Source organism: Kitasatospora sp. NPDC088742 (assembly GCF_055584905.1).
The window spans coordinates 51,247-106,930 of sequence record NZ_JBVJLD010000011.1; the positions used below are offsets into that span (position 1 = coordinate 51,247).

The 55,684-nt window shown below is 73.2% G+C and carries 55 protein-coding genes (1 of these 55 cut by a window edge); 37 read left to right on the forward strand and 18 right to left on the reverse strand.

What is annotated here, in order from left to right:
- Nucleotides 1–1,334 (reverse strand): DUF2079 domain-containing protein (locus tag ACZ6ZR_RS11950; RefSeq protein ID WP_465641946.1); only part of this gene is annotated, 1,334 nt, incomplete at its 3' end.
- Between the two features lie 126 nt (nt 1,335–1,460).
- Between ACZ6ZR_RS11950 and ACZ6ZR_RS11955 the strand changes: the two genes are divergently transcribed.
- Both ACZ6ZR_RS11955 and ACZ6ZR_RS11960 read left to right on the forward strand, forming a co-directional pair.
- Nucleotides 1,461–2,144: a response regulator gene (locus tag ACZ6ZR_RS11955; RefSeq protein WP_465641947.1), complete on the forward strand. Its 684-nt coding sequence runs from the start codon at nt 1,461–1,463 to the stop codon at nt 2,142–2,144.
- 55 nt (nt 2,145–2,199) lie between these two features.
- Nucleotides 2,200–3,669, forward strand: a complete 1,470-nt coding sequence (locus ACZ6ZR_RS11960; protein ID WP_465641948.1) for a sensor histidine kinase — start codon at nt 2,200–2,202, stop codon at nt 3,667–3,669.
- 4 nt (nt 3,670–3,673) lie between these two features.
- Here ACZ6ZR_RS11960 and ACZ6ZR_RS11965 read toward each other — a convergent pair whose 3' ends face one another.
- Both ACZ6ZR_RS11965 and ACZ6ZR_RS11970 read right to left on the reverse strand, forming a co-directional pair.
- Nucleotides 3,674–5,014 (reverse strand): DUF2252 domain-containing protein, encoded by a 1,341-nt coding sequence (locus ACZ6ZR_RS11965; RefSeq protein WP_465641949.1) that lies wholly within the window; start codon nt 5,012–5,014, stop codon nt 3,674–3,676.
- A 136-nt stretch (nt 5,015–5,150) separates the two neighbouring features.
- A complete protein-coding gene (locus tag ACZ6ZR_RS11970; protein ID WP_465641950.1) occupies nt 5,151–6,152 on the reverse strand; it encodes an asparaginase in 1,002 nt (333 codons plus the stop codon).
- Nucleotides 6,153–6,354: 202 nt separating this feature from the next.
- On the opposite strand from ACZ6ZR_RS11970, the gene ACZ6ZR_RS11975 reads away from it, so the two are divergent.
- Entirely contained in the window at nt 6,355–6,810 is a 456-nt protein-coding gene (locus ACZ6ZR_RS11975) for an Lrp/AsnC family transcriptional regulator (protein WP_465641951.1), read from the forward strand.
- Between the two features lie 27 nt (nt 6,811–6,837).
- Here the strand turns inward: ACZ6ZR_RS11975 and dnaE are convergent, their stop codons facing one another.
- Together dnaE and ACZ6ZR_RS11985 are read right to left on the reverse strand one after the other, a co-directional pair.
- Complete coding sequence (dnaE, locus tag ACZ6ZR_RS11980; protein ID WP_465641952.1) at nt 6,838–10,398, reverse strand: DNA polymerase III subunit alpha; 3,561 nt, start codon at nt 10,396–10,398, stop codon at nt 6,838–6,840.
- Nucleotides 10,399–10,468: 70 nt separating this feature from the next.
- Entirely contained in the window at nt 10,469–11,365 is an 897-nt protein-coding gene (locus tag ACZ6ZR_RS11985) for a LysR family transcriptional regulator (RefSeq protein ID WP_465641953.1), read from the reverse strand.
- Between the two features lie 72 nt (nt 11,366–11,437).
- Here ACZ6ZR_RS11985 and ACZ6ZR_RS11990 point away from each other — a divergent pair, with 72 nt between their 5' ends.
- Both ACZ6ZR_RS11990 and ACZ6ZR_RS11995 read left to right on the forward strand, forming a co-directional pair.
- Complete coding sequence (locus ACZ6ZR_RS11990; RefSeq protein WP_465641954.1) at nt 11,438–12,298, forward strand: dihydrodipicolinate synthase family protein; 861 nt, start codon at nt 11,438–11,440, stop codon at nt 12,296–12,298.
- Nucleotides 12,299–12,560: 262 nt separating this feature from the next.
- Entirely contained in the window at nt 12,561–13,589 is a 1,029-nt protein-coding gene (locus ACZ6ZR_RS11995; protein ID WP_465641955.1) for an aspartate-semialdehyde dehydrogenase, read from the forward strand.
- Nucleotides 13,590–13,620: 31 nt separating this feature from the next.
- On the opposite strand, the gene ACZ6ZR_RS12000 is transcribed toward ACZ6ZR_RS11995, so the two are convergent.
- On the reverse strand, nt 13,621–14,379 hold the full coding sequence (locus tag ACZ6ZR_RS12000; RefSeq protein ID WP_465641956.1) for a hypothetical protein: 759 nt from the start codon (nt 14,377–14,379) through the stop codon (nt 13,621–13,623).
- Nucleotides 14,380–14,570: 191 nt separating this feature from the next.
- On the opposite strand from ACZ6ZR_RS12000, the gene ACZ6ZR_RS12005 reads away from it, so the two are divergent.
- The gene (locus tag ACZ6ZR_RS12005) at nt 14,571–15,725 is read left to right on the forward strand and encodes an NYN domain-containing protein (RefSeq protein WP_465641957.1); all 1,155 of its coding nucleotides are present in this window, start codon (nt 14,571–14,573) and stop codon (nt 15,723–15,725) included.
- Between the two features lie 24 nt (nt 15,726–15,749).
- On the opposite strand, the gene ACZ6ZR_RS12010 is transcribed toward ACZ6ZR_RS12005, so the two are convergent.
- Nucleotides 15,750–17,414, reverse strand: a complete 1,665-nt coding sequence (locus ACZ6ZR_RS12010) for an SNIPE associated domain-containing protein (protein ID WP_465641958.1) — start codon at nt 17,412–17,414, stop codon at nt 15,750–15,752.
- Between the two features lie 329 nt (nt 17,415–17,743).
- Here ACZ6ZR_RS12010 and ACZ6ZR_RS12015 point away from each other — a divergent pair, with 329 nt between their 5' ends.
- The 3 genes from ACZ6ZR_RS12015 (at nt 17,744) to ACZ6ZR_RS12025 (ending at nt 20,479) form a co-directional block, all read left to right on the forward strand.
- On the forward strand, nt 17,744–18,637 hold the full coding sequence (locus ACZ6ZR_RS12015; protein ID WP_465642031.1) for an ABC transporter ATP-binding protein: 894 nt from the start codon (nt 17,744–17,746) through the stop codon (nt 18,635–18,637).
- A 178-nt stretch (nt 18,638–18,815) separates the two neighbouring features.
- Complete coding sequence (locus ACZ6ZR_RS12020; protein WP_465642032.1) at nt 18,816–19,538, forward strand: ABC transporter permease; 723 nt, start codon at nt 18,816–18,818, stop codon at nt 19,536–19,538.
- A gap of 104 nt (nt 19,539–19,642) precedes the next feature.
- Complete coding sequence (locus tag ACZ6ZR_RS12025; protein ID WP_465641959.1) at nt 19,643–20,479, forward strand: hypothetical protein; 837 nt, start codon at nt 19,643–19,645, stop codon at nt 20,477–20,479.
- An 83-nt stretch (nt 20,480–20,562) separates the two neighbouring features.
- Here the strand turns inward: ACZ6ZR_RS12025 and ybaK are convergent, their stop codons facing one another.
- From ybaK to ACZ6ZR_RS12040, 3 genes are all read right to left on the reverse strand, one after another.
- Nucleotides 20,563–21,054, reverse strand: coding sequence for a Cys-tRNA(Pro) deacylase (gene ybaK / locus ACZ6ZR_RS12030; protein WP_465641960.1), 492 nt, complete (start codon nt 21,052–21,054; stop codon nt 20,563–20,565).
- A 14-nt stretch (nt 21,055–21,068) separates the two neighbouring features.
- Complete coding sequence (locus tag ACZ6ZR_RS12035; RefSeq protein ID WP_465641961.1) at nt 21,069–21,797, reverse strand: LON peptidase substrate-binding domain-containing protein; 729 nt, start codon at nt 21,795–21,797, stop codon at nt 21,069–21,071.
- A gap of 69 nt (nt 21,798–21,866) precedes the next feature.
- On the reverse strand, nt 21,867–23,444 hold the full coding sequence (locus tag ACZ6ZR_RS12040; protein WP_465641962.1) for an oxidoreductase: 1,578 nt from the start codon (nt 23,442–23,444) through the stop codon (nt 21,867–21,869).
- Between the two features lie 95 nt (nt 23,445–23,539).
- On the opposite strand from ACZ6ZR_RS12040, the gene hisD reads away from it, so the two are divergent.
- Genes hisD through hisF form a run of 8 tightly spaced genes read left to right on the forward strand, consistent with a single transcriptional unit; the run spans nt 23,540 to nt 29,330 of the window.
- The gene (hisD, locus tag ACZ6ZR_RS12045) at nt 23,540–24,847 is read left to right on the forward strand and encodes a histidinol dehydrogenase (protein WP_465641963.1); all 1,308 of its coding nucleotides are present in this window, start codon (nt 23,540–23,542) and stop codon (nt 24,845–24,847) included.
- On the forward strand, nt 24,844–25,944 hold the full coding sequence (locus tag ACZ6ZR_RS12050) for a histidinol-phosphate transaminase (protein WP_465641964.1): 1,101 nt from the start codon (nt 24,844–24,846) through the stop codon (nt 25,942–25,944). The genes hisD and ACZ6ZR_RS12050 overlap by 4 nt, the downstream gene beginning before the upstream one ends.
- A 6-nt stretch (nt 25,945–25,950) precedes the next feature.
- A complete protein-coding gene (gene hisB, locus ACZ6ZR_RS12055; RefSeq protein WP_465641965.1) occupies nt 25,951–26,544 on the forward strand; it encodes an imidazoleglycerol-phosphate dehydratase HisB in 594 nt (197 codons plus the stop codon).
- On the forward strand, nt 26,541–26,693 hold the full coding sequence (locus ACZ6ZR_RS12060) for a hypothetical protein (RefSeq protein ID WP_465641966.1): 153 nt from the start codon (nt 26,541–26,543) through the stop codon (nt 26,691–26,693). Before hisB ends, ACZ6ZR_RS12060 begins: the two co-directional genes overlap by 4 nt.
- A 38-nt stretch (nt 26,694–26,731) precedes the next feature.
- Entirely contained in the window at nt 26,732–27,367 is a 636-nt protein-coding gene (gene hisH / locus ACZ6ZR_RS12065) for an imidazole glycerol phosphate synthase subunit HisH (protein ID WP_465641967.1), read from the forward strand.
- A 45-nt stretch (nt 27,368–27,412) separates the two neighbouring features.
- Nucleotides 27,413–28,135 (forward strand): bifunctional 1-(5-phosphoribosyl)-5-((5-phosphoribosylamino)methylideneamino)imidazole-4-carboxamide isomerase/phosphoribosylanthranilate isomerase PriA, encoded by a 723-nt coding sequence (gene priA, locus ACZ6ZR_RS12070; protein ID WP_465641968.1) that lies wholly within the window; start codon nt 27,413–27,415, stop codon nt 28,133–28,135.
- Nucleotides 28,132–28,563, forward strand: coding sequence for a RidA family protein (locus tag ACZ6ZR_RS12075; protein ID WP_465641969.1), 432 nt, complete (start codon nt 28,132–28,134; stop codon nt 28,561–28,563). The genes priA and ACZ6ZR_RS12075 overlap by 4 nt, the downstream gene beginning before the upstream one ends.
- Complete coding sequence (hisF, locus tag ACZ6ZR_RS12080) at nt 28,560–29,330, forward strand: imidazole glycerol phosphate synthase subunit HisF (protein ID WP_465641970.1); 771 nt, start codon at nt 28,560–28,562, stop codon at nt 29,328–29,330. The genes ACZ6ZR_RS12075 and hisF overlap by 4 nt, the downstream gene beginning before the upstream one ends.
- Before the next feature lie 22 nt (nt 29,331–29,352).
- Here hisF and ACZ6ZR_RS12085 read toward each other — a convergent pair whose 3' ends face one another.
- The 8 genes from ACZ6ZR_RS12085 to ACZ6ZR_RS12120 all read right to left on the reverse strand — a co-directional run bounded on the left by ACZ6ZR_RS12085 (nt 29,353) and on the right by ACZ6ZR_RS12120 (nt 36,180).
- Nucleotides 29,353–29,901: a hypothetical protein gene (locus tag ACZ6ZR_RS12085; protein ID WP_465641971.1), complete on the reverse strand. Its 549-nt coding sequence runs from the start codon at nt 29,899–29,901 to the stop codon at nt 29,353–29,355.
- Nucleotides 29,898–31,241: a DUF58 domain-containing protein gene (locus ACZ6ZR_RS12090; protein ID WP_465641972.1), complete on the reverse strand. Its 1,344-nt coding sequence runs from the start codon at nt 31,239–31,241 to the stop codon at nt 29,898–29,900. The genes ACZ6ZR_RS12085 and ACZ6ZR_RS12090 overlap by 4 nt, the downstream gene beginning before the upstream one ends.
- A 2-nt stretch (nt 31,242–31,243) precedes the next feature.
- Nucleotides 31,244–32,299, reverse strand: coding sequence for an AAA family ATPase (locus ACZ6ZR_RS12095; RefSeq protein WP_465641973.1), 1,056 nt, complete (start codon nt 32,297–32,299; stop codon nt 31,244–31,246).
- Nucleotides 32,300–32,360: 61 nt separating this feature from the next.
- On the reverse strand, nt 32,361–32,912 hold the full coding sequence (locus tag ACZ6ZR_RS12100) for a hypothetical protein (RefSeq protein WP_465641974.1): 552 nt from the start codon (nt 32,910–32,912) through the stop codon (nt 32,361–32,363).
- Complete coding sequence (locus ACZ6ZR_RS12105) at nt 32,909–33,859, reverse strand: DUF4129 domain-containing protein (RefSeq protein WP_465641975.1); 951 nt, start codon at nt 33,857–33,859, stop codon at nt 32,909–32,911. The genes ACZ6ZR_RS12100 and ACZ6ZR_RS12105 overlap by 4 nt, the downstream gene beginning before the upstream one ends.
- A 254-nt stretch (nt 33,860–34,113) precedes the next feature.
- Nucleotides 34,114–34,890 (reverse strand): VOC family protein, encoded by a 777-nt coding sequence (locus ACZ6ZR_RS12110; RefSeq protein ID WP_465641976.1) that lies wholly within the window; start codon nt 34,888–34,890, stop codon nt 34,114–34,116.
- 91 nt (nt 34,891–34,981) lie between these two features.
- Entirely contained in the window at nt 34,982–35,617 is a 636-nt protein-coding gene (locus ACZ6ZR_RS12115; protein WP_465641977.1) for a TIGR03085 family metal-binding protein, read from the reverse strand.
- Nucleotides 35,618–35,646: 29 nt separating this feature from the next.
- Complete coding sequence (locus ACZ6ZR_RS12120; protein WP_465641978.1) at nt 35,647–36,180, reverse strand: hypothetical protein; 534 nt, start codon at nt 36,178–36,180, stop codon at nt 35,647–35,649.
- 144 nt (nt 36,181–36,324) lie between these two features.
- Here ACZ6ZR_RS12120 and ACZ6ZR_RS12125 point away from each other — a divergent pair, with 144 nt between their 5' ends.
- The 20 genes from ACZ6ZR_RS12125 to ACZ6ZR_RS12220 form a co-directional block, all read left to right on the forward strand.
- Nucleotides 36,325–37,278 carry a chymotrypsin family serine protease gene (locus ACZ6ZR_RS12125; RefSeq protein ID WP_465641979.1) on the forward strand — a complete coding sequence of 318 codons (954 nt, stop codon included), beginning with the start codon at nt 36,325–36,327 and terminating at the stop codon, nt 37,276–37,278.
- Between the two features lie 74 nt (nt 37,279–37,352).
- Nucleotides 37,353–38,102 carry a hypothetical protein gene (locus ACZ6ZR_RS12130; protein ID WP_465641980.1) on the forward strand — a complete coding sequence of 250 codons (750 nt, stop codon included), beginning with the start codon at nt 37,353–37,355 and terminating at the stop codon, nt 38,100–38,102.
- Between the two features lie 61 nt (nt 38,103–38,163).
- Complete coding sequence (locus ACZ6ZR_RS12135) at nt 38,164–38,655, forward strand: hypothetical protein (protein WP_465641981.1); 492 nt, start codon at nt 38,164–38,166, stop codon at nt 38,653–38,655.
- A gap of 44 nt (nt 38,656–38,699) precedes the next feature.
- Nucleotides 38,700–39,071, forward strand: a complete 372-nt coding sequence (gene hisI, locus ACZ6ZR_RS12140; protein ID WP_396292196.1) for a phosphoribosyl-AMP cyclohydrolase — start codon at nt 38,700–38,702, stop codon at nt 39,069–39,071.
- A 55-nt stretch (nt 39,072–39,126) separates the two neighbouring features.
- Entirely contained in the window at nt 39,127–40,644 is a 1,518-nt protein-coding gene (locus ACZ6ZR_RS12145; RefSeq protein WP_465641982.1) for an anthranilate synthase component I, read from the forward strand.
- A gap of 46 nt (nt 40,645–40,690) precedes the next feature.
- Nucleotides 40,691–41,242, forward strand: coding sequence for a Uma2 family endonuclease (locus ACZ6ZR_RS12150; RefSeq protein WP_465641983.1), 552 nt, complete (start codon nt 40,691–40,693; stop codon nt 41,240–41,242).
- Nucleotides 41,243–41,275: 33 nt separating this feature from the next.
- On the forward strand, nt 41,276–41,905 hold the full coding sequence (locus tag ACZ6ZR_RS12155; protein ID WP_465641984.1) for a TIGR02234 family membrane protein: 630 nt from the start codon (nt 41,276–41,278) through the stop codon (nt 41,903–41,905).
- 248 nt (nt 41,906–42,153) lie between these two features.
- On the forward strand, nt 42,154–42,420 hold the full coding sequence (locus ACZ6ZR_RS12160) for an HGxxPAAW family protein (RefSeq protein WP_465641985.1): 267 nt from the start codon (nt 42,154–42,156) through the stop codon (nt 42,418–42,420).
- Between the two features lie 116 nt (nt 42,421–42,536).
- Nucleotides 42,537–42,986, forward strand: a complete 450-nt coding sequence (locus tag ACZ6ZR_RS12165; RefSeq protein ID WP_465641986.1) for a DUF2752 domain-containing protein — start codon at nt 42,537–42,539, stop codon at nt 42,984–42,986.
- Between the two features lie 204 nt (nt 42,987–43,190).
- Nucleotides 43,191–44,003: an indole-3-glycerol phosphate synthase TrpC gene (gene trpC / locus ACZ6ZR_RS12170; protein WP_465641987.1), complete on the forward strand. Its 813-nt coding sequence runs from the start codon at nt 43,191–43,193 to the stop codon at nt 44,001–44,003.
- A 7-nt stretch (nt 44,004–44,010) separates the two neighbouring features.
- Nucleotides 44,011–44,154, forward strand: a complete 144-nt coding sequence (trpM, locus tag ACZ6ZR_RS12175) for a tryptophan biosynthesis modulator TrpM (RefSeq protein ID WP_380148896.1) — start codon at nt 44,011–44,013, stop codon at nt 44,152–44,154.
- 61 nt (nt 44,155–44,215) lie between these two features.
- Entirely contained in the window at nt 44,216–45,448 is a 1,233-nt protein-coding gene (trpB, locus tag ACZ6ZR_RS12180) for a tryptophan synthase subunit beta (protein WP_465641988.1), read from the forward strand.
- Between the two features lie 2 nt (nt 45,449–45,450).
- On the forward strand, nt 45,451–46,257 hold the full coding sequence (trpA, locus tag ACZ6ZR_RS12185) for a tryptophan synthase subunit alpha (RefSeq protein ID WP_465641989.1): 807 nt from the start codon (nt 45,451–45,453) through the stop codon (nt 46,255–46,257).
- A gap of 226 nt (nt 46,258–46,483) precedes the next feature.
- Complete coding sequence (locus ACZ6ZR_RS12190) at nt 46,484–46,738, forward strand: hypothetical protein (protein WP_465641990.1); 255 nt, start codon at nt 46,484–46,486, stop codon at nt 46,736–46,738.
- Nucleotides 46,739–46,889: 151 nt separating this feature from the next.
- Entirely contained in the window at nt 46,890–47,384 is a 495-nt protein-coding gene (locus ACZ6ZR_RS12195) for a MauE/DoxX family redox-associated membrane protein (RefSeq protein ID WP_465641991.1), read from the forward strand.
- 82 nt (nt 47,385–47,466) lie between these two features.
- Nucleotides 47,467–48,276, forward strand: coding sequence for a DsbA family protein (locus ACZ6ZR_RS12200; protein ID WP_465641992.1), 810 nt, complete (start codon nt 47,467–47,469; stop codon nt 48,274–48,276).
- A gap of 71 nt (nt 48,277–48,347) precedes the next feature.
- Complete coding sequence (lgt, locus tag ACZ6ZR_RS12205) at nt 48,348–49,295, forward strand: prolipoprotein diacylglyceryl transferase (RefSeq protein ID WP_465641993.1); 948 nt, start codon at nt 48,348–48,350, stop codon at nt 49,293–49,295.
- A 204-nt stretch (nt 49,296–49,499) separates the two neighbouring features.
- Nucleotides 49,500–50,201, forward strand: a complete 702-nt coding sequence (locus ACZ6ZR_RS12210) for a VIT1/CCC1 transporter family protein (RefSeq protein WP_465642033.1) — start codon at nt 49,500–49,502, stop codon at nt 50,199–50,201.
- A gap of 417 nt (nt 50,202–50,618) precedes the next feature.
- Nucleotides 50,619–55,202 carry a glutamate synthase large subunit gene (gltB, locus tag ACZ6ZR_RS12215; RefSeq protein ID WP_465642034.1) on the forward strand — a complete coding sequence of 1,528 codons (4,584 nt, stop codon included), beginning with the start codon at nt 50,619–50,621 and terminating at the stop codon, nt 55,200–55,202.
- Nucleotides 55,195–55,684, forward strand: the start of a protein-coding gene (locus tag ACZ6ZR_RS12220) for a glutamate synthase subunit beta (protein WP_465641994.1). Its footprint extends 971 nt past the window's final position; only the first 490 of its 1,461 coding nucleotides appear in the window; it begins with the start codon at nt 55,195–55,197; the stop codon falls past the right edge of the window. The genes gltB and ACZ6ZR_RS12220 overlap by 8 nt, the downstream gene beginning before the upstream one ends.

The following is a 55,684-nucleotide window of genomic DNA, read 5'->3' on the forward strand; positions in this document are numbered from 1 at the left end:
GCGGCCGCCGTCGGGCCGGGCCAGACCGAGGCCTCGTCGGCGACCAGCCACTGCGGCACCGGCCGCCCCGCCGCGAAGGCGCCCGGGGTGAGCAGGTAGACGGTGGCCCGGTCGGTCAGGTGCGGGGCCACGCTGTTGGAGGCCGCGACCACCGCACCGGCCGGCACCAGGTCCAGCGCCGCCCGCCCGGCCGCCGGCCGGTCCTGGTCGGTCCAGAACGAGGGCGCGCTCGCCCGGGCCAGCAGCAGCGGCCCGGACCGGACGGTGGCGACGCTGACCAGGGCCGCGACCGCGAGCAGCGCGGCGGGCAGCACGGCGGCCGTGCGGGGGTGTGCCCGGAGCCGGGCCAGGCCGTCCACCAGGGCCAGGAAGACCACCGGCATCAGCACCGCCGAGTAGTGGTGCGAGGTGCCCCAGTAGACCGTGTTCCCCGAGGCGAACCGCCAGGCCAGGGTGGGCAGGGCGACCAGCAGCAGCGGGCTGCGCACCGCGAGCAGGCCGGTCGGCAGCAGCAGCATCAGCACCGTGTTCGCCTTGGTGTCCAGCCCCTCGAACAGTCCGAAGGTGCCGGAGGAGGAGCTCAGGTAGCCGTACGCGCCGCTCGGGCTGAAGGCGGGCAGCACCACCAGCAGGACCAGCGCCATGGCCAGCGGCCCGCCCACGCACAGCGCCAGCCCGGCCCGCAGGTGACGGCGGATCAGCAGCACGCCGATCGCCGCCACGGTGATCCCCATGTCCTCCTTCACCAGCAGCAGCGCCGCCCCCCACCAGGCGCAGGCCACCCACCGGCCGTCCAGCCAGGCGGTCAGCGAGAGCGCCAACAGGGGTACGGCGAAGGCGACTTCGTGGAAGTCGAAGCCGATCAGCGACTGCAGCCCCCAGGCGCCGGCGTAGGCCAGCCCGAGGGCGGGGGCGCCCCGGAGGCCCCGGCGGGCCGCGCAGCCGGTGACCACCCCGGCGGAGAGCGCGACCAGCGCGGCCTGCACCACCAGCAGCAGCTCCACCCGCGGCAGCAGCGCGTACAGCGGGCCGAGCAGCGCCAGCACCGGGTGGAAGTGGTCGCCGAGCAGCGAAAAGGCCGTCAGGCCCGGTATGCCGTCGCTGCGCAGCTCCGAGGCCGGCAGCTCGCCGGCCGCGTAGTGGCGCACCGCCTGGCCGAAGATGCCCAGGTCGTAGCCGGTGGTCTCGAAGCGGGCGTGCAGCCGCAGCGCCACGGCCGCGTACACCGCGAAGACGCCCGCCCCGACCGCCCACGGGGCGGCCGCCCGCCGTATGCGCGGTGGCGCCGGCGGGAGCGGCGCGGTGGTGCGGGCGGTGGCGGTGGCCGTCGTCATCGGGGCGTTCTCCGGCGGGCTCGGGTACGGGAAGACCCCGACGCTCACACCGCGCCGCTGAAGCCTTCCTGAAGGACCCTGAAGACCGCTTCAGGGAGCGCCGCCGATGGTGTGGATACTGATCGAATGCGCTTGCTGGTGATCGAGGACGAGGAACGGCTGGCCGAGGCCCTCCGCCGCGGTCTGACCGCGGCGGGCTACGCCGTGGACGTGGAGCACGACGGGCGGGACGGCCTCTGGGCCGCGACCGAGCGCGGGTACGCGGCGATCGTGCTCGACGTGATGCTGCCCGGCCTGAACGGCTACCGGGTCTGCGACCGGCTGCGCCGGGCCGGGGTGGAGACCCCGATCCTCATGCTCACCGCCAAGAACGGCGAGTACGACGAGGCCGAGGCGCTGGACACCGGCGCCGACGACTACCTGGCCAAGCCGTTCTCCTACGTGGTGCTGGAGGCCCGGCTGCGCGCCCTGCTCCGCCGGGGCGGCTCGGGGAGGAGCCGGACGGTGCTGCGGATCGACGACCTCTGGCTCGACCGGACGGCCCGCACCTGCGGCCGCGGCGAGGAGCGGATCGAGCTGACGGCCAAGGAGTTCGCGGTGCTGGAGTGCCTGGCGCAGCGGGTCGACGAGGTGGTCCCGAAGATCGAGGTGGTCGACCAGGTCTGGGACGCCAACTACGAGGGGGACCTCAACATCGTGGAGGTGTACGTGAGTTCGCTGCGGCGGAAGATCGACGCGCCGTTCGGGCGGGAGACCATCACCACCGTGCGCGGGGTCGGGTACAAGCTGGTCGGCCGTGCGGCTGCCTGACGCTGCGACAGCGGGGGCCCGGTGGGTGCTGGCGTGGCTCCGGGAGCACCGGAAGGTGAGCGCCGCGCTGGCCACCGGGGCGGTGGCGGGCGCCCTGGTGCTGCTGTCGGTGGCGCCCCTGGTGATCGAGGGCGACCTGCGACCGCCGGAGGGCCTGGAGGCCCTGAGGGCGGTGAACCACTACGACCTGCTGCTCGGCCCGGCCGGTCTGCCCGGGCCGCTGGCCATGGGCGCGGCGGTGGCCGCCGCCGGTTGGGTGGCCGGCCGGTGGGCCGCCCCGGCCCGCCGGTGGCGGGCGGCCCTGCTGCCCGGGATCACCGCCGCCCTGCTGACCTGGGGCGACCTGCGCTGGCTGACCTCCTACGGCGCGCAGTACCCGTTCGTGATCGAGGCACTGGTCGACCTCGGCCCCCGGGTGGCCGTGCCGCAGTTCGCCGTGGTGGTCGCCCTGGTGACCCGGTTCGCCCTGGAGCCGCTCGGCCGGGACGCACCGCTGCGGGCCCGGTCCGCGCTGCTCGCCGGCGTCGCCGCCCTGGTGCCCACCCTGGTGATCTGGTCCATGGTGAAGGGGCTGGAGGAGCGGGGCACCGCGTCGTACGACCTGTTCGACATCACCTGGATGGCCGAGGCCGGGCTGCCCACCCTCGCCCTGGCCACCGGCACCACGGCCTGGCTGACGGCGGGCCGGGCGATGCGCCCGGTGGAGGCGATCCGGCGCGGGCTGGCCGAGTTGAGCGTCCGTTCGCTGGACGGCCGGGTGCCGGTGCCGCGCAGCGGGGACGAGCTGACCAGCCTGGCCCGGACCACCAACGAGGTGCTCGACCGGCTGGCGCGGTCCGCCGAGCGGCAGCGCCGCTTCGTCGGCGACGCCTCGCACGAGCTGCGCAGCCCGATCGCCAACCTCCGTGCCTCGCTGGAGGGTTCGCTCGCCCACCCGGAGGGGGTGGACTGGCCGGTGGCGGTCCGGGAGGCGGTCGGTGACATCCAGCGGCTGCAGCGGCTCACCGACGACCTGCTGCTGCTCAACCGCCTGGACGGCGGCGCGGCGGCCGGGCCTGCGGAGGGGCCGGTGCGCGGGCCGGTGGACCTGACCGGGCTGGTGCTCGACCTGGTCGAGGAGTACCGGCACCTGCCCCGGACGGCCGGGCTGCTGCTGACCGCCGAGACCGGCGGGCGGGCCGAAGTGACCGGCAGCGCCGTCCGGTTGGAGCGGCTGCTGCGCAACCTGCTGGACAACGCCTGCCGGCACGCCGGCGGCGCCGTCACCGTTCGGGTGGTGGTGGAGGAGCACGGCGCGGTCCGGCTGGAGGTGCGGGACGACGGCCCGGGCATCCCTGAGGCCGACCGGGAGCGGGTCTTCGAGCGGTTCACCCGGCTCGACGACGCCCGCACCCGCTCGGCCGGTGGCTCGGGCCTCGGCCTGGCCATCGCCCGGGAGATCGCCACCGGCCACGGCGGCAGCCTCGCGGTGGCCCCGGGTGCGGGCGGCGCCGTGCTCACCGCCCGCTTCCCGCAAGCGGGTTGAGAGCTCAGCCGAGCCCGGGGATCCGGCCGTTGCGGAACAGGTCGACGAAGATCTGGTGGTCCAGCCGGGCCCGGTCCCCGTAGGCGTGGGCGAAGTCCACCAGCATGTCGGCGAACTCCCCGCCCCGGCCGCCGATCGCGGCGTCGATGGCGTGCTCGGTGGAGAACGGCACCAGCCCGTGGCCGCTGGAGGAGACGTCGGCCGCCGCGTGCATCCCGGCGGTGGCCCGGCCCAGGTGGGTCACCACGTCCCGCAGGTCGGCCGGCTCGGTCAGGTCGCTCCAGTCCAGGTCCGAGGAGTACGGGGAGACCTCGGCGACCAGCATGCCCTCGCCCCGGAAGGTGGTCCAGCCCAGCCAGGGGTCGCTGTGCGCCTGCAGCGCGCGCTGCGAGATGACGGTGCGGTGGCCCTCGTGGGCGAAGAACTCGCGGATCGCCGGGTCCGTCACGTGGTGCGAGACGGCCGGGGTCTGACCCTGCTTCAGGTAGATGACGACGTCGTTCTCCAGCGCGTCGGTGTGGCCCTCCAGCAGCACGTTGTAGGAGGGCAGCCCGGCGCTGCCGATGCCGATGCCCCGGCGGCCCACCACGTCCTTCACCCGCAGCGCGTCCGGCCGGGTGCGGGTGGCCGGCGGCAGGGTGGCCAGGTACTGCTCGAAGGCGGTCAGCACTGCGGCCCGGGTCTCCTGGTCCAGTGGGATGGTGCCGCCGCCGGAGCGGAACCGGCGCTCGTACCCCTCGATCACGGTGTCCTGCTCCAGCAGCGCCACCCTGGTCTGCAGCCGGGCCCGGCGCAGGGTCTCCAGCAGCGGGCCCTCGGCGGTGTCCAGGGTGTACGCCTCGGCCTGGTCGCCGGCGGCCAGCGCGCCGATCCGCGCCCGGTAGGCGTCGGCGAAGGCGCGCACCAGCTCGGAGATGGTGCGGTCGGAGAGCGCCTTGGCGTAGCCGAGCAGGGCCAGGCTGGCGGCGAGGCGCTGGACGTCCCAGGTGAAGGCGCCGACGTAGGCCTCGTCGAAGTCGTTGACGTTGAAGACCAGCCGGCCCTCGGAGTTGAGGTAGGTGCCGAAGTTCTCCGCGTGCAGGTCGCCGTGGATCCAGACCCGGCTGGTCCGGGCGTCCAGGTACGGCGCGCCGTAGGCCTCGAACGGAGCCGTCGTCAGATCGGCGTAGTACAGCCCGGCGGTGCCCCGGTAGAAGGCGAAGGCGGAGGCGGCCATCTTGCGGAACTTCACCCGGAACGCGGCCGGGTCCTCGGCCAGCAGCCGGCCGAAGGCGGTGTCGAACACCCGCAGGATGGTCTCGGCCCGCTCGGGCTCGCGCTGGGCGGCGTTCTGCTGCTGCGGCATGCTGGGGCGTCCTCTGTGGTGCGTCGTCGGGTCCTGCTCGGGATGACGCCACAGTATGCGGACGGGTTCCCGCACGTCGGCCCCCGGTGGGTGACCGGGGGCCGACGCCGGGGTGAACGGAGCTCCGCGGGGGCGCTCAGGCCGCGGCGAGCACCGGGGTCTCGGCGGCCAGCGCCCGCCGCAGCAGCGCCGTGCGGCCCTGCGGGCCGTCAGCGCCGAGCACGGCGGCCAGGATCGCGATCCGGGCCTGCCCGGCCCGCAGCGTGCCGGTCGGCACCGCGCCGGCGGCGACCAGGTCCACCGCGCCGCCGTGGGTGTAGATCTCGGCCACCGGGCCGGACTCCACCCGGGTGGTGAGCGCCACCAGGACGCCCGCGGCGGTGGCCTCGGCGACCGCCTCGACGAACTCGGGGGTGGCGTTGCCCGCGCCGGTGGCGACCAGCACCACGCCCTGCGCGCCGGCCGCCAGCGCGGCCCGGAACAGCACCGGGTCGGCGTCCGAGTGGTGCATCACCAGGTCGACCCGGGGCGAGGTCTCCGGCAGCTCCGGCACCGCCAGCGGGGCGGGGCGCCGGGGCTGGCGGAGGATCACCGCGCTGCCGAAGCCGACGTCCCCGATCCGGTGGCCGGAGGGGTCGGCGAACGCGTCCGCCGCCAGGGTCCGCACCTTCACGGTGCCGCGGGCCGCGTGCACCCGGCCGTCGAAGACCACCAGCACGCCCAGGCCCCGCGCGGTGGCGGCGGTCAGCAGGGCGTCGTGCAGGTTCGCCGGCCCGTCGCCGTCGGCGGTGCCCATCGGCAGCTGCGCGCCGGTGAACACCACCGGGCGCGGGTCGTCGTGGTGCAGGTCGAGCAGGAAGGCCGACTCCTCCAGGGTGTCGGTGCCGTGGGTCACCACGATGCCGTCCACGCCCGGGTCGGCCAGCACCTCGTGCACGGTGCGCAGCAGCGTCAGCTGGTGACGGGTGGTCAGCCGAGGGCTGTTCACGCTGAACAGGTCGATGACCTCGATCTCCACGCCCTCCGGCACGGGGGCGGTCTCCATGACCTCCTCGCCGTGCGCGTCCGCCGCGTACCCCGATCCCTGCCAGCGGCTGGCGATGGTGCCACCGGTGCTGATCACGACGATCCGTGCCATGGCTGCCTCCTGGGCTGGGCTCGGCCGAAAGGGAATCGGCTGGAAAGGAGAGCAGCCCGGTCCCTGGCTGTTCGCCTGGGCCGGGCTGCCGTGTCGGTCTCCGCTGTGGCGGAACGCTCCTGGCAAGAATAAGCGAATCATCGCGCAATACGATCGCCAATTCTTGCCCGACCTGACGCGGACCGGGGCATAGGATTGCGCCATGGACCGCATCGACCGTGACATCTTGCGCGAGCTCCAGCGCGACGGCCGCCTCAGCAACCAGGAGCTGGCCCAGCGGGTCGGGCTCACCCCCTCGCCCTGCCTGCGCCGGGTCCGCCAGCTGGAGGAGGACGGCGTGATCGAGGGCTACCGCGCCGTGGTCAGCCCGGAGGCGGTGGGCCGGGGCTTCGAGGTGCTGGTCTCGGTCGAGGTCCGCCGCGAACGCGAGGCCGTCGAGGCCTTCGAGGCCGCCCTCCAGGACATCCCCGACGTGATCGAGGCCTACCGCCTCTTCGGCAGCCCCGGCTGCCTGCTGCGCATCGCCGTCGCCGACCTCAAGTCCTACGAACGCCTCTGGATCGAGAAGCTCACCACCCTCGCCGGCGTCACCGAGGTCAACTCCCAGATCATCATGAAACGCATCAAGGCCCCGGCCGGCCTGCCGGTCTCCGGCTGACCGCCCGGGGCCTCAAGAGCCCTGCTGCTAAAGGGCGTTGCTCCAGGCGGAGGGGCCGAGGAGGGTCTTGACCTCGGAGGCGAAGGCTCCGTTGTCGGGGTTGACCAGGAAGCCGAGCTCGAAGAGGACGTTCTTCTCGCGGGAGGTGGTGAGGAGGCGGACCGGGACGTCGCCGGGGTGGGAGCGCAGGGCGCTCTTGAACTCGGAGACCATCTCGGGGTTGACCCGGTTGGACGGGACGGTGATCAGGATCGGCGGCTTGCCGCCGTGTTCGGCGGAGGAGACGTCCAGGGTGGTGATCTCCTGGCCGAAGACGCTGAGTGCGCCGTCGCGTTCGTTGAGCCGGCCGCGGATCGAGATCACGTTGTCCTCGACCATCTGCTCCGACATCAGGTTGTAGGAGGCCGGGAAGAACAGCACCTCGACCGAGCCGTCGCGGTCGGCCAGGGTGATGATCGCCCAGGCGTTGCCGGCCTTGTTGATCCGGCGGTCGACGGCGGTGATCAGGCCGGCCAGGCGGACCTCGCCCTCGGTGCGGCCGGAGCCGAGGAGTTCGGCGATCGAGACGTCGCGGTTGCGGGCCAGGATGTGCTCGGCGCCGTCCAGCGGGTGGCTGGAGACGTACAGGCCGAGCATCTCCCGCTCCAGGGAGAGGAGTTGCTTGCGCGGCCACTCCTTCTCGGTGAGCTCGAAGTCCAGCCCGATGGTCGGGATGTCCTCGCCGTTGTCCATCGCGCCGAACAGGTCGTCCTGGCCGATCGCCTGCTGCTTCTTGACGCCGGTGACGGCGTCGATCGCGTTCTCGTGCACCGAGTTGAGCGAGAGTCGGGAGTGGCCGAGCGAGTCGAAGCCGCCGGCCTTGATCAGGGAGTCGACGGTGCGCTTGTTGCACACCACCAGCTCGACCTTGTCCAGGAAGTCCGCGAAGGAGGCGTACTTCCCCTTCTCCTTGCGGGTGTTGACCAGCGACTCGATGACCGGGACGCCGACGTTGCGGACGGCCTTGAGGCCGAAGCGGACGTCGGTGCCGACGGCGGTGAAGTCGACCACCGACTCGTTGACGTCGGGGGAGAGGATCTTGATGCCCATCGCCCGGCACTCGGCCAGGTAGACGGCCATCTTGTCCTTGTCGTCCGCGACCGAGGTGAGCAGGGCGGCCATGTACTCGGCGGGGTAGTTCGCCTTGAGGTAGGCCGTCTGGTAGGAGACCAGGCCGTACGCGGCGGAGTGCGATTTGTTGAACGCGTAGCCGGCGAACGGGACCAGCACGTCCCAGACCGCCTGGATCGCCGCGTCCGAGTAGCCGCGCTCCTTGCAGCCCGCGTGGAAGGGGACGAACTCCTTCTCCAGGACCTCCTTCTTCTTCTTGCCCATCGCGCGGCGGAGCAGGTCGGCCTGTCCGAGGCTGTAGCCGGCCAGCACCTGGGCGGCTCGCTGCACCTGCTCCTGATAGACGATCAGGCCGTAGGTGGGGCCGAGGACCTCCTTGAGCGGCTCCTCCAGCTCGGGGTGGATCGGCAGGATCTCCTGCTGCCCGTTCTTGCGGAGCGCGTAGTTGGTGTGCGAGTTCATGCCCATCGGGCCGGGCCGGTACAGCGCCGAGACGGCGGAGATGTCGGCGAACTCGGTGGGCTTCATCAGCCGCAGCAGGGCGCGCATGGGGCCACCGTCGAGCTGGAAGACGCCGAGCGTGTCGCCCCGGGCCAGCATCTGGTAGGTGGTCGGGTCGTCGATCGGGATCTTCTCGATGTCGACGTCCGTGCCCCGGTTGGACTTGATGATCTTGAGGCAGTGGTCGATGATGCCCAGGTTCCGCAGACCCAGGAAGTCCATCTTGATCAGGCCCATGGCTTCGCACGACGGGTAGTCGAAGCCGGTGATGATCACGCCGTCCTTGTCCCGCTTGTGCAGCGGGATCAGTTCCAGCAGCGGCGTGGAGGAGAGGATGACCGCCGCGGCGTGCACGCCGGTGCCGCGGATCAGGCCCTCGATGCCCAGGCCGGTGTCGATGATCTTCTTCACGTCCGGCTCGTTGCCGTACATGTTCCGGATCTCGGTGCCCTCGTTGTAGCGAGGGTGCTTCTCGTTGAACAGGTCGGCGAGCGGGACGCCCTTGCCCATCACGTCCGGCGGCATCGCCTTGGTGATCCGGTCGCCCATCGCGAACGGGTAGCCCAGGATGCGGTTGGCGTCCTTCACGGCCGCCTTGGCCTTGATGGTGCCGAAGGTGTTCACCTGGGCGGTGTACGCCTCGCCGTACTTGTCGGTGACGTAGCGCACCATCTGGTCGCGCTGGCGGTCGTCGAAGTCGATGTCGACGTCCGGGGGGTTGATGCGCTCGGGGTTCAGGAACCGCTCGAAGAGCAGGTCGTGCTCCAGCGGGTCGAGCTGGGTGATGCCGGTGAGGTACGACACCATCGAGCCGGCCGCCGACCCACGGCCGGGGCCGACCGAGATCCCGTTGTCCCGCCCGTACTGGCAGATGTCGGCGACCACGAGGAAGTACGCGTCGAAGCCCATCGGGGAGATGACGCCCATCTCCAGCTCGATCCGGTCCAGCACCTCCTGGCTGGGGTTGTCCCCGTACCGGCGCTGCACGCCCTCGGCGATCTTCTTGCGCAGGTACGAGGCCTGCGTCTCGCCCTCGGGCACGTCGAACTGCGGCATCCGGTCGACGTAGGTGAAGACCTCGTCGTACGGCTCGATCCGGGAGGCGATCTCCAGGGTGTTCCGGCAGGCCTCGGGGAGGTCGCGGAACAGCTCCTGCATCTCCTCGGGGGTCTTGATGTAGTAGCCGGAGCCGTTGAACTTGAAGCGGTTCGGGTCGTCCTTGTTCTTGCCCACGCCGACGCAGAGCAGGCTGTCGTGGGCGTCGGCCTGATCGGCCGTCACGTAGTGCGAGTCGTTGGTGGCCAGCAGCGGGATGTCCAGTTGCTTGGCCAGGCGGAGCAGGCCGTCCCGGACGTCGCGCTCGATGGACAGGTCGTGGTCCATCAGCTCCAGGAAGTAGTTCTCCCGGCCGAAGATCTGCTGGTAGGCGTCGGCGGCCTTGACGGCCTCCTCGTACTGGCCGAGCCGGAGCCTGGTCTGCACCTCGCCGGAGGGGCAGCCGGTGGTGGCGATGATCCCGGCGGCGTTCGCGGCGATCAGCTCGCGGTCCATCCGGGGCTTCATGTAGTAGCCCTCCATCGACGCGAGCGAGGAGAGCTTGAAGAGGTTGCGCAGGCCGGTGGCGTTCTGCGCCCACATGGTCATGTGGGTGTACCGGCCACCACCGGAGACGTCCTTGCCGCCCTCGCCGTCCGCGCTCACCTCGCGCTTGCCGCCCGGGGCCCAGAAGACCGGCTTCTTCTCGAAGCGGGAGCCGGGGGCGACGTAGGCCTCGATGCCGATGATCGGGGTGACGCCGTCGAACTTCTTCGAGGTCTGGAAGAACTCGTACGCGCCGAACATGTTCCCGTGGTCGCTCATCGCGATCGCGGGCATGCCTTGCTTGGCCACCTCACCGAACAGCTTCCCGTTCTTCGCAGCTCCGTCGAGCATCGAGTACTCGGTGTGGACATGCAGGTGAACAAAGCTGTCGGCCACGGTGGGACGGCTCCTCAGGCTAGACGGAAGACCCCACCCTAGCGCGGTCCGCAGACGGTCGCGGTCACCGTCACGGAGCGTCTTCGACCCCTCCACGGAGGTCCTCGGGGAGGGCCTCGCGGACCGCCGCGGTGAAGGCCGCGACGGCCGGATGGCGGCCCGCGCCGGCCCGGAAGGCGGTCCTGGTGCGGCGGGCCATCGGCAGCCTGGTGAGGTGCACGCCGGGGGGTGCGGGGGAGGCGCCGAGGTGCGGGACGAGGGCCACCCCCTGGCCCACCGCGACCAGCGCGAGCACCGTCGCGAAGTCGTCGATCTGATGGGCGATCAGCGGGGTGAAGCCGGAGGCCTGGCAGGCCCGGACCACCATGGTGTGGCAGAGCGTGCCGTGCGGCGAGACGATCCACCGGCCGTCCCGGTGGTCCGCGATCGCTCCCGGCGCGGGCGCGGCCAGGTACATCGGCTCGGTGAACAGCGGCTCCGCCGCCAGCCCCGGCTCCGGGTCGGCCGGCACGAAGTCGTACTCGTGCACCAGCGCCACGTCCAGCTCCCCGGCCCGCAGCATCGCCGAGACCAGCGCCGGGTCCACCTCCGTCACCATCGGGACCAGCCCGGGGTGCTCGCGCGCCAGCGCGGCCAGCGCGCCGGGGACGATCGCCCGGGCCGCCGACGGATAGGTGCCGATCCGCAGCGGGCCCGCCAACCCCCGTCTGGCGTCGGCCAGTTCGGCCGAGGCCTGCTCCAGCCGCTCCAGCACCGCCTCGGCGTGCCGGACCAGGTTCAGCCCGGCCGGGGTGAGCGCCACCCGGCGGCCGGTGCGCTCCAGCAGCGGCACGCCCGCCTCCCGCTCCAGCGCCGAGAGCTGCTGGGAGACCGCCGAGGCGCTGAAGGCCAGCGATTCGGCGACGGCGGCGATGGTGCCGCGGTGGGCGAGTTCACGGAGCAGCCGGAGGCGGCGGACGTCGAGCACAAGCTGAGCTTACGCAAAGCCTCGGAAATCAGAACTGGACCTGATGGTACGTCGGGGGAGAGGCTCGACGGCATGGAACTCCACGGCATCCACGTCCCCCTGGTCACCCCCTTCGAGGCCGACGGCACCCTCGCCTTGGACGCCCTCGACCGGCTGGCCCGGGAGGCGCTCGCCGAGGGCGCGGCCGGGCTGGTCGCGCTCGGCACCACCGCCGAGGTGGCCACCCTGGACGAGGACGAGAAGCTGGCCGTGGTCGAGGTCTGCGCCAAGGCCGCCCGTGACCACGGCGCCGTGCTCACCGTCGGCACCGGCGGCAACGACACCCGCCGCACGGTCGCCGCGCTCGGCGAGCTGGCCGGGGTGGCCGACGCCGCGCTGGTCACCGTCCCGGCCTTCACCCGGCCCGGCGCGGCGGGCGCCCTGGCGCACTTCGAGGCGCTGGCGGCGGGCAGCCCGGTGCCGCTGATCGTCTATCACATCCCCTACCGCACCGGGCAGGCGCTGGACGCGGACGCGCTGCGCCGGATCGGCGCGCTGGAGGGCGTGGCCGGGGTGAAGTACGCCGCGGGCGGCATCGACGGCGAGACCGTCGCGCTGCTCGGCGACCTGCCGCCCGGCTTCGCGGTGCTGGCCGGGGACGACCCGTTCCTGCTGCCGCTGCTCGCGCTCGGCGCCACCGGCGGCATCCTGGCCTCGGCCCACCTGGCCACCGGCTCCTTCGCGGAGTTCACCGGCACCCGGGAGCGCGCGCTCGGCCTGCGGCTGGCCCGGCTCTCGGCGGCCTGCTTCGCCGAGCCCAACCCGACCGTGATCAAGGGCGTGCTGCACGCCCAGGGCCGCATCCCGACCCCGGACGTCCGGCTCCCGCTGCTCCCGGCCGGGCCGGAGTCGGTGGCCGCCGCGCTGGCCGCCCTGGCGGCGGTCACGGCCTGACGGGCTCCGACGGCGACCGGCGGCCTGACGAGGTATGAGCTGACCCGGTATCGGGTTTTCGGCCGGACGGATTCTTCCAGCCCCGCGGTCCGGCCACCGGCGAATCCGGGGCGGCCGGACACTGCGGCCGCCGGTTTTCCGCTCCGGCGCCCCGGCTGCCCGCCCACCCAGTGGAACACCGTCCCACCGCACCCGTCCGACCAGGCATGATGGGCGGAGTGTGCGGACTTCTGATCGAGCACAACACAGGAGGAGTATCCCGATGAGGATCGGCATCGTTGGCGCCACCGGCCAGGTCGGTGGAGTGGTTCGCGGCATTCTGGCGGAGCGGAAGTTCCCGGTGACGGAGCTGCGGCTGTTCGCCTCGGCCCGTTCGGCCGGCAAGACGCTGCCGTGGCAGGACGGCGAGGTCACCGTCGAGGACGCCGAGACCGCCGACTACTCCGGCCTGGACATCGTGATCTTCTCGGCCGGTGGCTCCACCGCCAAGGCGCTGGCCCCCAAGGTCGCCGCGGCCGGCGCCGTGGTGATCGACAACTCCTCGGCCTGGCGCCGTGACCCCGAGGTCCCGCTGGTGGTCTCCGAGGTCAACCCGGACGCGATCGCGAACCGCCCCAAGGGCATCATCGCCAACCCGAACTGCACCACCATGGCCGCCATGCCGGTGCTGCGCCCGCTGCACGACGAGGCCGGCCTGACCGCGCTGGTCGCCACCACCTACCAGGCCGTCTCCGGCTCCGGCCTGGCCGGCGTCGCCGAGCTGCACCGCCAGGCCTGCGAGATCGCCGAGAAGGCCGACCAGCTGGCCTTCGACGGCGAGGCCGTCCAGGTCACCAACCCGGGCGTCTACCAGCGTCCGATCGCCTTCAACGTGGTGCCGCTCGCGGGCAACCTGGTGGACGACGGCTCCTTCGAGACCGACGAGGAGCAGAAGCTCCGTCACGAGTCCCGCAAGATCCTCGGCATCCCGGAGCTCAAGGTCTCCGGCACCTGCGTGCGCGTCCCGGTCTTCTCCGGCCACTCGCTCCAGGTGAACGCCCGCTTCGACTCCCCGATCAGCGTCGAGCGCGCGTACGAGCTGCTCGCCGAGGCCCCGGGCGTGGAGCTCTCCGAGATCCCCACCCCGCTCCAGGCGGCCGGCAAGGACCCGTCCTACGTCGGCCGGATCCGGGTGGACGAGACGGTGGAGAACGGCCTCGCGCTGTTCCTCTCCAACGACAACCTGCGCAAGGGCGCGGCGCTGAACGCGGTCCAGATCGCCGAGCTGGTCGCCGCCGAGCTCCAGGCCTGACGTCCCGTCATGGCCCCCGTCGTGATGCCGGTCAGCCGACGCTGACCGGCATCACGCGCGAGAGCGCCTCCCCGGCCCAGGTGTCGCCGGGGTAGTACCACTGGTAGGCCCCGGACTCGGTCGCCGGGACGGTCGCGTCGAGCGACCCGTCCGGCTGCGGGTAGGACTCCGTGACGGTGGTCCAGACGTCGCTCCAGGCCGGGCGGAACTGGAGGCGGACGCTTCCGCCGGGGTAGGCGTGGTACCGCTGGTCCTGCCAGGAGGCCCGCTCCAGCCGGCCGGTGACCTTCAGCTCCTCGCCGGGCGCGACCCGCTCGGGGACCCCGCCGATGTCCAGGCGGGTGGCCTGCTTGATCGAGAAGCCGCCGGCCGTCTGGTTCACGTACCGGTCCCCGTCCCTGGCCCGCACCTTGAGGTCCACGAACCAGGTGCCGGCCTCGTCGTCGTAGATCTCCCGCCGGGTCGGACGGACCGTCACCGTCCCCCGGCAGGTGGAGGAGGGGCCCTGCGCCGTGCACTCCAGCGGGCTGACCCCGAGCACCCCGTAGCGCGGCCCCCAGACCCCGATCGGGCCGACCGAGGCGATCCCCGAGCCGTCACGGGCCGTCAGCACCAGCGGCACCGTGGCCCCTTCGGAGATGCCGAGCACGATCGGCCGCCCGTCGTTGACCGAGATCGCGGTCACTGCGGTGTCGCCGCGCGAGCCGTCCACGCCGACCTTCGGGGCCAGCAGCACGGCCCCCGCGGCCAGGGCCGTCACCAGGTACAGCGCGACTCGGGTCTTCCGCATGATCGTTCCAGTATGACCGGGCCGGGCGCGGCCGCCGGTGAGGCGGCCCGCGACGCGGCCGGAGGTTCGCCGGGCGATCGGGGGGTAAAGAGTGCCCACCGGCGGTGCGAGTCCGATCGCCGGCCCGCTGCCGGAGTGGGCCCCCACAGTCTTCATCCCGCCCGGCGGCCTTCGGAGGGAAGTGGTGTGGAGTGGACCGCTGCGTCGTCCTGGTGGACGCCGGATACCTGCTGGGTGCGACGGCCAACCTGCTGACCGGCCAGCCGAGCCGGGCCCGGCTGACGGTCGATCACGCCGGGCTGGCCACCGCGCTGGCGGAACGGGCCGAGGCCGAGACCGGGCTGCCGCTGCTGCGGATCTACTGGTTCGACGCCGCCCCCGACCGCCGCTCGCTTCCCGAACACCGGCGGCTGCGCAGCCTCCCCCGGGTCACCGTCCGGCTCGGCGCGCTGACCCGGGCCGAGGGGCGCTGGGTGCAGAAGGGCGTGGACGCGGCGATGCACGCCGAGCTCACCGAGCTCGCCCACAACCGGGCCTGCGCCGACCTGGTGCTGCTCAGCGGCGACGGCGACCTGCTGCCCGGCATGGTCTGCGCCAAGGAGCACGGCGTGGTGGTGCACCTGTGGGCGGTGCAGCCGGTGGACCACGACTTCAACCAGTCCGAGGACCTGGTCTCCGAGGCCGACGAACGGCAGGTGCTGGACCGGGCCTTCGTCGAGCGCTGGGCCCAGTCGCGCGAACTCCCGGCCTCGGTCCAGCTCCCGCTCTCGGCGGCGGCCCCCGCGGTGCCCGACGAGGCGTCACCCGCCGGCGTCCCGGAGCCGGACGCCCCGGACCAGGACGCTCCCGCCGCCGCGGTGCGGCCCGGTCCGGCCGGCCTACGGGTGGTCCCGACCCCGCGCGACCTGGCCGTGCGGCCGGCCCCGGGCATGCCGCCCGCCCTGGTGCTCCGCTGGTCCTCCGACCGTCTCGCGGCCGCGTCCGCCACGGTCCCGGTCGGCCCGCCCACCCTGGCCGAGCTCACCGGCCCCGAGCAGCGCTGGGCCGACCGCGAGGAGGACTCCGCCTCGGCGCCCGCCGACGCCGAGGCGGTGGGCCGCCGCTTCGCCGTCCGCTGGCTCTCCCGGCTGGGCGCGGACACCGTCCTCACCCGCCTCTGGGCCGACCACCCGCGCATCCCGCACCGCCTGGACGCCGAACTGCTGCGCTACGCCGCCCGGTTCGGCCTGCTCGCCGCCCGCGACGACCAGATCGACGAGGAGCACCGCTACGCCATCCGGGCCGGCTTCTGGGACGCCTTCGCCGAGGCGGTGCCCCGCCCCGGCCTGGCGGTCGCCCAGGACTGACGGCAGGTCAGGGGCGGCGGCGGGTCAGCCGGTCTCCTCCCGCCGGCTGGCCTGCCACTCGGGTGCCTCCGGGTCCTCCCGGAACTCCAGCAGGTGCTGCCCGGCGAACCGCGCCAGGGCGGTCCTGACCTCGGCGGGCGTGACGTAGAAGAACTCGCGGCGCAGGTTCACCCGGTTCACCCGCCGGTCCTCGAACTCCTGGTGCAGCTGCCGCTCCAGGCCGACCGCGTCCTCGCTGAAGATCAGCGCGTGCACGTCGAAGCGGAACGGCACGGAGGCGTCGCCCAGTTCGTTCACCCGGTCCATCGGGTCGAGGCGCCTGGTCATCCCGATCTTGACCATGCGTTCGCCGAACGCGCCCACGTTGGAGATCACGTAGACGTACCCGGCCCGGGCGTTGGCCTCCCGGGCGTCCACCGCGGCGAACTCGCCCTCGATCTCGGCCAGCTTCCCCTCCAGCTCGGCCACCGCGGCCGGGTCGGCGGAGCCGCCGGAGCGCAGCCGCTGGAGGGCGCTCTCGTAGTGGCGCCGCTCCTTGTCCAGGCGGGACCGCTCCCGCTCCAGCTCCTTGAGCAGGCGCTCCTCCTCGCGCTGGCGCTCGCGCAGCTCCCGGCGCTGCTCCTTCTCCTCCTCCTGCTTGACCAGATGATCCGCCGTCAGCTCCAGCTCGCGCACCCGGAGGCGGTGGTAGTCGTCGCCGATCCGGATCTGCATCGTGGCACCCAGGCGGGCGATGGTCTGCCGGGTCTTCTCCAGACGGTCCGTCATGGAGCCGAGCCGGTGCGGGCGCATCGAACGCACCGCGCTGTCCGCCTCGGCGTTGTAGGCGCGGAGCATCAGCTTGGAGAAGTCCCGGACCATCTTCTGGCCCTCGGCGAGCGAGCCGTTCACCTGCCAGCCGGTGGCCGCGAGCACCGCGCGCTCGCCCTTGGCCATCGCCTTGACGTGGTCCTTCAACCGCTCCAGCTCGGCCTTGTACGCCACCGCGTCGGCCAGCGGGTGGCGGTACTCGTAGATCCCGGCCTCCTGGAGCATGGCCGCGTCCTCGGTCCGCACGACGACCTGGTGCAGCTGCCCCAGCCGCTGCTCCGCCTGGAGCGCCTGCCCCTCGGCCGCGGCCGTCCGGCGGGCCAGCTCCTCGTACTCCCGGTGCCCGTCGGCGAGCGCCCGCGCGGTCTGCTCGGCGGCCAGCTCGGCCTTGGCCTCCAAGGCCTCGTCGGCCTCGGCGTAGGCGGCGCGCAGCCGCTCGGTCGCCAGCACCAGCCCGGCCGCGTCCTGGCCCTGGACCTCGGCCAGCTGCCGGTGCAGCGCGGCCGCCTCGGCCTGGACCCGGGCCAGCTCGCCGGTGAGCCGCTCGACCTCGCCCTCCGCCTGCCGGCGCCGCCGGCCGAACAGCGGGCCCTTGGCGTCTCCGCCGGCCGTGGCGGGCGTGGCGGGAGCGGCGGGCGCGGCCCCGGTCGGGGTCGGCCACGCGGGGGGCTGCGGCTGCGGGTACGCGGCCGGGGCCGGGGTGGGCCAGGCGGTGGTCGCGGGGGAGGGGAAGGCGAGGGTCGGGTCGGCGGTCGGGACCCAGAGCGCCCAGCCGGGTGGAAGCGGGGGCCAGGACGGGTCCGGCTGCCACCCCTCCGGCGGGTGCCAGCCCGCCGGAGGCTGCGGCCAACTGGGCGGCGGGTTGAACCGGAGGGACAACGCGAACTCCTTGATCGTTTCGATGCGGCGTACCAAGACTGCACCGTGGCGACACCCGGTCGGACGTGCGCGGACCGTTCGTTATCAGGCCGATACGGGCGGCTCGGCGGTCGTCCGGGTACGGCCCCCCGGCGGACCTGACGGAGTCGTATGGGGCCCCTTGTCCGGTTGGTCCGGGGCAGCGCGTAGAGTCTTCGTCCGTGAGCGACACCGACCGGCGGGCACCACGGCCCACGCCGCAAGGCGCACTCGGCGGTCCCGGCCACCCGGCCGGGCAGTGCTGCACCGTCCGGGACCTTGCCAAGAGCTACCGCAGCAAGGCGGGCGAGATCCGGGCCAACGACGGGATCTCGCTCGATGTCCGGCGCGGCGAGGTGTTCGGGCTGCTCGGCCCGAACGGCGCCGGCAAGTCCACCCTGGTGCGCCAGCTCACCGGGCTGCTCCGCCCCGACCGCGGCTCGATCGAGATCCTCGGCCACGACATCGTCCGCCACCCCGACCGGGCCGCCCGGCTGCTCGGCTACCTGGGCCAGGAGTCCACGGCGCTGGACGAGCTGACGGTGGCCCTGGCCGCCGAGACCACCGGACGGCTGCGCGGCCTGAGCCGGGCCGAGGCCCGGAGCGAGACCGCCGAGGTGCTGGCCGAGCTCGGCCTGGAGGCCATCGCGGCCCGCCCGCTGGCCAAGCTGTCGGGCGGTCAGCGGCGGCTGGCCTGCTTCGCCGCCGTGCTGGTGGGGGAGCGTCCGCTGCTGGTGCTGGACGAACCCACCAGCGGGATGGACCCGGTGGCCCGCCGCGCGGTCTGGTCCGCGGTGGACCGCCGCCGTGCCGAGCGCGGCACCACGGTCCTGCTGGTGACCCACAACGTGATCGAGGCCGAGACCGTGCTCGACCGGGTCGCGGTGGTGGACGAGGGCCGGATCATCGCCTGTGACACGCCCGGCGGCCTCAAGGCCCTGGTGGACGGCGACGTCCGGCTGGACCTGGTCTGGCGCACCGAGGCCCCGATGGAGGTGCCCGCCGTCGCCGAACTGGCCGCCCGGGCCGTCCGCACCGGCCGCCGCTGGACCGTCCGCACCACCCCCGACGAGGCCCGCGAACTGGTCGCCGCCGTCACCACCGGCCCCGCCTTCGCCGCCCTGGACGACTTCACCCTGGCCACCCCGAGCCTGGAGGACGCCTACCTCAAGCTCGGCGGCCGGAACGAGGGGCTGGCCCGGTGAACCCCTCCCACGACCACCTGACGACCCGTGACGGCCTCACGTCCCGTGGCCACCTGACGACCCGTGACCACCGCCCCGGAGGGCAGCCCCGGTGACCGTGCTCGACGTACCCCTGACGGTGGCCAAGTCCGCCCCGGCCGAGGCCCCGCTGGCGCCGGCCGCCCGGCTGCTGCCCTCGATGGCCGCGGTCTACCGGGCGCAGCTCGCCCGGGCCAAGGTGGCGCGGATCCCGCTGCTGTTCGTGGCCACCTTCCAGTCGCTCGGCATCCTGCTGATGATGCGCGGGGTGGTCGGGCCCGAGGAGGTCGAGTCGGCCCGTTCGGTGGTGGCCGGGTCGAGCGTGCTGGTGGTCGCCTTCGTGGCGCTCAACCTGCTGGCCCAGTACTTCGGCAAGCTGCGGGCCACCGGCGGCCTGGACCACTACGCCACCCTGCCGGTCCGGCCCGCCGCCGTGGTGCTGGGCGCGGCGGCGGCGTACGCCTCGTTCACCGTGCCGGGCGCGCTGGTCACGGCCGGGGTCGGGGCCTGGATGTTCTCGCTGCCGATGGGGCACCTGTGGGTGCTGCTGGCGGTCGTCCCGCTGGCGGGCGCGGCACTGGCCGGGATCGGCGCGGCCTGCGGGCTGCTGGCGCCCCGTCAGGAGCTGGCCACCCTGCTGGGCCAGCTCGGCATGTCGGCCGCGCTGCTGCTCGGCGTCCTCCCGGTGGACCAACTGCCCGGGCCGGTCCTGCTGCTGCGCGACCTGCTGCCCTCCACGTACGGGGTCGAGGCCTTCGCCCGCAGCTTCGCGGCCGAGCCGGACTGGGCCGCGGTGCTCCGTGACCTGACGGTGTGCGGCGCGGTGGGCCTGGCCTCGCTGGCGGTCGCGACCTGGGCCTACCGTCGGGCCGCCACCCGCTGACGCCCCGTCGGGGCCGGTCGGGGTCCCGGCGTCCGTCCTCCAGGGACAGGTCCCGGCTCCGGGTTGGGCGTCCGTCCGTCGGCGTGACGTGAAACGATGGGCCGGTGACCGTACCGAACACCCCTGCGGATTCCGCGCCCGAGCCGCCGTCCCAGCCCCACCAGCCGTACCCCGCCCAGCCGTACCCCGCCCAGCCCGACCCGTACCTGCCGCCGCCGGCCCCCGCCAGGGAACGGCGCCCGCTCGGGCCGGAGCTGAGGATCGGCGCGGTCGTCACGGCGGCCGGTGTGGTGCTCGGTGCGGTCATGGGCGCGCTCTGGCTCTGGATCGCGCCCCGGGTGATGCTGGTCGCCGGCAGCGACGCGATCCGGTACGTGGACCCGGAGGGCGAGCAGCGCGCCGGTGCCGACGGCACCTTCGCCCTGCTGGGCCTCGGCGCGGGCGTCCTCTGCGCCCTGGTCGCCTTCGCCCTGACGCGTGGTCGGGGCGGCGGCATCGCGGTCGCGGCCGGCCTGGCGGCCGGCGGCCTGGGCGGCTCGGTCCTCGCCTGGCAGCTCGGCATCCGGCTCGGCCCCTCCACCGACGTGGTCGCCAACGCCAAGAAGGCCGGGCAGGGCATGCAGTTCAGCGCCGCCCTGGAGCTGGGCGCGCACGGCGCCCTGCTGGTCTGGCCGATGGCCGCGATGATCGTGCTGCTCGCCCTCTCCGCCGCCTTCGGCAAGCGCGAGCCCGACCCGTCCCCCTACTGGGCCGGCCCCAACTGGCCCGGCCCGAACTGGCCCCAGCCCGGCACCCCTGCGGGCGGCCACCAGCCGCAGTGGGGTGCCCCTCAGGACCAGCCGCAGCCCGGCGGCCAGCCCTCCGCCGACCCGTGGGCCCCGCCGCAGCCCCCGGCGGACACCCCGCCCCCGCCCGCTCCGGGCCCCGAAACCGGCCGCTGACGGACCCTCAGGGTGGTCGGCCCCACGCGAAGCGCCCCACTCGGCCGACTGCCGACTACCGACTGCCGACTGCCGGCTCCGCCTCAGCGACCGATCCGGGCCACGCCCGCCCGGGTCAGGGCGACCAGGTCGGCCGGGGCCAGTTCGACCTCCAGGCCTCGTCGCCCGGCCGAGACGTACACCGTCACGTGTTCCAGCGCACTCGCGTCCACCACCGTCGGCAGCGCCTTCCGCTGCCCCAACGGCGAGATCCCGCCCAGCACGTAGCCGCTGCTCCGCTCGGCCGCCGTCGGGTCGGCCATCGCCGCCCGCTTGCCGCCGACCGCCCCGGCCAGCGCCTTGAGGTCGAGCTGCCCGGAGACCGGCACCACCCCGACGGTCAGCTTCCCGTCCACCTCCGCGACCAGCGTCTTGAACACCCGCCCGGCCTCGATCCCCAGCAGCTCCGCCGCCTCGCCGCCGTACGAGGCGGCCGCCGGGTCGTGCTGGTACGCGTGCACGGTGAACGCGACGCCCGCCGCCTCCAGGGCCACCGTCGCCGGAGTCCCACCGCTCTGCTTCGACTTCTTGGCCATGCCCCGACCCTCCGTCAGTTCGGGCTGAAGCTCTGCCGGGTCAGGTCCACCCCGGGGACCGAAGGGAGCCAGGAGATCACCGCCGTCTCCCGCCGCAGCAGCTCCAGCTCCTTGGTCAGCCGCTCCTCGGTGTCCGCGCAGGCCAGCAGCTCCTGCTTCACCGGGGTCGTCAGCACGGCCGCCGCCGCCACCAGGTACGAGAGCACCTGCGGGTCGTTCGGCAGCTCGGACTGCCCGGTCAGGCTGACCTCCTTGGCCCCGGCCAGCTTCTGCTGGTACGCCCGGAACGCCCGCTCCACCCCGGAGGCCAGCGCCCCGGCGCCGTCGCCCGTCTTCTCCTCGATGGGCTCGATCTCGCCGACCAGGTAAGGGCCCGTCACATCCACCGAGCGCAGCCAGAACCGGGTGGTCCCGGTCACCAGCAGCTCGTACTGCCCGTCCGGCTGCTCCTGCACCGAGGCCACGTCCGCCACGCACCCGATGTGGTGCAGCGCCTCCAGAGGATCCCCGGTGACCGTCCCCAGCCCGTCCAGCGGCCCGGCCGGCCCCTCCGCCTCCCGCACCGGCGCCACCTCGCGCCCGTCCTTGATCGCCAGCACGCCGAACCGCCGCGGCTCCTCCTCCGGCCGCGCCACCAGATCGGCCACCAGCCGCCGGTACCGCTCCTCGAAGACGTGCAGCGGCAGCACCAACCCGGGATACAGCACCGTGTTGAGCGGAAAGATCGGCAGGCGTTCGGTCACGGCGCACAGCGTAGTTCAGCCGCGCCCGCCCCCGTTCCGATTACCCGTCAGGATGGCCGCCGCCCCTGGTCACCCCCGCTGGAGCATCCGCGTCGCGCCCGCGACCACGGTGGTGGCGAGGACCCAGCCGGAGAGGACGAGGGCGGCGGCGACGAACTGGCCGGTGCGGTCGGGGTTCCAGGTGTCGGGGGCGAGGTTGATGAGGGGGATGACCTTGGAGAGGGAGTAGAGGTAGGGGTTCCAGGTGGCCTTCTCGTCGGCCTTGAGGGGGGCCGGTTCGTGGGTGGCGAACCAGGCGGCGCCGAGGGCCCAGGCGAGGGTGAGCCAGAGGGCGGCCCGGCCGGGGCGGTAACCGTAGCCGACGGTGGCGTCCTGGAGGCGGCCCCAGAGGCGGCTGAGGAAGGGGAGGGTGGTGCGGCGGCGGCGGTGCTTGGCGTAGAGGACCTCGCGGGCGTCCTCGTCGCGGCCGTCCCGGCGCAGCGCCGCGGCGAGCTGCTCGTAGGGCTCCGGCTGGTACTCGCCGAGGGCGCCCTCCAGCCAGGCGATCCGCTGCTCGACGCTGAACGGCCGGTCGGGGCGGAGGGATTCGTAGGTGAAGCCGTTGAGGCCGACGTGGCCGTCCTGGGGCCAGCTGGCGGGGTTGTCGACCAGGTTGCCGATCCGGGCGCGGGAGAGCGAGACCTTGCCGGTGGGCGGGGTGTGGCAGGTGAAGCGCAGCTCGGGGGTCTGGATGCGGCGCAGTGAGAGCTCCTGGCCCTCCGTCAGGTGGAACTCGGCGTGGGTGATCAGCAGCGCGTTCTCGAACCGGCCGTCCACCAGCCGCACCCCGCCGTAGCAGCGCAGCGGGGTGGAGGGGGAGTCGACGGGGACGGGGGCGCCGTAGCCGTCGCCGTAGATGGAGTGGGAGTCGGCCCAGCCGCCGTCGAGGGAGCCGCCGAGGTACATGGTGTTGACGACCGAGATGTGGGCCAGGTTGAGGCAGTAGCGGCCGGGCACGGCGCGCAGCTGGGAGCCGCGCAGTGAGAGCCGGCCGCCGATCCGGGCGGTGCGCAGGGACACCTCGCCGTGCACGAAGGCCCGCTCGATCTCGCAGTCCTGTTGGACGTGCAGCCCGTCGGCGGCCAGTGCGCGGCCGAACTTGTCGCCGCCGATGGTGGCCTGGTTGAGCAGCAGGTCGGTGCCGATCTTGGCGTCGGTCAGCCGGATGCCCTGGGGGAAGGTGCAGCGGGCCAGGTGGAGGTCGCCCTCGGTGGCCAGCCGGGAGGCCTCCAGTCGGGGTATCAGACAGCGGATCAGACGGAGTGTGTTCGCCTGTGCCTCGGAGATCAGCAGTTTCTTCTCGAAGCGGCAGTCGTGCAGTTCGACGTAGTGGTCGATCCGGGCCCCGGCCAGCCGCAGCGGGCCGGTGACGTAGGCGCCGCTGAGCTTGATCGAGGCGACCCGGCCGGAGGCGGCGGGTGGTCCGTCGAGCAGCAGGGTGGCCAGCACCTCGGCCCGGATGCGGCGGCTCTCCGGCCACTCGGCGGGGCCGAGCACGTCGTCGTCGCCGTCCTCGCGCCAGGAGCGCAGGTCGTACAGCTCCCCGTGCCGGAAGGCCTCCCAGAGCCCCCGCTCCACGGCCGTCCAGTCGTCCGGCGGTCGCTCCACCACTGTCTCCCCCACGATCTTGAGCTGTCTCGCCCTTCGTATCACGGACTGAAATGAGAGACCCCCTGTTCCGGCCACTCCCTACACTGGGGCACGTGATCTCTCGAATCGATCTGCGCGGCTCCCATGCAGACCCGCGCACCGTGCTGCCCCGTGCCGACTTCGACGTGGACGCCGCCCTGGAGAAGGTGCGGCCCATTGCGGAGGACGTACGCCATCGTGGTGTCACGGCGCTGATCGAGATCACCGAGCGCTTCGACGGCGTCCGGCTGGAGTCCACCCGGGTTCCCGCCGAGCAGCTGGCCGAGGCCCTGGAGACGCTGGACCCGAAGGTGCGCGCCGCGCTGGAGGAGTCGATCCGCCGCGCCCGGATCGTGCACGACGACCAGCGCCGCGAGGGGCACACCACCCAGGTGGTGCCCGGCGGCACCGTCACCCACCGCTGGATCCCGGTCGACCGGGTCGGCATGTACGTCCCGGGCGGCCTGGCCGTCTACCCGTCCTCCGTGGTGATGAGCGTGGTGCCCGCGCAGGCGGCCGGCGTCCAGGGGATCGCCGTCACCTCGCCGCCGCAGAAGGCCTTCGGCGGCCGCGTCCACCCGACCATCCTGGCGGCCTGTCAGCTGCTCGGCGTCACCGAGGTGTACTCGGTCGGCGGGGCGCAGGCGGTGGCGATGTTCGCGCTGGGCACCGAGGAGTGCGAGCCGGTCAACGTGGTGACCGGGCCGGGCAACATCTACGTGGCCGCCGCCAAGCGGCTGTTCGCCGGGAAGATCGGCATCGACTCCGAGGCCGGCCCGACCGAGATCATGGTGCTCGCGGACGACACCGCGGACGCCGCCGAGGTGGCCGCCGACCTGATCAGCCAGGCCGAGCACGGCCCGACCTCGGGCTCGGTGCTGGTCACCGACTCGCCCGAGCTGGCCGAGGCGGTCGAGGCCGAGCTCAAGACGCAGGTCGCGCGGACCAAGCACTCGGAGCGGGTGGCCGAGGCGCTGGGCGGCCCGCAGTCCGGCATCATCCTGGTCGGCTCGTTGGAGCAGGGCCTGGACGTGGTGAATGCCTACGCCTCCGAGCACCTGGAGATCCAGACCCGGGACCCGCACGCGGTCGCGGCGAAGGTCCGCAACGCGGGCGCGATCTTCCTCGGCCGGTACACCCCGGTCTCGCTGGGCGACTACGCGGCCGGCTCCAACCACGTGCTGCCGACCGGGGGTTGTGCCTGCCACTCCTCCGGCCTGTCGGTGCAGACCTTCCTGCGCGGCGTGCAGGTCGTCGAGTACGACCGCGACGCGCTGGCGGGCATCGCCGCGCACGTGGTCAACCTCTCCGCCGCCGAGGACCTGCCGGGGCACGGTGACGCCATCAAGGCTCGATTCGACTGGACGGTGCCGGAAGCGTGACGAACATCGACGACCTCCCGATCCGGGACGAGCTGCGCGGTCAGTCCCCGTACGGCGCACCGCAGTTGGACGTGCCGGTGCAGCTGAACACCAACGAGAACCCGTACCAGCTGCCCGAGCCCCTGGTGGCCCGGATCGCCGAGCGGGTGGCCGAGGCGGCGCGCAACCTCAACCGCTACCCCGACCGGGACGCGGTGGAGCTGCGCACCGGCCTGGCCGCCTACCTGAGCGACACCACCGGCCACCGGGTGACGAAGGATCAGGTCTGGGCCGCCAACGGCTCCAACGAGATCCTCCAGCAGCTGCTCCAGACCTTCGGCGGCCCCGGCCGCAGCGCGCTCGGCTTCGAGCCCTCGTACTCGATGCACGCCCTCATCTCCCGTGGCACCGGCACGACGTGGATCTCCGGGCCGCGCAACGAGGACTTCACCATCGACCTGGCGGCGGCCGAGGCGGCGATCGCCGAGCAGAAGCCCAACGTGGTCTTCGTCTGCTCGCCGAACAACCCGACCGGCACCGCCGTCGCGGCCGACACCGTGCTGGCGCTCTACGAGGCCGCTCAGGCGGCCGGGCCCAGCCTGGTGATCGTGGACGAGGCGTACGTGGAGTTCTCGCACCGCGCCTCGCTGCTGCCGATGCTGGAGGGCCGCCCCAACCTGGTGGTCACCCGCACCATGTCCAAGGCCTTCGGCGCGGCCGGGCTGCGGCTCGGCTACCTGGCGGCGGACGCGGCCGTGGTGGACGCGGTGCAGCTGGTCCGGCTGCCGTACCACCTGAGCGCCGTCACCCAGGCCACCGCGCTGGCCTGCCTGGAGCACACCGCCACCCTGCTCGGCTACGTCGAGCGGCTGAAGGCCGAGCGGGACCGGCTGGTCACCGCGCTGCGCGGGCTGGGCCTCGACGTCACCGACTCCGACGCGAACTTCATCCAGTTCGGCCGCTTCGCCGACACCCACGCGGTGTGGCAGGCCATCCTCGACCAAGGCGTGCTGGTCCGCGACAACGGTGTCCCGGGTTGGTTGCGCGTCACGGCCGGCACCCCGGCCGAGAACGACGCGTTCCTCGACGCCGTCCGCACCGCCACCAAGGAGCTTTGAACCCTCATGTCCCGCACCGGCCGCATCGAGCGCACCACCAAGGAGACCTCCGTCCTGGTCGAGATCGACCTGGACGGCACCGGCAAGACCGACATCTCCACGGGCGTCGGGTTCTACGACCACATGCTCGACCAGCTCGGCCGCCACGGTCTCTTCGACCTCACCGTGAAGACCGAGGGCGACCTGCACATCGACACCCACCACACCATCGAGGACACCGCCCTCGCGCTGGGCGCCGCCTTCCGGCAGGCGCTCGGCGACAAGGTCGGCATCTACCGCTTCGGCAACTGCACCGTGCCGCTGGACGAGTCGCTCGCCCAGGTCACCGTGGACCTCTCGGGCCGCCCGTACCTGGTGCACACCGAGCCGGAGAACATGGCGCCGATGATCGGCAGCTACGACACCACGATGACCCGGCACATCCTGGAGTCCTTCGTGGCGCAGGCCGCCATCGCCCTGCACGTACACGTGCCGTACGGTCGGAACGCCCACCACATCGTGGAATGCCAGTTCAAGGCACTGGCGCGGGCACTCCGCTATGCCTCCGAGCGCGACCCGCGTGCGGCGGGCATCCTCCCCTCGACCAAGGGTGCGCTGTGAGCAAGACCGCAACACTGCTGATCATCGTCGGCCTCTTCCTGACCGGTGGCGTCTTCTCGTTCTGGAAGCAGAAGCAGTCCAAGGGCGTGATCGCGGTGCTAGCGTTCGGCGCCGTGATGTGCCTCGCCGCCGGCCTGATGCGGCTCTGAGCCGCGCGCCGTTAGCCGCTAGAGAGAGAACTCCCCTGATGGCAAAGAACGTTGTGGTCTTCGACTACGGCTCGGGCAACCTCCGCTCGGCCCAGCGCGCGGTCGAGCGGACCGGCGCGAACGTCACCGTGACCTCCGACTTCAAGACCGCGATGGACGCCGACGGTCTGCTGGTGCCGGGCGTCGGCGCCTTCGAGGCCTGCATGCGCGGGCTGAAGGCGGTCCGCGGCGAGCAGATCATCGGCCGGCGGCTGGCCGGCGGCCGCCCGGTGATGGGCATCTGCGTCGGCATGCAGATCCTGTTCGAGCGGGGCGTCGAGCACGGCGTCGAGACGGCCGGCTGCGACGAGTGGCCCGGTACGGTCGGCCCGCTGGACGCCCCGGTCGTCCCGCACATGGGCTGGAACACGGTGGACGTGCCCGAGGGCAGCCGGATGTTCGCCGGCCTGGACGCCGAGACCCGCTTCTACTTCGTGCACTCCTACGGGGTGCGCGAGTGGGAGCTGCAGGTCACCAACGCCAACATCACCGCTCCGCTGGTCAGTTGGACCACCCACGGCCATCCCTTCGTTGCCGCGGTGGAGAACGGTCCGCTCTGGGCCACCCAGTTCCACCCCGAGAAGTCCGGCGACGCGGGTGCCGCGCTGCTGACCAACTGGGTCAACACCCTCTGACAACTCCCTCCGACAACTCCCTTCCACCTTAGGAATGTTGCACCGATGAGCCGCCTCGAACTGCTGCCCGCCGTCGACATCCGCGACGGCCTGGCCGTCCGTCTGACCAAGGGCGCGTCCGGCACCGAGAAGTCCTTCGGCGAGCCCCTCGCTGCCGCCCTGGCCTGGCAGGAGGCGGGGGCCGAGTGGCTGCATCTGGTGGACCTGGACGCCGCGTTCGGCACCGGTGACAACCGGGAGATCGTCCGCCAGGTCTCCGGCGCGCTGGACATCAAGGTCGAGCTCTCCGGCGGCATCCGGGACGACGAGACGCTGGCCGCCGCGCTGGCCACCGGCTGCCGCCGGGTCAACCTCGGCACCGCCGTGCTGGAGAAGCCCGAGTGGGTGGCCAAGGCCATCGCCGAGCACGGCGACCGGATCGCGGTCGGCCTGGACGTCATCGGCACCACCCTGCGCGGCCGCGGCTGGACCAGCGAGGGCGGCGACCTGTTCGAGGCGCTGGCCCGCCTGGACGCCGAGGGCTGCGCCCGCTACGTGGTCACCGACGTGGACCGGGACGGCACCCTGACCGGCCCCAACCTCGAACTGCTGCGCAAGGTCTGCGCCGCCACCGACCGCCCGGTGGTCGCCTCCGGCGGCGTCTCCTCGCTGGAGGACCTGCGCGCCATCGCCGGACTCACCGGCCAGGGTGTCGAAGGGGCGATCGTGGGCAAGGCACTCTACGAGGGCAAGTTCACCCTCGCCGAGGCCTTGGAGGCGGTTTCATGACGGAGTATCGGCTGGTCGGCGGCAGGCTGGCCGGGCCCTCCCCGTGGGAGCGGGAGTTCGGCTACTCCCGCGCGGTGGCCGCCGGTGACTACGTGCACGTGGCGGGCACCACGGCCTGGGTCGACGGCGTGATCGCCCACGAGGGCGACCCGTACCACCAGACCCTGGCCGCCTTCGAGATCGGCCTCAAGGCGCTCACCGCCTACGGGCTGACCGTCGCCGACGTGATCCGCACCCGGATGTACATCACCCACGTCCGGGACGCCGAGGAGGTGGGCCGCGCGCACGCCGCGCTGTTCGCCGACTCCCGGCCCGCCGCCACCATGGTGGTGGTGGAGGGCCTGATCGACTCCCGGATGATGGTCGAGATCGAGATCGACGCCTATCGCACCGGGCTTGCCGGAACCCTGGAAGGTACGAAGCAGTGACCCTCGCCGTACGAGTCATCCCCTGCCTGGACGTGGACGCCGGCCGGGTGGTGAAGGGCGTCAACTTCCAGAACCTGCGCGACGCCGGCGACCCGGTCGAGCTGGCCAAGCTCTACGACGCCCAGGGCGCCGACGAGTTGACCTTCCTCGACATCACCGCATCCTCCGGCGACCGGGAGACCACCTACGACGTGGTGCGCCGCACCGCCGAGCAGGTCTTCATCCCGCTCACCGTCGGAGGCGGCGTCCGCGCCGTCGAGGACGTGGACCGGCTGCTGCGCGCCGGGGCCGACAAGGTCGGCGTCAACACCGCCGCCATCGCCCGCCCCGAGCTGATCCGGGAGATCGCCGCCCGCTTCGGCCGCCAGGTGCTGGTGCTCTCGGTGGACGCCCGCCGCTGCCCCGAGGGCACCGAGACCGCCTCCGGCTACGAGGTCACCACCCACGGCGGCCGCCAGGGCACCGGCCTGGACGCGGTCGAGTGGGCCGGCCGGGCCGCCGAGCTGGGCGCGGGCGAGATCCTGCTCAACTCGATGGACGCCGACGGCACCAAGGACGGCTACGACCTGGAGATGATCCGGGCCGTCCGCAAGACCGTCTCCGTCCCGGTGATCGCCTCCGGCGGGGCCGGCAAGCTCGCCGACTTCGGCCCCGCGGTGGACGCCGGCGCGGACGCGGTGCTGGCCGCCAGCGTCTTCCACTTCGGCGACCTGACCATCGGTCAGGTCAAGGAGAGCCTGCGGGAGACCGGACACCCCGTCCGCTAGGAGCAGCTCCGAAGGCCCCCGGTCACTCCGGCCGGGGGTCTTCGTCGTCCCGCTCGCCGGGGCTGCCCCAGAGGGCGATGACGCAGGCCGCCGTCGCACCGCCCACCGCCAGGACCGCGACCAGCGGGCCGGGGGCGGAGTCGCCGAGCGGGGCGGCCGCGGCCAGCAGCACCACGATCGCGGCGCCGAAGGCGGCGGCCACCGCCAGGCGGGGGTGCCGCACGTCGGCGTCCGGGTCCGGGCCGGTGCCGTCCAGCTGGATCAGGTAGCCGAGCAGCAGGAGGGTGAAGGCGGCCGCCAGCCAGAGCGGCGGGTCGCCGAGGGCGGTGACGACGGTGCAGCCGACGGCGAAGGCGGTGGTGCGCCGGCGGGAGAGCTGGGCCGGCCAGTTGGACCCGGCCGGGACCAGACCGGGCGCGGCCGGGGCGGCGAACCAGGCGAACGGCAGGGTGAAGGGCAGCAGCATCAGCCAGATGGCGGGCGTGTTCGTCAGCGTGGCGTCGGCGCCCAGCACCAGCAGGGCGCCGAGCGTGCGGGCGGTCCAGGCCGGCGCTGCCGGGTGACGGTTCATCGGTTCCTCCCCTGGACCCGGGCGCGCAGCAGCGGCGCCAGGGTCAGGTCCAGCCCGGCGTCCGGGGTGAGCGGCAGCACCGGGACGCCCCGGGCCCGTAGGGCGACGCGGCTGGCCTCGCGGTCCGCCTGCCACAGCCGGACCGCGAGTTCGGCGGCCTCCCGGCGGTTCGCGCTCAGCGCGCGGACCTGGTGGCGGGGCTCGCCGATCGGCACCTCGATGACCACCACCGGGTTCCCACGGGCCGTCAGGTGCCGCAGCACCTCCAGCACCCGGTGGTCGGTGAGCGTGGTGATCACGTACACCAGGGCGTCGGCCGGGATCACCTGGCGGGGCAGCCCGGCCAGGTCGGGGAGGTGGTAGCCGAGGTCGCGGCGGACCTCCAGGACGGTCTCCACCAGGCGGTGGAAGTAGCTCCCGCCGGTGCCCGGGACCAGCCAGCGGGTGGTGCCGCCGATCGACAGCACGCCGACCCGGTCGTGGCTGCGCAGGTAGGCCTTGGCGATCCCGGCGCCGGCCCGCACGGTCTCGTCCAGGCTGGAGACGCCGTTGGACGGGTCGTAGTAGTCGCCGAGCACGTCCAGCAGCACCACCGTGTCGGCGGCCCGCTCGGCCGCGAACTGGTTGAGCTGCACCGAGCCCCGGCGGGTGGTGGACGGCCAGTGGATCCGGCGCTGCCGCTCGCCCCAGACGTGCGGGCGCACGCCCGTCACCTCCACGCCCTCGCCGCGCTGGCGGGCGGTGTGCTCGCCGAGCCGTTCGGGCAGCCGGACCGGGATCGGGGTCAGTGCGGAGTGGGTGGGCATCGGGAAGACCTGCGCCTCGCCCAGCTCCACCCGGACGGTGCGGCGGGCCAGCCCGCCGCGGTCGTACACGTCCACGTCCACCGTGCCCAGGCTCCACCGGCCCCAGCGGTGCGGGGTGAGCCGCAGCGTGAGGGTGGTGCCGGTGACGTCCACCGCGTCCACCGCGACCCCGGGGCCCGGGTACGGGCGGGGGGTGATCCGGCCGTGGGTGCCGCGCACCGCGAGCTCGATCCGGGCCTCGACGGTCTCGCCCTCGAAGCAGCGGCGGGTGGAGACCTCGGCCCCGGCGCCGCCCACCGTCGGACGGCCCTCGCCGGAGGTGGCCAGCACCAGCAGCACCAGCGGGCCAGCCGCCGCGGCCAGCACCCAGGCGTGGCCGGTGAGCAGGGCGGCGGCCACCGCCGCGACGGTGACGGTGAGCAGCCGCAGGGTCCGCTCGCCGGCCCGCCAGTGCGGGGGCGGGTCGGCCGGCGGCTGGACCAGGGCGAGCGGGGCCGGGCCGCCGGGCGCCGCCGCGCCTTGACGGGGCGTCACGTTCACGGCCGTCCGGCCCCGGCGTCCACGGCGATGGCCGTCGGTGCGGCGGCGGCCGGGACGGTCTGCGGGGCCTTGACGTTCGGTATCAGCCCGGCGATCACCTCGTCGGAGTTGATCTGACGCACCCACAGCTCCGGCTGGAGCGAGATCCGGTGGGCCAGCGCCGGGACCACCAGGCCCTTGACGTCCTCCGGCACCACGTAGTCCCGGCCGTCCAGCAGCGCCCGGGCCCGGGCCAGCTGGACCAGCGCCAGGCCGCCGCGCGGAGAGGCGCCGACCTGGATCTGCGGGTGTGAGCGGGTGGCGTCGAGCAGCGCCACCACGTACGCCACCAGGTCGTCGTCCACCTCGACCCGCTCCAGGGCGGCGCGCATCGCCAGCACCTGGGCCGGGTCGGTGAGCCGCCGCACCGTGGGCTCGGGTACCGAACGGTCCAGCCGGGCGCGGAGCATGGCCGCCTCCTGGTCGGTGGCCAGGTAGCCCATCCGGACCCGGAGCAGGAAGCGGTCCAGCTGGGCCTCGGGCAGGCCGTAGGTGCCCTCGTACTCGATCGGGTTGGCGGTGGCGATCACCACGAACGGGTCCGGCAGCTTGCGGGTCACCCCGTCCACCGAGACCTGGGCCTCGGCCATCGCCTCCAGCAGCGCGGCCTGGGTCTTCGGGGGAGTGCGGTTGATCTCGTCGGCCAGCAGCAGGTGGGTGAAGACCGGGCCGGGCCGGAAGACCATCTCGCCGCTGGACTGGTCGTAGAACGGCGCGCCGGAGACGTCCGAGGGCAGCAGGTCCGGGGTGAACTGGATGCGCCGGAAGTCCAGGCCCAGCGCGGTGGCGAAGGAGCGGGCCAGCAGGGTCTTGCCCAGGCCCGGCAGGTCCTCGATCAGCACGTGGCCGCCAGCCAGCACGCCGAGCATCACCAGTTCGAGCGCCTCCGGCTTGCCGACCACGGCGCCGCCGACCTCGGCCAGCACCTCCCGGGCCAGCGCCCCGGCCTGACGCGGGGTCAGCGCGGGGAGCGGTGCGGCGGGGGCCGCGGCAGCGGCTTCGGTGATGGTCACGGGACTCCTCGGTGACTGGTCGTCGGGGTGGTCGGGGGTGGTACCGGTGGGGCGGCGCCGGTCAGACGGTCTGCAGGCCGTCCACGGCGGAGCGGAGCAGGGCGGGCGACACCGGGCCCTCGAACTCGGTGTCCGGTTCGATCAGCCGCCAGACGCCCGGCCCGACCAGGGCGGCGGCCGCCTCCGGGTCCTGGCGCAGCGAGACGCCGTGACGTTCCGTCAGCCGGGAGTCGTAGAGGCGCTGGAGCCGCGCGCGCAGCAGCGCCACGTCCTCCTCGTGGCCGGCGAGCGCGCCCTCCACGGCCGGGCGCCAGTCGCCCAGCCCGGCCATCCGCTGCTCGACCATCCGCTGGGTCCGCGAGGAGAGGCCGTCCTCGGACTCGGCCCCGGCCACGTACCGGGCGGTGACCAGCCCGGCCACCGTGAACACCACGGCCCCGCCGGTCGCGACGGCGGCCCCGGCGGTCAGCGCCAGCAGGGCCTCGGCGACGGCCGCCGTCCCGGCCAGCACGGCCAGCGACCACGGGCCGACGGGGTACGCGCGGGGCGGGCGGGCCTGCGGGCGGGCGGGGCCGTCCTGCTGGTGGCGCCCCTGGGCGTAGCGCCCCGTCATCGGGCCTCCCCGGTCGGTGCCGGCTGCTCGGCGGGTTGGGCGGCGGGGGCGGTGAGTTGGACGGCGATGGCGTCCAGCGCGGCCCGGGCCCGGGTCAGGTGCTCCTGGCCCATCGGGTGGCTGGAGTAGCGCGCCTCGCGGAACAGCGTGGCCAGGGACTGCGGGTGAGGCCCCGTCACCACCCCGGCCAGGGCGGCCCGGTGCAGCAGGTCCGCCGGACTGTCGGAGGCGTGCCGGGCCACGCCGGACTCGGCCAGCGAGGTCTCCATGGCCAGATAACAGGCGATCACGGCCGTCCGGGCGTCCTCGCCGGTCAGCGCCCGGAGGCCGGAGGCGACCGCCTCGGCCAGCGCCTCCCCGCTGAGCGCGCCGGCGCCGCTGGTGGTCCGGTAGCCGAACCGGTACCGGCGTAGGCGGCGCTCCCGCAGCCAGCGGACCAGCTGCACCACCACCGTCACCACCAGCACCAGCACCAGGGCGAGCCCGATCAGGGCCACCAGGATCTCGACCCAGTTGGTCTTGGTGCTCGGATGCCCCGGGTCCATCCTGGGGGTGTACGAAGGGGCGCGGCTCGGGAGGGGCTCGGGGGCGGGGTCGTGCTCGCAGGACTTCGCGGCGAGCAGCAGCAGGAACAGCGGCAGCACGACCACCGTCAGCCGCAGCACCGTGGTGGCGGCCGCCGCCAGCCGCTCGGTCACCGGGCTCGGCCCCCGCCCCTGCCACGCCTCGGCGAGCACCGACCGGTACCGGACGGCCACAGCGATCCCAGCGGCCCCGAAGGCCAGGCCGAGCAGCCAGCCGTACCGCGCGAGCGGCCCGGTGGCCACCAGCAGACCGGACCCCCGGGACGGCCGCAGCGCCAACGCGGCGAAGGCCAGACAGCCCACCGCCACCAGGGCCAGCACCGGCCGCAGCCGCCCCCCTGGCCCGGGCACACGTCCGCCCATGCCGCTCTCTCCCCCGTACGTCCCCCGCGCCCCCTGCGTCCGGGCAGCGAATTCGTGCAGCTTCGCACACGAGTGGTCGCCGTGTCAGCAGATGATCCGTCAGGAGGGGACAGCTGAGGAGGCATCAGGCAGCCGCACCTGCCCGGGAGGCCGCCGCCCCCTGCCCGGCCGGACAGCGGGCCACCGAGGGGCCCGTCCTGACGGAGCGTCGGACGGGCTGCCGCAGGCTTCCCGCGCTCGGCCCCGGCCGGAGGTCAGGCCTCGCTGCGGATGATGGCGAAGCGGGCGCCGAACGGGTCGGTCAGCCAGGCCATCCGGCCGATGCCCGGGGCGTCCATGCCGGGGAGCAGCACGGCGCCGCCGTGGGACGTCGCGCGCTCGATGGCCGCGTCCGGGTCGGTGACCTCGAAGTACGGGAGCCAGGCGGCGTCCTGGTGGCCGGGCTGGGCCGGGGCGATGCCGCCGAAGGAGGCACGCTGCTGGTCCTCGCCCTCGGCGGTGGAGAGCACGGTGTACGTCATCCCCGGCACCTCGACCTGCTCGTAGCGCCAGCCGAAGAGCGTGCCGTAGAAGCCCCGGGCCCCCGTCGGGTCGGGCGTGTGCAGCTCGGCCCAGCAGAGGGTGCCGGGGACGGTGGTGGCCTCCAGCCCCGTCGTCCCGCCCGGCTGCCAGACCGCGAACTCGCCGCCCGCCGGATCGGTGAACGCGGCCAGCCGACCCGCGTCGAAGACGTCGTCGGGGGAGAGCCGGACGGTGCCGCCGGCCTGCTCGACGGACTCGGCGGTGGCGTCCGCGTCCGGCGTCCGGAAGTACACCGTCCAGGCGGAGTGCGCGCCCTCCTCGGTGAGCGGGCCGAGCGCGGCGACCGTCTTCCCGTCCTGCCGGAAGAAGCCGTACCCGCCGGCCTCGAACCCGGCCGACTCGAAGGACCAGCCGAACACCGCCCCGTAGAAGGCGGCGGCCGCCCCGGTGTCCGGGCTGCCCAGGTCCAGCCAGTTCGGCGCGCCGGTCCGGAAGTCGGTGCTGAGCATGGCGGAGCGCTCCCTCGGAGGACGGCGGTCGGTCGGACCCGCCCAGACTGCCACCGCCCACCGACAACCGCCCGCCGGGCCTGACGGACCGTCACCCGAACGGCAGGACCACCCGGAGCGCCTCCACCGCTTCGCGCTCCCCGGCGACCTCGACCGCCGCCCGTTCGCCGCGCCCGAACGCGAACAGCACCAACTCGCCCGGCTCGCCCCGCACCTCGACCGCCGGCCCGCCCTGCCGCCCCACCGCCACCGACCGGCCGTCCGGCCGCCGCAGCACCAGCAGGACCGGCAGCCGCCGCCCGGCCTCCAGCCGGACCAGCATCGGCAGCCGCTTCCACAGCAGCTCCGCCATCGACGGGGCGACCGGCTCCGCCGTCCACTCCGGCCCGGCCCGGCGGACGTCCTCGGCGTGCACGTAGTACTCGACCAGGTTGGCCGCCTCGTCCACGCTCGGCAGCGCGAACGGCGAGAGCCCCGGGCCGGTGCGCACCAGCCGCAGCAACTCCTCGTACGGACGGGCCCGGTACCGCTCCTGCACCCGGGCCGTCCACCCCGCCAACGGCCCGATCCGGATGCCCGCCGCCGCGTCCAACCGCCGCTCCCGCAGCACCAGATGGGCCGCCAGGTCCCGCGCGGTCCACCCGACGCACAGCGTCGCCCCGTCCGGCCCCGCCGCCGCCAGCAACCCGGCCAGCCGCTCCCGCTCCCCACGCGCAAAGCTCGTCATGCCGCCACCCTAGTGCCGTGCCTGTGCGGTCAGGGTGCGGGCGTCGCCCCGGTGAGGTGGCCGGTGAGCTTGCGGCCCTGCTGGCTGTTGCTGGCCGACAGGGTGCAGGAGGCGTCGCGCAGGCCCTGGCCGTAGTACTTCACCGACGGGCCGATCGGGTAGCCGAAGTACGGCCCGCCGGAGGGCTGCTCGGCCTGCCACTCGGCGGTCGGCGGCTTGCAGAGTTCGCGCAGGGCGCGGGCGATGTCGGCGTCGTCGGCCAGGCCCTCCGGGAGCTTGACCACGGCCACCGCCTCACCGTCGTGCGGGGCCTCGCAGGGGCGCAGCTCGGGCAGCGTGATCACCTTGCTGAGCTGCGGGTGGTCGAAGCACTCGCCGGGCCAGAAGAACGGGTACGGCGGTCGCTCCCTGGTCGGCGAGGGGCCCGGCGACGGCGAGGCGCTCGGGCTCGGCGGCGGGGCCGCGGCCTTCTTCTTCGCCGGCTCCGGCCAGAGCAGCACCACCGCACCCACCACCAGCACCGCCACGGCCACCACCGTGGCCACCACCCGCCGCCGCTTCATCCCGACCCCCCTCAAGACTCCCGGACCCCACATTCTGTCCGCCCGCACCCCGCCCCGTCAGGACATTCCCCGACCCGGTCCAGGCCGCGCGGGGCCGGGCGCCCGGCAGCAGCATGTAGGGAGGACGAGCCACGGGAGGCACCCATGTGGTGGGAGCCCACGGATACGGAGACCGAGCGGTTATCCGGCGAGGCGCACCGGCTGGTGGCCCTGCTGCGGTCGGCCCTCGGGAGCGCCGAGCCGTTCCGGCAGCCCCTGGTCTGGGGAGCCGGCAGCGCTCCCGGGGCGGACGGCCGCTGGAGCCACCCGCTGCTGGTGGTGAACGGCGCGGAGACCGGGCCGGTCGGCCCCGGCCGCTACCGATGGGAGGACTTCCGCCGGCACCCCTCGCCGGTGGCGGAGTTCCTGGTCGGCTGGAGCCCGCCGGCCGGCACCTGGGTCGACGTGACGGGCCGCCCCGTCCCGGCCGCCCGGGTCGACCCGACCGATCAGGTGCTCGCCCCGCCCGGCGGCCGGGGCACCGTCGGCCTGACGTGCACCCACGAGGGCGGGCCGGCCTTTCTGACGGCCGGTCACCTGGTCTCCGGCAGCGGTGGCCGGGTCGAGGTCGCGGCCACCGGCGACGGCGCCCCGCTCACCTGGGTGAGCGGCCAGGTGGTCGGCTGGCACGACCCCCTGGGCCTCGGCCCGGCCGGCGGCTACGACTACGCGGTGGTCCGGCTGGCCCCGCCGGACGACACCGCCGCCGTCAGCCACCGCGGCCCGCTGCCCGCGCCGGGCCCGCCGCACGCCCCGCTCGCCGTCTCCGTCTACGGCGGCCGCTCCGGCCGCTGCCGCGGCTCCGTGACCGGCGCCCTCGGCCAGCTCGGCGACGCGGACCGGCAGTGGCTGACGGTCTGGCAGGTCGCCGTCCAGGGCCCGCTCGGGCCGGGCGACTCCGGCAGCCTCGCGATGGTCGACTCCGACCCCCACCGGGGCCGTCTGCTCGGCCACCTCGTCGGCGGCACGATGACCGTCCCGCACGCCTTCGACCACTGCTACGTCCAGGACCTGCACGCCTGCCTCGCCCACCCGGACGGGCCGGACGTGTCCCTCTGAGACCACCCGAACCCGCCGACCCGCCCGGACCCGCCGACGCGCTGACGCGGTGCACACTCCACCCGGAGGACCTGATGAGCACCATCCGCAGCATCGCCAAGGCGGCCCACCTCCGCACCGAGGCGGCCGCCGTGCCCCTGCTCGGCCCCCCTGGGCCGAAGACCGTCGCCGTCCAGGCCGTAGCCGTCCGGCCCGCCGACGGGCAGCAGCCCGGCGGGGCCGTCGCGGCGGCCAAGGGCAAGGTCTCCGACCTCAGTTCACTGCTCAACACCGTCCCGGTGGAGGTGGTGGGGCTCTACACCACCGTGCTCGGCGTGCTCACCGGCGTGCTGGCGGACGACGCGCGGAACAGCTACCTCCCGCTGCGGTGGTGGCTCTACGGCGGCTGCGTGCTCGCGACCGTGCTGGCCGTCCCGCTGGCGTACTCCCTCGACAAGGTCCCGGCCGCCACCGGGCGGCCGGGGACGGTGCCCGCAGGAGGAGGCGACCAGCAGAAGCCGCCCGGGGTGGCCGGAGTGGCCGGGCCGCCCGCCCTGCCCTCCGCCGCGCCGGCCGCCGTGGAGGCCCCGGCGGTGGAGCCCCCCGCCGGGCCGGCCCCGGGCCGCGACCGCCGGGGGCCGCTGGCGGAGACCTTCATGGCCGCCTTCTCCTTCGCGGTCTGGGGCCTGGTCATCCCGGAGTCCCCGCTCTACCTGCTGTACGACACCCCCACCCTTCCCGTGCTGGTCGCCCTCCTCAGCGCGGCCGGGGCCTTCGTGGCCAACAACGTCTTCGGCCCCTGGCTCGACCGCCCGGCCCGCCGCATCAAGATCTCCTGGAGCTGACCCGCCGGAACCGGCCCGGTACGCTGCCTGCGGCACGACCCTGCATCCAAGGGGTCAACTCATGCGCGTAGGCATCGTCGGTCACGAGGGGCTCTCCGACCTCAGCGAGATGCTGGTCCGGGGCGAACTCTGGCGCCTCGTCACCTCCCACACCACCCACGACCTGGTCGGGGTCAGCTGCCTCGGCCAGGGCCCGGAGAGCTGGTTCGCCCAGTCGGTGCTGGACCACGGCGGCAAGCTGGAGGTCGTCCTCTCCGCGACCGCCGCCCAGGCCGGCGCCTTCGCCGGCCCCGCCCGCGCCACCGTCCGCGGCCTGCTCAACCAGGCCAACGCCGTGCACCGCCTCGCGCCCGAGCGGCACGGCGGCCTCGGCGACGACACCTGCACGGCGATGGTCGGCATGATCGACGAGCTGGTCGCGGTCTGGGACGGCGTCACCCCGGGCGCCCCGGCCGAGCTGGTGGCGGCCGCCCGCGCGGCCGGTCTGTACGTCGAGCTGGTCTGGCCGCCGGGATGTGAGAGCCCGTCAGCCGGAGGCGCCGAACGCCTCTGAGACGAGGGCCGGTCGGGCGGGGCCGAGCTGCCACAATGGGGCTCATGTCGATCACTCCCGCCGTCCCCGGCAGCACCGCGCTCGACCCGGCGATCGCCGCCAGGCTCAAGCGCACCGCCGACGGCCTGCTCCCCGCCGTCGCCCAGCAGTACGACACCGGCGAGGTGTTGATGCTCGGTTGGATGGACGACGAGGCGCTGCACCGCACCCTCACCACCGGCCGCTGCACCTACTGGAGCCGCAGCCGCAACGAGTACTGGGTGAAGGGCGACACCTCCGGCCACGTCCAGGCGGTCAAGTCGGTCGCCCTGGACTGCGACGGGGACACCCTCCTGGTGAAGGTCGACCAGACCGGCGCGGCCTGCCACACCGGCGCCCGCACCTGCTTCGACGCCGACGTGCTCCCGCTCTCCTGAACCGCTGACCTCCCTTTCGAGCCTCCGCTCCTTCGACCGAACGGTGCCCAGCCCCATGGATCTCGAGACCTTCCGCAAACTCGCAGTGGACACCCGGGTCATCCCGGTCTCCCGCCGGCTCCTCGCGGACGGCCTCACCCCGATCGGGCTCTACCGCAGCCTGGCCGGGGAGCGTCCGGGCACCTTCCTGCTGGAGTCGGCCGAGCAGGGCAACTGGTCGCGCTACTCCTTCGTCGGAGTGCGCAGCGCCGCCACCCTCACCGCCGACCAGGACGGCAACGCCCGCTGGCACGGCACCCCGCCGGTCGGCATCCCCACCACCGGCGACCCGCTCGCGGTGCTGCGCGCCACCCTGGAGGCGCTGCACACCCCGCGCCACGACGACGACGGCCTGCCGCCGCTCACCGGCGGCCTGGTCGGCTACCTCGGCTACGACGTGGTGCGGCGGCTGGAGAAGCTGCCCAACCTCACCCCGGACGACCTCAAGCTCCCCGAGCTGACCATGCTGCTGGCCACCGACCTCGCGGTGCTGGACCACGCCGACGGCTCCGTGGTGCTGATCGCCAACGCGGTCAATCACAACGACCTGGCCTCCGGGGTGGACGAGGCGTACGCGGACGCGACGGCCCGCCTGGACGCCATGCAGGCCGACCTGTCCCGGCCGGTCGACCCGGGCCTGGCCACCTTCACCCCGACCTCGGTGGAGCCCCACTCGCCGTTCGGCGGGGCGCCCTACCGGGCCGCCGTGGAGGAGGTCAAGGAGCGCATCCGGGCCGGCGAGGCGTTCCAGGTGGTGCCCTCGCAGCGCTTCGAAGTGCCGTGCGCCGCAAAGGCTTTGGACGTCTACCGGGTGCTGCGCACCACCAACCCCAGCCCGTACATGTACCTGTTCCGCTTCCCCGGCCCGGACGGCACCGCTGAGGGCGGCTTCGACGTGGTCGGCTCCAGCCCGGAGGCGCTGGTCAAGGTGACGGACGGTCAGGCGATGCTGCACCCGATCGCCGGGACGCGGCACCGCGGCGCCACCCCGCACGAGGACGCCGAGCTGGCCGCCGAGCTGCTGGCCGACCCCAAGGAGCGGGCCGAGCACCTGATGCTGGTCGACCTGGGCCGCAACGACCTGGGCCGGGTCTGCGAGCCGGGCAGCGTCGAGGTGGTCGACTTCATGTCGATCGAGAAGTACAGCCACGTGATGCACATCGTCTCCACCGTCACCGGCAAGGTGGCCCCCGGCCGCACCGCCTTCGACGTCCTCACCGCCTGCTTCCCGGCCGGCACCCTCTCCGGCGCCCCCAAGCCGCGCGCCATGCGGATCATCGAGGAGCTCGAACCCACCCGCCGCGGCCTCTACGGCGGCTGCGTCGGCTACCTCGACTTCGCCGGCGACTCCGACACCGCCATCGCCATCCGCACCGCCCTCCTCCGCTCCGGCACCGCCTACGTCCAGGCCGGCGCCGGCGTGGTCGCCGACTCCGACCCGCACTCCGAGGACACCGAGTGCCGCAACAAGGCCGCCGCCGTCCTCCGCGCCGTCGCCACCGCCAACACGCTCCGCAGCAGCTCGCTATCGTGAGCAGCGTCACGTCAGGTCGCACAGGGAGGCGGCGAGCATGACCGCGATGAGCACCGAGAGCGCCTGGGACGTCCTGGAGGGCGTGAACCTGCCCGAGGGCTACAAGGTCGAGATCACCGACGGGAAGATCATCATGACCCCCCAGGGCGAGAAGCAGTGGAAGGTCATCCTCAAGGCTGCGCCCCAGATCGAGCAGCAACTCGCAGGCCAGGGCGACATCCTCTCGGACGTCATGGTGGACTTCCCGTCCAGGTCGTACGGCTATGCCCCTGATCTGGCGGTGGTCGCCCCCGGAGCGGTGCACAACAGCCGGGGCCGCTACGAGTGGCACGACCTCGAAGCCGTGTTGGAGGTTGTCTCCAAGTCGGGCCAGGACAACGACTTCGTCAAGAAGCGCACGCTCTACGCGGAATGTGCCGTCCCGGTGTACGTGGTGATCGACCCCGCCACCTCCGTCTGCACGGTGTACCGCGAGCCCAGCCGCACCGGTGTCTACCAGTCTCAGGAGGAGGTGCCCTTCGGCAGCGACCTGCGGCTGCCGCTGGAGGGCCGCGAGCTGACCATCCGTACCGACGGCTTCCCGTCCGACCCCCGGTGAACCGTCGGTGTACGGCTCGGGGATAGTGGACGGGTGACCACCGAGCTGCCTTCGCCCCGTACCGCCGACGCCTCCGAGAGTGCCGCCGTCCCGAAGCCGACGGGGCGGCGGATGCTCGGGGTGATGCTGGGGTGCACGGTGTCGGGGGCGGTGCTGGTGCTGACGGCGGTGAGCCGGGTGTGGGCCGAGGGGACGGCCGGGGGGCAGCTGGCGGTGACGGCTACCGGGAGTGCGGTGTCGGGGCTGCCGGGCGGGCTGGCGCTGGTCGGGCTGGCCTCGGCGGTGGCGGTGTTCGCGGTGCGCGGGGTCGGCAAGCTGGTGGTCGGCGCGCTGCTGACGCTGGCCGGGCTCGGCGCGGCGGTGGCCGCGGTGCTGGGCGCCACGGACAGCGCGGCGCTGCACTCGGCGGCGGCCAAGAAGCTGGCCCTGGTGAGCGCCTCGGCCGAGCAGGTGAGCCACACCGCCTGGCCGTGGGTGGCCTTCGCGGGCGGCCTGCTGCTGGCGGCGGCGGGCGCCCTGACGGTCCGTCACGGACGGTCCTGGCCCGCCATGGGCGCCCGGTACGAGGCCCCGGCCCGCAAGCCGGCGCCGAAGGCGAAGGCCACGGGCACCCCGGCGGACCTCTGGCAGGCCCTGGACCGCGGCGAGGACCCGACCGCGTAGGGAGCGCCCCGCAGGGGCGCGGGGAACTAACTGCGCGCTGGGGAACGGCAGTACGTGCAACTGGCTGACGTGCCCCGATCTGGCGCTGGTCCGCCTTCCGTACCCGCGCAGTTCCCCGCGCCCCCGGTGTGACCAACGCGGCGTACCCCCGCTTGGGGCCGGGTGTGTGGGCCCGGCACAATGGAGCAGTCAACCCGTCGGGCGCCCGCAGCCCGGTCGGGCCCCGGAGACTCAAGGAGCACCATCAGATGTCGGCAACCGCGCACGGCCACACTCCCGCCGCCTGGACCGGCTCGACCATCGCCTTCATCGGCTTCACGGTCAGCGGCGTTGCGATGATCATCCCCGCCGTCTGGCTCTTCTGGGTGGGCCTGGGCGTGGTCCTGCTCGGCGGTGTCGTCGCCAAGGCGATGTCGATGGCGGGCATGGGCAAGCAGCCCAGCCCGTACTACGCCACGCCGGAGGAGACCATCGCCCGTCGCGAGCTGGCCGCCAAGGCCGCCGCGGGCGTCTGAGCCACGGTCAGCACGCGGGAGCGGTGGGGCGCGCGGAGCGCCCGGCCGCTCCCGTTCGCATGACACGCACCCCTGGCTGAGGGGTGCGCCCCCGCCCCCGGGGCAGAATCGCCCCTGTGACCGCCGCCCCGCAGCCGAAGCCCGTCGCCGCCCCGCCCTCCCGGGCGCGCCGGGCGGCCCGTCCGCTGCTGGCGCTGGCGGCGGTGGCGATCCCCACCCTCTACGTCGCGGCGGTCGACCCGAACACCCCCGGCCACTACCCGGTCTGCCCGGTGCTGGCCGCAACCGGCTGGTGGTGCCCGGGCTGCGGCGGGCTGCGGGCGGTGCACGCGCTGGCCCACGGCGACCTGGCCACCGCCGCGCACGACAACCTGCTGGCGGTGGTGCTGGCGATGGTCGCCGGGCTGCTGTGGAGCGGCTGGCTCTGGGCGGCGCTGACGGGTGGTCAGCCGCCGAAGGTGAGGTTCGGGCTGCCGCAGGCGGTGCTCCTGCTGCTGGTGCTGGCGGTGTTCATGGTCTACCGCAACCTCCCGTTCGGGGCCGCGCTGGCACCGCCGGTGGTCTGAGCGGGTCCACGTCAGGGCGCGCCACCCGGTCCGCTCCGCGAGACGCGCGCCGGGCGGATGCGGTTCGCGCCCCCCGCGCCCGATACCATCGAGGAGCCGACGGGGGCCGGAAGTTCCGCGCAGTTCAGCTGGACGGAGTCCGACGCCCGCGGTGTAACACCCGACGAGCCGGGCTTTCGCCCGGCGGAATGATGGGGGCGCCGCGTGAGTGTGCTCGACGAGATCATCGACGGGGTCCGTGCGGACCTCGCCGAGCGGCAGTCCCGGGTCTCCCTGGACCAGCTCAAGGAGCTGGCCGCGAAGGCTCCCGACGCCAAGGACGGGGTGGCCGCGCTGCGCGGTGACGGCGTCCGGGTGATCTGCGAGGTCAAGCGCTCCAGCCCGTCCAAGGGGGCCCTGGCGGCGATCGCCGACCCGGCCGCCCTGGCGCTCGACTACGCGGCCGGTGGTGCCGCCGCGATCAGCGTGCTGACCGAGCAGCGCCGCTTCGGCGGTTCGCTGGCCGACCTGGACGCCGTCCGCGCGGCGGTGGAGACCCCGCTGCTGCGCAAGGACTTCATCGTCACCGCCTACCAGCTCTGGGAGGCCCGCGCCCACGGCGCCGACCTCGCGCTGCTGATCGTGGCGGCCCTGGACCAGCCGGCCCTGGTGTCGCTCATCGAGCGCGCCGAGTCGATCGGGCTCACCCCGCTGGTCGAGGTGCACGACGAGGAGGAGATCGCGCGTGCGGTGGACGCCGGCGCGAAGATCATCGGCGTCAACGCCCGCAACCTCAAGACCCTCGAGGTGGACCGGAACACCTTCGGCAACGTGGTGGACGCCATCCCGGCGCACATCGTGAAGGTGGCCGAGTCCGGCGTGCGCGGCCCGCACGACCTGATCGCCTACGCCAACCTCGGCGCGGACGCGGTGCTGGTCGGCGAGTCCCTGGTGACCGGCCGGGACCCGAAGGCGGCCGTGGCCGACCTGGTCGCCGCCGGTGCCCACCCGGCGCTGCGCAACAACGGGCGGGGCTGACCCGCGGATGAACGCCCGCCTCGCCCCCGGCTGCCGCCCGCGCGGCTGCCGCGCGCCCGCGCGCCGGGTGCTGGGCCGGCGGGTCCGGTACGTGATCGGTTGCGAGCCTGGGCAGGTGCCCGGCCGGCGATGGCGAAGGACGCACGGCTGACGCTCCGTCAGCACGCACGTCAGACACGCCACTTCACCGATTTCACGAGGACGTAACTGCCATGTCCGAAAAGGACTACCTGCCAGGCACCCAGGTCCCCGACGCCCGGGGGTACTTCGGGGCGTACGGCGGCCGCTTCATCCCGGAGGCGCTGGTCGCCGCCGTCGAGCAGGTCGCCGAGGAGTACGAGAAGGCCAAGGCCGACCCGGCCTTCGCGGCCGAGCTGGACGGGCTGCTGAAGGACTACACCGGCCGCCCGAGCCCGCTCACCGACGTGCACCGGTTCTCCGCCGAGGCCGGCGGGGCGCGGATCCTGCTCAAGCGCGAGGACCTCAACCACACCGGCTCGCACAAGATCAACAACGTGCTGGGCCAGGCCCTGCTGACCCGCCGGATGGGCAAGACCCGGATCATCGCCGAGACCGGCGCCGGCCAGCACGGCGTGGCCACCGCCACCGCCTGCGCGCTGTTCGGCTTCGAGTGCACCGTCTACATGGGCGAGGTCGACACCCAGCGCCAGGCGCTGAACGTGGCCCGGATGCGGATGCTCGGCGCCGAGGTGGTGGCCGTGAAGTCCGGCAGCCGCACCCTCAAGGACGCCATCAACGAGGCCTTCCGCGACTGGGTGGCCAACGTGGACTCCACCCACTACCTGTTCGGCACGGTGGCCGGGCCGCACCCCTTCCCGGCCATGGTCCGGGACTTCCACCGGGTGATCGGCATCGAGGCCCGCGAGCAGGTGCTGGAGCGGACCGGGAAGCTCCCGGACGCGGTGGTCGCCTGCGTCGGAGGCGGCTCCAACGCGATGGGCATCTTCCACGAGTTCATCCCGGACGCGGGCGTCCGGCTGATCGGCTGCGAGGCGGCCGGCGAGGGCGTGGACACCGAGAAGCACGCGGCCACCCTGACCAAGGGCGACCCGGGCGTGCTGCACGGCTCGCGCACCTACGTGCTCCAGGACGAGGACGGCCAGACCATCGAGTCGCACTCGATCTCGGCCGGTCTGGACTACCCGGGCGTCGGCCCGGAGCACGCCTGGCTGAAGGACACCGGACGGGCCGAGTACCGCCCGGTGACGGACGACGAGGCGATGCAGGCGCTGCGCCTGCTGTCCCGCACCGAGGGGATCATCCCGGCCATCGAGAGCGCCCACGCGCTCGCCGGGGCGCTCAAGCTCGGCCGCGAGCTGGGCCCGGAGGCGACCATCCTGGTCTCGCTCTCCGGCCGCGGCGACAAGGACATGCACACCGCCGCCGAGTACTTCGGCCTGTACGACAGCAACGGGGGCAAGTGACCATGGCTTCGAAGTTGAGCGCGGTGCTGGCCGCCGCCAAGAACGAGGACCGCGCGGCCCTGATCGGCTACCTGCCGGCCGGCTTCCCGACCGTGGACGGCGGGATCGCCGCCGTGAAGGCGCTGATCGAGGGCGGCTGCGACGTGGTCGAGGTCGGCCTGCCGCACTCCGACCCGGTGCTGGACGGCGCGGTCATCCAGACCGCCGACGACATCGCGCTGCGCGGTGGCGTGAAGATCAAGGACGTGATCCGCACGGTCGCCGAGGTGGCCGCCGCGCACCCCGAGGCCGCGGTCCTGGTGATGACGTACTGGAACCCGGTCGACCGCTACGGCGTGGCCCGGTTCGCCGCCGACCTGGCGGCCGCCGGGGGAGCGGGCTGCATCCTGCCCGACCTCCCGGTGGAGGAGTCCGGCGAGTGGCGGGCGGCCGCGGCCGAGCACGGTCTGGACACCGTCTTCGTGGTCGCGCCGAGCAGCAAGGACGCCCGCCTGGCCGAGGTCACGGCGGCCGGCTCCGGCTTCGTCTACGCCGCCGCGGTGATGGGCGTGACGGGCACCCGGGCCGCCGTCGGCTCGATGGCCGAGGACCTGGTCGCCCGCACCCGGGCCACCACCGAGCTGCCGGTCTGCGTCGGCCTCGGGGTCTCCAACGCCACCCAGGCCGCCGAGGTGGCCGGCTTCGCGGACGGCGTGATCGTCGGCTCCGCCTTCGTCCAGCGCATCCTGGACGCGGACGGCGAGCCGGCCGCGCTGGACGCGGTGCGCGCGCTCGCCGCCGAGCTGGCCGTGGGGGTCCGCAAGCGCTGACGGCATCCGCCGCCCGACCGAGGCCCGTGCGAACCCCCTGGGAGCGCACGGGCCTTGGCGTTCCGTCAGCGATTCATCGGTGTTCCGTCAGGGACGACACACCGGTGAGCTGCCCCGTCCGGGTGAAGTACCGGGCTCCGACGCATCGGTGGGGATTGACCGGCGTTGAGTGGAGGGACGAGTTCGTGTGCGGTACGGACCGTTCCCGACCGAAGGAGTCCGCCCAGTGCCCTGTTTCCACCGTGCCGTCCTGCTCCGGGCGGCGGTCGCGGCCCTGGTGCTCGGCGTGGCGATGGGGGCGGAGGCGACGGTCGGCCCGGCGATGGCCCGGCGCGGGGTGGAGCGGGCCGAGCACGAGGCTTACCGCTGCGGCCAGTTGGCCAGTGCGGACTCGGCGGTCAGGGCCGGGCGCTCGCAGCCGGAGGGCCGGCCCCCACTGGGGGCGTCGGCCGAGCGGCTGCGCTGCCGCCAGGTGCGCTGACCGGCCGCCGGTGAGATCGGACATACACGCTATTCCATCACTCATTCGGCTTAAGGTGCGAATGTGGAGTAACCGCCATTCATCCCCTACGGTTCATCAGGAAGCGTGAGCGGCAGCCACGTCACGACGAACCGATGGGGGAGGACACCCGATGCCCAGTCAGAACACCGCCCTGCGCAGAGCGGTGGACGGCCCGCCCGGCGAGTGGTTCGGCCTGGTGGTCCGGCTCGGCCTGGCGGTGGTCTGGGCTTGGGCCGGGCTGGCGAAGATCGCCGATCCGGCGGAGGCCGCCCAGGCGGTGCGGGCGTACGAGATCCTGCCCGAGTCTCTGGTCAAGCCGGTGGGCTACGGGCTGCCGTTCCTCGAAGTGACGCTCGCCCTGCTGCTGTTGATCGGTCTGGGCACCCGGATCGTCGCGATGGTCTCGGCCGTGCTGCTGCTCGCCTTCATCGCCGGGATCGCCTCCGCGTGGGCCCGGGGCATCTCGATCGACTGCGGCTGCTTCGGCGGCGGCGGTGCGGTCGACTCCTCGAAGACCGAGTACGCGCAGGAGATCGCGCGTGACACCGGCTTCCTGCTGCTGGCCGCCTGGCTGGTCTGGCGGCCGAGGACCAGGCTCTCGGCCGACGCCTGGCTCAACGCCTGAACGGCCCGCCCCCGCCCCGTACCTGACGGACTCCCGACGACTTCCCCCGCCCACCCGGCCCCCACCTTGGACGTACCGAGACATGAGCGAGAAGAACCGAGAAGGCAAGCGCACCGCCCGCGAGCGGATGCTGGAGGAGCGGGCCGCCGATGAGGCCCGGGACAAGCGCAAGAAGAAGCTGGCCATCGGCGGCGCGGTGCTCGCCGTGATCGTGGTCGGCGCGGTGATCGGCGTGGTGGTGCAGAACCAGCGCGACAAGCCGGACGCCCCCGTCGCCCACCCGGCCGGGACGATCGGCGACAAGAACCTGGTCATCCCGGACGGCCCGTCCAACGCGCCCTCCACGCTCACCGTCTACGAGGACCCGCGGTGCCCCGCCTGCGGCATCTTCGAGCGTGAATTCGCCTCCACGGTCGATCAATTGGAGGACGCCGGGAAGCTCCAGGGGAACTACCACCTGGTCTCCTTCATCGACCGCTCGCTCGGCGGCAAGGGCTCCAAGTACGGTGCCAACGCGCTGGCCTGCGCGCAGGACGCGGGCAAGTTCCGCGCGTACCACGACGTGATGTACAAGAACCAGCCCGAGGAGACCGCCGACACCTTCGGCACCAAGAGCACCCTGATCGACCTGGGCAAGCAGGTGCCGGGCCTGGACTCGCCCACCTTCGAGAGCTGCGTCAACGACAACAAGTACGCGGACTGGGTCTCGGCGGTGCAGCAGGACTTCGACAAGTCCAGCTACAAGTCGACCCCCACGGTGCTGCTCAACGGCCAGCCGGTCTACCCGAAGAACGCGGCCGGCGAGCAGATCTCCCCGGAGAACCTGGTCAAGTGGGTGGACGCGGCGAACGCCGGCAAGCCGCTCGGCACCGTCGCGACCCCGGCCCAGTAGCGAACGTTCGGAAGCTGTGACCCCGCGCGGTGCCGGAGTGCCGGGCGGGGTCGGGTAGCGTCGGCCCTGCCATGGAAATCGCATACATTCCGAGCCCGTCGCGGGGCGTCTACGAGCTAGGACCAATCCCGCTTCGCGCCTACGCGTTCTGCATCATCATCGGTGTCGTCGTGGCCGTCTGGCTCGGCAGCAAGCGCTGGGTCGCCCGCGGCGGCGCCAAGCACACCGTCGGGGACATCGCCGTCTGGGCGGTGCCGTTCGGTCTGGTGGGCGGCCGCCTCTACCACGTGATCACCGACAACCAGCTGTACTTCGGGGAGGGCCGGAACCCGGTCGACGCCCTGAAGATCTGGGAGGGCGGCCTCGGCATCTGGGGCGCGATCGCCCTGGGCGCGGTCGGCGCCTGGATCGGTGCCCGCCGCCGGGGCGTGCCGCTGCCCGCCTACGCCGACGCGATCGCCCCGGGCATCGCGCTGGCCCAGGCCTGCGGCCGCTGGGGCAACTGGTTCAACCAGGAGCTGTACGGCCGGGCCACCGACCTCCCCTGGGGTCTGGAGATCGACAAGGTCGAGTCGGACGGCACGAGGATCGTCGGGGTCTTCCACCCGACCTTCCTCTACGAGTCGCTCTGGTGCGTCGGTGTCGCGCTGCTGGTGATCTGGGCGGACAGGCGCTTCAACCTCGGCCACGGCCGGGCCTTCGCGGTCTACGTCGCCGCGTACAGCGTCGGCCGGTTCTGGATCGAGGACCTGCGGATCGACGAGGCGCACCACTTCCTGGGCCTGCGGCTCAACGAGTGGACCGCGATCCTCACCTTCGTCGGCGCGATCGTCTACCTGGTGGTGGTCGGGAAGCTGCGCCCCGGCCGGGAGGCCCCGGACAGCATCGACCCGGCCTCGAACGTGGGCGAACTGACGGTGTCCGCACCGGAGTCCGCCACCGGTGACGAGACCCCCGCCGAGGCCCCGGCCGAGGCACCCGCCGACTCCGAGCGACCGGAGCCCGACCACAAGTCCTGACCTGCGATTTCCCAACTCCTCGGCCGCCCGCACCGTTTGGTGCCGGGCGGCCGAAGTCGTGTTCGGGAAGCCTTACTTTGCTGGAAAGCCCCGATACATCGGACTACCTTTCAAATCGTCACGAGAAGACCGCAACCACCTTCCTGAGGGGGGCCGATCGCCATGGCCGCGACCATCGCCGAGCCGATCGCCGAGGAGAATCCGATGCCGCGGATACCGGCCGAGGGGCACCACCGGGACGTCAACGGCGGGTGGCTGCGCCCGGCCGTGTTCGGCGCGATGGACGGGCTGGTCTCCAACTTCGCGCTGATGACCGGTGTGGTCGGCGGCGCGGCCTCCCCGAGCACGGTGATCATCACCGGGCTGGCCGGCCTGGCCGCCGGCGCCTGCTCGATGGCGGCGGGGGAGTACACCTCGGTGGCCTCCCAGCGCGAGCTGGTCGAGGCCGAGATCGAGGCCGAGCGGCTGGAGCTGCACCGCAACCCGCATGGCGAGCTGGCCGAGCTGGCCCAGCTGTACGTCTCGCGCGGGGTGGAGCCCGAGCTGGCGCACGAGGTGGCCCGGCAGCTCTCCGCCGATCCGGAGCAGGCGCTGGAGGTGCACGCCCGCGAGGAGCTCGGGGTGGACCCGCACGACCTGCCCTCCCCGATGGTGGCCGCGGTCTCCTCCTTCGCCTGCTTCGCGGCCGGCGCCCTGCTCCCGCTGCTGCCCTACCTGCTGGGCGCCACCTCGCTGGCCCCGGCCCTGGTGCTCTCGCTGATCGGCCTCTTCCTGTGCGGTGCCGTGGTGGCCCGGGTGACGGCCCGCGCCTGGTGGTTCAGCGGTCTGCGCCAGTTGGTGCTGGGCGGCGCGGCGGCGGCGGTGACGTTCGGGCTGGGCGCGCTGATCGGTGGTCAGATCGGCTGACCGGGGGAGCATGGCTATGACCTTGCGCACATGGTTGAGCTACTCGACCTGCGCAGATCCCGGCCGATCCGTGGTCCGGCCGCAGAATCTCATGCCGGGCTCGCCGATCGGCGCAGGATTCGCAGGGCACCCGTTCTCGGTATGTGGACAGTGGATTACACCGCTGTTTCGCTCCCGGGGGCAGGGGGCACACTGGTGGAGGCACGCGGCTCGGCACATGCTCCCGGCCCGTCCCCGATCCGTCAGGTTGAGCGCCCTGACCAGGGCGGATTGTCCGCACTGTGGACGAGGAATCCCACTGTCCGGTCAATCCGACATCATGTAACCTGCACGAAATCGCATGAGGGCCAACGTCGTCCCTACTGCACCAAGCACTTGCCAGAGACGACGACGGGAGAGCCGATGCTGTCTGCATCCATGCACTCCGCCAACGAGCCCGGTCAGGCCGCCGCGCGGCCGTACGCGCTCGTTCCGGATGCGCGACCCACTGCTCAGGGCCTGTACGACCCGCGAAACGAGCACGACGCCTGCGGCGTCGGTTTCGTCGCCACGCTGACCGGCATCGCCGACCACACGATCGTCGACCAGGCGCTGACCGTCCTGCGCAACCTGGAGCACCGCGGCGCCACCGGCGCCGAGCCGGACTCCGGTGACGGCGCGGGCATCCTGACCCAGGTGCCGGACGCGTTCCTGCGCGCCAAGGTCTCCTTCGAGCTCCCCGAGGCCGGCTCCTACGCCGTCGGCATCGCCTTCCTGCCCGACGAGGACGCCGCCGACGCGGCCGCCGTCGCGCAGATCGAGGCCATCGCCGCCGAGGAGGACCTGACCGTCCTCGGCTGGCGCGAGGTGCCGGTCACCCCCGACCTGCTCGGTGCCACCGCCCGCTCGGTGATGCCGCGCTTCCGCCAGCTCTTCGTCACCGGCGAGGGCAAGAGCGGGATCGCGCTGGACCGGGTCGCCTTCGTCGTCCGCAAGCGCGCCGAGCGCGAGGCCGGGGTGTACTTCCCCTCGCTCTCCGCCCGGACCATCGTCTACAAGGGCATGCTGACCACCGGTCAGCTGGAGCCGTTCTTCCCCGACCTGTCGGACCGGCTGTTCGCCTCCGCCATCGGTCTGGTGCACTCGCGGTTCTCCACCAACACCTTCCCGAGCTGGCCGCTGGCCCACCCGTACCGCTTCGTCGCCCACAACGGTGAGATCAACACCGTCAAGGGCAACCGGAACTGGATGACGGCCCGTGAGTCCCAGCTGGCCACCGACCTGATCCCCGGCGACTTGAGCCGGATCTTCCCGATCTGCACCCCGGACCACTCCGACTCGGCCTCCTTCGACGAGGTCCTGGAGCTGCTCCACCTGGGCGGCCGTTCGCTGCCGCACTCGGTGCTGATGATGATCCCGGAGGCGTGGGAGAACCACGCCACCATGGAGCCGGCCCGCCGCGCCTTCTACCAGTACCACTCCAACCTGATGGAGCCCTGGGACGGCCCGGCCTGCGTGACCTTCACCGACGGCACCAAGATCGGTGCCGTGCTGGACCGCAACGGCCTGCGCCCGGCCCGGTACTGGGTCACCGAGGACGGCCTCGTGGTGCTCTCCTCCGAGGTCGGCGTGCTCGACATCGACCAGGAGAAGGTCAGCCAGAAGGGCCGGCTGCAGCCCGGCAAGATGTTCCTGATCGACACCGTCGAGGGCCGGATCGTCCCGGACGAGGAGATCAAGTCCGAGCTGGCCGCCGAGCACCCGTACCAGGAGTGGGTGGACGCCGGGCAGATCGAGCTCAAGGCGCTGCCCGAGCGCGAGCACATCCACCACACCCACGCCTCGGTGACGCGCCGTCAGCAGACCTTCGGCTACACCGAGGAGGAGCTGCGGGTCATCCTGGCCCCGATGGCCAGGACCGGTGGCGAGGCGCTCGGCTCGATGGGCACCGACAGCCCGATCGCGGCGCTGTCCGAGAAGCCCCGGCTGCTCTTCGACTACTTCGTGCAGCTCTTCGCGCAGGTCACCAACCCGCCGCTGGACGCCATCCGCGAGGAGCTCGTCACCTCGCTGCTGTCCAACCTCGGGCCGGAGGGCAACCTGCTCGCCGCCTCCGCCGCGCACTGCCGCTCGATCGGCATCACCTTCCCGGTGATCGACAACGACGAGCTGGCCAAGCTGATCCACGTCAACCAGGACGGCGACCAGCAGGGCCTCAAGGCCGTCACGCTGTCCGGTCTCTACAAGGTCGGCGGTGGCGGCGAGGCACTGGCCGCCAGGCTGGCGGAGATCGCGGCCGAGACCGACGCGGCGATCGCCGACGGCGCCCGGATCATCCTGCTGTCGGACCGTCACTCCGACGCCGAGCACGCGCCGATCCCCTCGCTGCTGCTCACCTCCTCGGTGCACCACCACCTGATCCGCACCAAGCAGCGCACCCAGGTGTCGCTGCTGGTCGAGGCCGGTGACGTGCGCGAGGTGCACCACGTCGCGCTGCTGATCGGCTACGGCGCCGGCGCGGTCAACCCGTACCTGGCCATGGAGTCGGTCGAGGACCTGGTCGAGCAGGCGGTCTTCATCGAGGGCATCGAGCCCGAGAAGGCGATCAAGAACCTGATCAAGGCGCTCGGCAAGGGTGTCCTCAAGGTGATGTCCAAGATGGGCATCTCCACCGTCGCCTCCTACCGCGGCGCCCAGGTCTTCGAGGTCATCGGCCTCGACCAGGCCACCGTGGACGCGTACTTCGCGGGCACCACCACCAAGCTCGGTGGCATCGGCCTGGCCGAGATCGCCAAGGAGGTGGCCGCCCGCCACGCCAAGGCGTACCCGGCCTCCGGCATCTCCGCCGCGCACCGCGCGCTGGACATCGGCGGCGAGTACCAGTGGCGCCGCGAGGGCGAGCCGCACCTGTTCGACCCGGACACCGTCTTCCGGCTGCAGCACTCGACCCGCTCGCGCCGCTACGACATTTTCAAGCAGTACACCGAGCGCGTGAACACCCAGTCCGAGCGGCTCATGACGCTCCGTGGGCTGTTCAAGTTCGACGGCAAGGGCCGGGAGCCGATCTCGATCGACGAGGTCGAGCCGGTCTCGGAGATCGTCAAGCGCTTCTCCACCGGCGCCATGTCGTACGGCTCCATCTCGATGGAGGCGCACGAGACGCTGGCCATCGCGATGAACCGCCTCGGCGGCAAGTCCAACACCGGTGAGGGCGGCGAGGACCCGGAGCGCCTGTACGACCCGGAGCGCCGCTCGGCGATCAAGCAGGTCGCCTCCGGCCGGTTCGGCGTCACCTCCGAGTACCTGGTGAACGCGGACGACATCCAGATCAAGATGGCCCAGGGCGCCAAGCCCGGCGAGGGCGGCCAGCTGCCCGGCCACAAGGTCTACCCGTGGGTGGCCCGGACCCGGCACTCCACCCCGGGCGTCGGCCTGATCTCGCCGCCGCCGCACCACGACATCTACTCCATCGAGGACCTGGCTCAGCTGATCCACGACCTCAAGAACGCCAACCCGGACGCTCGCATCCACGTGAAGCTGGTCTCCGAGGTCGGCGTCGGCACCGTCGCGGCGGGCGTCTCCAAGGCGCACGCGGACGTGGTGCTGGTCTCCGGCCACGACGGCGGCACCGGCGCCTCGCCGCTCACCTCGCTCAAGCACGCGGGCGGCCCCTGGGAGCTCGGCCTGGCCGAGACCCAGCAGACCCTGCTGCTGAACGGGCTGCGCGACCGGATCGTGGTCCAGACGGACGGTCAGCTCAAGACCGGCCGCGACGTGGTCATCGCCGCCCTGCTGGGCGCCGAGGAGTTCGGCTTCGCGACCGCCCCGCTGGTGGTCTCCGGCTGCATCATGATGCGCGTCTGCCACCTGGACACCTGCCCGGTCGGCGTCGCCACCCAGAACCCGGTGCTGCGCGACCGCTTCTCCGGCAAGCCCGAGTTCGTGGTGAACTTCTTCGAGTTCATCGCGGAGGAGGTCCGGGAGATCCTGGCCGAGCTGGGCTTCCGCACCATCGAGGAGGCGGTCGGCCACGCCGAGCACATCAACGCCGCCGACGCGATCACCCACTGGAAGGCGGCCGGTCTCGACCTGGCCCCGCTGTTCCACGTGCCCGAGCTGCCCGAGGGCGCGGCCCTGCACAACACCACGGTCCAGGACCACTCGCTGGACAAGGCGCTCGACAACCAGCTGATCGAGCTGGCCGAGGACGCGCTGGAGCGCGGCGACTCGGTCCGCATCCAGCTGCCGATCCGCAACGTCAACCGGACCGTGGGCACCATGCTCGGCCACCAGGTGACGAAGCGTTACCGCGGCGAGGGCCTGCCCGAGGGCACCATCGACGTGACCCTGACCGGCTCGGCCGGCCAGTCCTTCGGCGCCTTCGTGCCCAAGGGCGTGACGCTCCGTCTGGAGGGCGACGCCAACGACTACGTGGGCAAGGGCCTCTCCGGCGGTGTGGTCATCGTCCGCCCGGCGCGGAACGCGGCCGCCATCGGCGCCGACGCCCAGAACCACGTGATCGCGGGCAACACCATCGGCTACGGCGCCACCTCGGGCCGGATCCACCTGCGCGGCAAGGCCGGCGAGCGCTTCGCCGTCCGCAACTCCGGTGCCACCCTGGTGGTCGAGGGCGTGGGCGACCACGGCCTGGAGTACATGACCGGTGGGCGGGTCGTCGTCCTGGGCGAGACCGGCCGCAATCTCGCGGCGGGCATGTCCGGTGGCATCGCCTACGTGCTCGACCTGCGCCCGGCCAACGTGAACGACGGCATGGTGGGCATCGAGGCCCCTTCCGCCGCCGACCGCGAGTGGCTGCGCGAGACCGTCCAGCAGCACTACGAGGAGACCGGCTCCACCGTCGCCGCCGAGCTCCTGGCCGACTGGGGCAGCGGGGTCTCCCGCTTCTCCAAGATCATGCCGACCGACTACAAGGCTGTGCTCGCCGCCAAGGACGCCGCTGAGCGCGATGGCCTCTCCGAGGCCGAGACCACTCGCAAGATGATGGAGGCGGCACATGGCTGACCCCAAGGGCTTCCTGACCACCGGCAAGCAGCTGGCCGAGCGCCGTCCCGTGGACGTCCGTCTGCGGGACTGGAACGAGGTCTACGTCGAGCGCAGCCTCCTGCCGATCATCAGCAAGCAGGCCGGCCGCTGCATGGACTGCGGCATCCCGTTCTGCCACAACGGCTGCCCGCTCGGGAACCTCATCCCCGAGTGGAACGACCTGGCCTTCCGTGACGACTGGAAGGGCGCCATCGAGCGCCTGCACGCGACCAACAACTTCCCGGAGTTCACCGGGCGGCTGTGCCCGGCGCCGTGCGAGTCGGCCTGTGTCCTGGGAATCAACCAGGACGCGGTGACCATCAAGAACGTCGAGGTCACCATCATCGACAAGGCCTGGGACAACGGCGGGGTCACCGCGCAGATCCCGGAGCGCCTGTCGGGCAAGACCGTCGCCGTGGTCGGCTCCGGCCCGGCCGGTCTGGCCGTCGCCCAGCAGCTCA

Excerpts from the sequence above, each read along its gene's own strand:
- ACZ6ZR_RS12150 (WP_465641983.1), top strand. The coding sequence starts at position 40,691 with ATGAGCACCGAGAGCGCCTGGGACGTCCTGGAGGGCGTGAACCTGCCC.
- priA (WP_465641968.1), top strand. The coding sequence starts at position 27,413 with ATGAGCCGCCTCGAACTGCTGCCCGCCGTCGACATCCGCGACGGCCTG.
- trpB (WP_465641988.1), top strand. The coding sequence starts at position 44,216 with ATGTCCGAAAAGGACTACCTGCCAGGCACCCAGGTCCCCGACGCCCGG.
- ACZ6ZR_RS12000 (WP_465641956.1), bottom strand. The coding sequence starts at position 14,379 with ATGCGGAAGACCCGAGTCGCGCTGTACCTGGTGACGGCCCTGGCCGCG.
- ACZ6ZR_RS12075 (WP_465641969.1), top strand. The coding sequence starts at position 28,132 with ATGACGGAGTATCGGCTGGTCGGCGGCAGGCTGGCCGGGCCCTCCCCG.
- ACZ6ZR_RS12160 (WP_465641985.1), top strand. The coding sequence starts at position 42,154 with ATGTCGGCAACCGCGCACGGCCACACTCCCGCCGCCTGGACCGGCTCG.
- trpA (WP_465641989.1), top strand. The coding sequence starts at position 45,451 with ATGGCTTCGAAGTTGAGCGCGGTGCTGGCCGCCGCCAAGAACGAGGAC.
- ACZ6ZR_RS12020 (WP_465642032.1), top strand. The coding sequence starts at position 18,816 with ATGGCCGCGGTCTACCGGGCGCAGCTCGCCCGGGCCAAGGTGGCGCGG.
- ACZ6ZR_RS12125 (WP_465641979.1), top strand. The coding sequence starts at position 36,325 with ATGTGGTGGGAGCCCACGGATACGGAGACCGAGCGGTTATCCGGCGAG.
- ACZ6ZR_RS12145 (WP_465641982.1), top strand. The coding sequence starts at position 39,127 with ATGGATCTCGAGACCTTCCGCAAACTCGCAGTGGACACCCGGGTCATC.
- ACZ6ZR_RS12085 (WP_465641971.1), bottom strand. The coding sequence starts at position 29,901 with ATGAACCGTCACCCGGCAGCGCCGGCCTGGACCGCCCGCACGCTCGGC.
- gltB (WP_465642034.1), top strand. The coding sequence starts at position 50,619 with ATGCACTCCGCCAACGAGCCCGGTCAGGCCGCCGCGCGGCCGTACGCG.
- ACZ6ZR_RS11955 (WP_465641947.1), top strand. The coding sequence starts at position 1,461 with ATGCGCTTGCTGGTGATCGAGGACGAGGAACGGCTGGCCGAGGCCCTC.
- hisI (WP_396292196.1), top strand. The coding sequence starts at position 38,700 with ATGTCGATCACTCCCGCCGTCCCCGGCAGCACCGCGCTCGACCCGGCG.
- hisB (WP_465641965.1), top strand. The coding sequence starts at position 25,951 with ATGTCCCGCACCGGCCGCATCGAGCGCACCACCAAGGAGACCTCCGTC.
- ACZ6ZR_RS12120 (WP_465641978.1), bottom strand. The coding sequence starts at position 36,180 with ATGAAGCGGCGGCGGGTGGTGGCCACGGTGGTGGCCGTGGCGGTGCTG.
- ACZ6ZR_RS11995 (WP_465641955.1), top strand. The coding sequence starts at position 12,561 with ATGAGGATCGGCATCGTTGGCGCCACCGGCCAGGTCGGTGGAGTGGTT.
- trpM (WP_380148896.1), top strand. The coding sequence starts at position 44,011 with ATGAACGCCCGCCTCGCCCCCGGCTGCCGCCCGCGCGGCTGCCGCGCG.
- ACZ6ZR_RS12135 (WP_465641981.1), top strand. The coding sequence starts at position 38,164 with ATGCGCGTAGGCATCGTCGGTCACGAGGGGCTCTCCGACCTCAGCGAG.
- ACZ6ZR_RS12105 (WP_465641975.1), bottom strand. The coding sequence starts at position 33,859 with ATGGGCGGACGTGTGCCCGGGCCAGGGGGGCGGCTGCGGCCGGTGCTG.
- ACZ6ZR_RS11975 (WP_465641951.1), top strand. The coding sequence starts at position 6,355 with ATGGACCGCATCGACCGTGACATCTTGCGCGAGCTCCAGCGCGACGGC.
- ybaK (WP_465641960.1), bottom strand. The coding sequence starts at position 21,054 with ATGGCCAAGAAGTCGAAGCAGAGCGGTGGGACTCCGGCGACGGTGGCC.
- ACZ6ZR_RS12110 (WP_465641976.1), bottom strand. The coding sequence starts at position 34,890 with ATGCTCAGCACCGACTTCCGGACCGGCGCGCCGAACTGGCTGGACCTG.
- ACZ6ZR_RS12195 (WP_465641991.1), top strand. The coding sequence starts at position 46,890 with ATGCCCAGTCAGAACACCGCCCTGCGCAGAGCGGTGGACGGCCCGCCC.
- ACZ6ZR_RS11990 (WP_465641954.1), top strand. The coding sequence starts at position 11,438 with ATGGAACTCCACGGCATCCACGTCCCCCTGGTCACCCCCTTCGAGGCC.
- ACZ6ZR_RS12115 (WP_465641977.1), bottom strand. The coding sequence starts at position 35,617 with ATGACGAGCTTTGCGCGTGGGGAGCGGGAGCGGCTGGCCGGGTTGCTG.
- hisH (WP_465641967.1), top strand. The coding sequence starts at position 26,732 with ATGGCAAAGAACGTTGTGGTCTTCGACTACGGCTCGGGCAACCTCCGC.
- lgt (WP_465641993.1), top strand. The coding sequence starts at position 48,348 with ATGGAAATCGCATACATTCCGAGCCCGTCGCGGGGCGTCTACGAGCTA.
- ACZ6ZR_RS11965 (WP_465641949.1), bottom strand. The coding sequence starts at position 5,014 with ATGCCGCAGCAGCAGAACGCCGCCCAGCGCGAGCCCGAGCGGGCCGAG.
- ACZ6ZR_RS12100 (WP_465641974.1), bottom strand. The coding sequence starts at position 32,912 with ATGACGGGGCGCTACGCCCAGGGGCGCCACCAGCAGGACGGCCCCGCC.
- ACZ6ZR_RS12130 (WP_465641980.1), top strand. The coding sequence starts at position 37,353 with ATGAGCACCATCCGCAGCATCGCCAAGGCGGCCCACCTCCGCACCGAG.
- ACZ6ZR_RS12210 (WP_465642033.1), top strand. The coding sequence starts at position 49,500 with ATGCCGCGGATACCGGCCGAGGGGCACCACCGGGACGTCAACGGCGGG.
- ACZ6ZR_RS12200 (WP_465641992.1), top strand. The coding sequence starts at position 47,467 with ATGAGCGAGAAGAACCGAGAAGGCAAGCGCACCGCCCGCGAGCGGATG.
- ACZ6ZR_RS11970 (WP_465641950.1), bottom strand. The coding sequence starts at position 6,152 with ATGGCACGGATCGTCGTGATCAGCACCGGTGGCACCATCGCCAGCCGC.